Annotated in this window: 56 protein-coding genes, 1 pseudogene and 1 riboswitch; of the genes and pseudogenes, 26 read left to right on the top strand and 31 right to left on the bottom strand. The window is 55.9% G+C overall.

Annotated features, from left to right (window positions below; genetic code table 11):
- Positions 1–66: 66 nt before the first annotated feature.
- Positions 67–786 (bottom strand): fatty acid metabolism transcriptional regulator FadR, encoded by a 720-nt coding sequence (fadR, locus tag HMPREF3143_RS12000; protein ID WP_008500512.1) that lies wholly within the window; start codon positions 784–786, stop codon positions 67–69.
- Between the two features lie 201 nt (positions 787–987).
- Between fadR and nhaB the strand changes: the two genes are divergently transcribed.
- Positions 988–2,526, top strand: a complete 1,539-nt coding sequence (nhaB, locus tag HMPREF3143_RS12005; RefSeq protein WP_023325493.1) for a Na(+)/H(+) antiporter NhaB — start codon at positions 988–990, stop codon at positions 2,524–2,526.
- 143 nt (positions 2,527–2,669) lie between these two features.
- Complete coding sequence (gene dsbB / locus HMPREF3143_RS12010) at positions 2,670–3,200, top strand: disulfide bond formation protein DsbB (protein ID WP_021240406.1); 531 nt, start codon at positions 2,670–2,672, stop codon at positions 3,198–3,200.
- Between the two features lie 116 nt (positions 3,201–3,316).
- Here dsbB and HMPREF3143_RS12015 read toward each other — a convergent pair whose 3' ends face one another.
- The 3 genes from HMPREF3143_RS12015 to HMPREF3143_RS12025 form a co-directional block, all read right to left on the bottom strand.
- The gene (locus HMPREF3143_RS12015; RefSeq protein ID WP_008500509.1) at positions 3,317–3,757 is read right to left on the bottom strand and encodes a YcgN family cysteine cluster protein; all 441 of its coding nucleotides are present in this window, start codon (positions 3,755–3,757) and stop codon (positions 3,317–3,319) included.
- 93 nt (positions 3,758–3,850) lie between these two features.
- Positions 3,851–4,510 (bottom strand): fumarylacetoacetate hydrolase family protein, encoded by a 660-nt coding sequence (locus tag HMPREF3143_RS12020; RefSeq protein WP_070533189.1) that lies wholly within the window; start codon positions 4,508–4,510, stop codon positions 3,851–3,853.
- A gap of 47 nt (positions 4,511–4,557) precedes the next feature.
- Positions 4,558–4,833, bottom strand: coding sequence for a YcgL domain-containing protein (locus tag HMPREF3143_RS12025; protein ID WP_070533191.1), 276 nt, complete (start codon positions 4,831–4,833; stop codon positions 4,558–4,560).
- Between the two features lie 123 nt (positions 4,834–4,956).
- On the opposite strand from HMPREF3143_RS12025, the gene minC reads away from it, so the two are divergent.
- The 3 genes from minC to minE are packed head-to-tail and all read left to right on the top strand — an operon-like array spanning position 4,957 to position 6,773.
- On the top strand, positions 4,957–5,664 hold the full coding sequence (minC, locus tag HMPREF3143_RS12030) for a septum site-determining protein MinC (RefSeq protein ID WP_008500506.1): 708 nt from the start codon (positions 4,957–4,959) through the stop codon (positions 5,662–5,664).
- 23 nt (positions 5,665–5,687) lie between these two features.
- Complete coding sequence (minD, locus tag HMPREF3143_RS12035; RefSeq protein ID WP_008500505.1) at positions 5,688–6,500, top strand: septum site-determining protein MinD; 813 nt, start codon at positions 5,688–5,690, stop codon at positions 6,498–6,500.
- Between the two features lie 3 nt (positions 6,501–6,503).
- Positions 6,504–6,773, top strand: coding sequence for a cell division topological specificity factor MinE (gene minE / locus HMPREF3143_RS12040; protein ID WP_008500504.1), 270 nt, complete (start codon positions 6,504–6,506; stop codon positions 6,771–6,773).
- A gap of 74 nt (positions 6,774–6,847) precedes the next feature.
- Here minE and rnd read toward each other — a convergent pair whose 3' ends face one another.
- The 5 genes from rnd to HMPREF3143_RS12065 all read right to left on the bottom strand — a co-directional run bounded on the left by rnd (position 6,848) and on the right by HMPREF3143_RS12065 (position 13,227).
- Positions 6,848–7,963: a ribonuclease D gene (gene rnd, locus HMPREF3143_RS12045; RefSeq protein ID WP_139145867.1), complete on the bottom strand. Its 1,116-nt coding sequence runs from the start codon at positions 7,961–7,963 to the stop codon at positions 6,848–6,850.
- Positions 7,964–8,046: 83 nt separating this feature from the next.
- Positions 8,047–9,732, bottom strand: coding sequence for a long-chain-fatty-acid--CoA ligase FadD (gene fadD / locus HMPREF3143_RS12050; protein ID WP_014884268.1), 1,686 nt, complete (start codon positions 9,730–9,732; stop codon positions 8,047–8,049).
- Between the two features lie 203 nt (positions 9,733–9,935).
- Complete coding sequence (locus tag HMPREF3143_RS12055; protein WP_023293933.1) at positions 9,936–10,517, bottom strand: Slp family lipoprotein; 582 nt, start codon at positions 10,515–10,517, stop codon at positions 9,936–9,938.
- A 37-nt stretch (positions 10,518–10,554) separates the two neighbouring features.
- The gene (gene tsaB, locus HMPREF3143_RS12060) at positions 10,555–11,250 is read right to left on the bottom strand and encodes a tRNA (adenosine(37)-N6)-threonylcarbamoyltransferase complex dimerization subunit type 1 TsaB (protein WP_008500500.1); all 696 of its coding nucleotides are present in this window, start codon (positions 11,248–11,250) and stop codon (positions 10,555–10,557) included.
- 66 nt (positions 11,251–11,316) lie between these two features.
- Entirely contained in the window at positions 11,317–13,227 is a 1,911-nt protein-coding gene (locus tag HMPREF3143_RS12065; RefSeq protein WP_070533195.1) for a DNA repair helicase YoaA, read from the bottom strand.
- 133 nt (positions 13,228–13,360) lie between these two features.
- Here HMPREF3143_RS12065 and HMPREF3143_RS12070 point away from each other — a divergent pair, with 133 nt between their 5' ends.
- Complete coding sequence (locus HMPREF3143_RS12070; protein WP_008500498.1) at positions 13,361–13,705, top strand: RidA family protein; 345 nt, start codon at positions 13,361–13,363, stop codon at positions 13,703–13,705.
- Positions 13,706–13,711: 6 nt separating this feature from the next.
- Here HMPREF3143_RS12070 and HMPREF3143_RS12075 read toward each other — a convergent pair whose 3' ends face one another.
- Positions 13,712–13,894, bottom strand: coding sequence for a YoaH family protein (locus HMPREF3143_RS12075; protein ID WP_008500497.1), 183 nt, complete (start codon positions 13,892–13,894; stop codon positions 13,712–13,714).
- Positions 13,895–13,955: 61 nt separating this feature from the next.
- Between HMPREF3143_RS12075 and pabB the strand changes: the two genes are divergently transcribed.
- From pabB to HMPREF3143_RS12095, 4 genes are all read left to right on the top strand, one after another.
- Positions 13,956–15,281, top strand: a complete 1,326-nt coding sequence (gene pabB, locus HMPREF3143_RS12080) for an aminodeoxychorismate synthase component 1 (RefSeq protein ID WP_032675020.1) — start codon at positions 13,956–13,958, stop codon at positions 15,279–15,281.
- A gap of 6 nt (positions 15,282–15,287) precedes the next feature.
- Positions 15,288–15,866 carry a CoA pyrophosphatase gene (locus HMPREF3143_RS12085; protein ID WP_063435828.1) on the top strand — a complete coding sequence of 193 codons (579 nt, stop codon included), beginning with the start codon at positions 15,288–15,290 and terminating at the stop codon, positions 15,864–15,866.
- A 185-nt stretch (positions 15,867–16,051) separates the two neighbouring features.
- A complete protein-coding gene (sdaA, locus tag HMPREF3143_RS12090; RefSeq protein WP_032675023.1) occupies positions 16,052–17,416 on the top strand; it encodes an L-serine ammonia-lyase in 1,365 nt (454 codons plus the stop codon).
- Positions 17,417–17,546: 130 nt separating this feature from the next.
- A complete protein-coding gene (locus HMPREF3143_RS12095) occupies positions 17,547–19,145 on the top strand; it encodes an EAL domain-containing protein (protein ID WP_032675024.1) in 1,599 nt (532 codons plus the stop codon).
- A 6-nt stretch (positions 19,146–19,151) separates the two neighbouring features.
- Here HMPREF3143_RS12095 and yoaE read toward each other — a convergent pair whose 3' ends face one another.
- Positions 19,152–20,711 carry a CNNM family cation transport protein YoaE gene (gene yoaE, locus HMPREF3143_RS12100; protein ID WP_008500492.1) on the bottom strand — a complete coding sequence of 520 codons (1,560 nt, stop codon included), beginning with the start codon at positions 20,709–20,711 and terminating at the stop codon, positions 19,152–19,154.
- 461 nt (positions 20,712–21,172) lie between these two features.
- Between yoaE and manX the strand changes: the two genes are divergently transcribed.
- From manX to mntP, 5 genes are all read left to right on the top strand, one after another.
- The gene (gene manX, locus HMPREF3143_RS12105; RefSeq protein WP_008500491.1) at positions 21,173–22,138 is read left to right on the top strand and encodes a PTS mannose transporter subunit IIAB; all 966 of its coding nucleotides are present in this window, start codon (positions 21,173–21,175) and stop codon (positions 22,136–22,138) included.
- 46 nt (positions 22,139–22,184) lie between these two features.
- Positions 22,185–22,985 carry a PTS mannose transporter subunit IIC gene (manY, locus tag HMPREF3143_RS12110; protein WP_008500490.1) on the top strand — a complete coding sequence of 267 codons (801 nt, stop codon included), beginning with the start codon at positions 22,185–22,187 and terminating at the stop codon, positions 22,983–22,985.
- A gap of 12 nt (positions 22,986–22,997) precedes the next feature.
- Positions 22,998–23,849: a PTS mannose transporter subunit IID gene (locus HMPREF3143_RS12115; protein ID WP_006810994.1), complete on the top strand. Its 852-nt coding sequence runs from the start codon at positions 22,998–23,000 to the stop codon at positions 23,847–23,849.
- 55 nt (positions 23,850–23,904) lie between these two features.
- Entirely contained in the window at positions 23,905–24,363 is a 459-nt protein-coding gene (locus HMPREF3143_RS12120) for a DUF986 family protein (protein ID WP_023293940.1), read from the top strand.
- A gap of 198 nt (positions 24,364–24,561) precedes the next feature.
- Positions 24,562–24,751, top strand: a riboswitch (yybP-ykoY riboswitch).
- A gap of 10 nt (positions 24,752–24,761) precedes the next feature.
- Complete coding sequence (mntP, locus tag HMPREF3143_RS12125) at positions 24,762–25,328, top strand: manganese efflux pump MntP (RefSeq protein ID WP_039266936.1); 567 nt, start codon at positions 24,762–24,764, stop codon at positions 25,326–25,328.
- Here mntP and rlmA read toward each other — a convergent pair.
- From rlmA to mgrB, 7 genes and pseudogenes are all read right to left on the bottom strand, one after another.
- Positions 25,325–26,140, bottom strand: a complete 816-nt coding sequence (gene rlmA / locus HMPREF3143_RS12130) for a 23S rRNA (guanine(745)-N(1))-methyltransferase (protein WP_032675027.1) — start codon at positions 26,138–26,140, stop codon at positions 25,325–25,327. The two genes, mntP and rlmA, sit on opposite strands and share 4 nt — an antisense overlap.
- A gap of 65 nt (positions 26,141–26,205) precedes the next feature.
- Positions 26,206–27,924 (bottom strand): peptidoglycan glycosyltransferase FtsI, encoded by a 1,719-nt coding sequence (gene ftsI, locus HMPREF3143_RS12135; protein WP_045335016.1) that lies wholly within the window; start codon positions 27,922–27,924, stop codon positions 26,206–26,208.
- 219 nt (positions 27,925–28,143) lie between these two features.
- Positions 28,144–28,353, bottom strand: coding sequence for a transcription antiterminator/RNA stability regulator CspE (gene cspE, locus HMPREF3143_RS12140; protein WP_070533197.1), 210 nt, complete (start codon positions 28,351–28,353; stop codon positions 28,144–28,146).
- A gap of 13 nt (positions 28,354–28,366) precedes the next feature.
- A pseudogene (locus HMPREF3143_RS12145) lies at positions 28,367–28,511 on the bottom strand (DUF2627 domain-containing protein).
- A gap of 525 nt (positions 28,512–29,036) precedes the next feature.
- Entirely contained in the window at positions 29,037–30,026 is a 990-nt protein-coding gene (locus HMPREF3143_RS12150) for an MBL fold metallo-hydrolase (protein ID WP_084832176.1), read from the bottom strand.
- A 24-nt stretch (positions 30,027–30,050) separates the two neighbouring features.
- Entirely contained in the window at positions 30,051–30,341 is a 291-nt protein-coding gene (locus HMPREF3143_RS12155) for a YebO family protein (RefSeq protein ID WP_008500484.1), read from the bottom strand.
- Between the two features lie 74 nt (positions 30,342–30,415).
- Entirely contained in the window at positions 30,416–30,559 is a 144-nt protein-coding gene (mgrB, locus tag HMPREF3143_RS12160; RefSeq protein ID WP_006175995.1) for a PhoP/PhoQ regulatory lipoprotein MgrB, read from the bottom strand.
- 159 nt (positions 30,560–30,718) lie between these two features.
- On the opposite strand from mgrB, the gene HMPREF3143_RS12165 reads away from it, so the two are divergent.
- A complete protein-coding gene (locus HMPREF3143_RS12165; protein ID WP_008500483.1) occupies positions 30,719–30,958 on the top strand; it encodes a YobH family protein in 240 nt (79 codons plus the stop codon).
- Between the two features lie 66 nt (positions 30,959–31,024).
- On the opposite strand, the gene kdgR is transcribed toward HMPREF3143_RS12165, so the two are convergent.
- Positions 31,025–31,816 carry a DNA-binding transcriptional regulator KdgR gene (gene kdgR, locus HMPREF3143_RS12170; RefSeq protein WP_008500482.1) on the bottom strand — a complete coding sequence of 264 codons (792 nt, stop codon included), beginning with the start codon at positions 31,814–31,816 and terminating at the stop codon, positions 31,025–31,027.
- Between the two features lie 178 nt (positions 31,817–31,994).
- On the opposite strand from kdgR, the gene HMPREF3143_RS12175 reads away from it, so the two are divergent.
- Positions 31,995–33,368 (top strand): MFS transporter, encoded by a 1,374-nt coding sequence (locus HMPREF3143_RS12175; RefSeq protein ID WP_063435831.1) that lies wholly within the window; start codon positions 31,995–31,997, stop codon positions 33,366–33,368.
- A 50-nt stretch (positions 33,369–33,418) separates the two neighbouring features.
- Here HMPREF3143_RS12175 and htpX read toward each other — a convergent pair whose 3' ends face one another.
- The 4 genes from htpX to HMPREF3143_RS12195 all read right to left on the bottom strand — a co-directional run bounded on the left by htpX (position 33,419) and on the right by HMPREF3143_RS12195 (position 37,842).
- Positions 33,419–34,300, bottom strand: a complete 882-nt coding sequence (htpX, locus tag HMPREF3143_RS12180; RefSeq protein ID WP_014884290.1) for a protease HtpX — start codon at positions 34,298–34,300, stop codon at positions 33,419–33,421.
- Positions 34,301–34,493: 193 nt separating this feature from the next.
- Entirely contained in the window at positions 34,494–36,542 is a 2,049-nt protein-coding gene (gene prc / locus HMPREF3143_RS12185; RefSeq protein WP_008500478.1) for a carboxy terminal-processing peptidase, read from the bottom strand.
- 19 nt (positions 36,543–36,561) lie between these two features.
- Positions 36,562–37,248, bottom strand: a complete 687-nt coding sequence (gene proQ, locus HMPREF3143_RS12190) for an RNA chaperone ProQ (RefSeq protein ID WP_014884292.1) — start codon at positions 37,246–37,248, stop codon at positions 36,562–36,564.
- Positions 37,249–37,344: 96 nt separating this feature from the next.
- Positions 37,345–37,842, bottom strand: coding sequence for a GAF domain-containing protein (locus HMPREF3143_RS12195; RefSeq protein WP_032652362.1), 498 nt, complete (start codon positions 37,840–37,842; stop codon positions 37,345–37,347).
- 132 nt (positions 37,843–37,974) lie between these two features.
- On the opposite strand from HMPREF3143_RS12195, the gene yebS reads away from it, so the two are divergent.
- The 4 genes from yebS (at position 37,975) to HMPREF3143_RS12215 (ending at position 43,726) form a co-directional block, all read left to right on the top strand.
- Positions 37,975–39,258: a membrane integrity lipid transport subunit YebS gene (gene yebS, locus HMPREF3143_RS12200; RefSeq protein WP_070533201.1), complete on the top strand. Its 1,284-nt coding sequence runs from the start codon at positions 37,975–37,977 to the stop codon at positions 39,256–39,258.
- Complete coding sequence (locus HMPREF3143_RS12205; protein WP_025910088.1) at positions 39,227–41,860, top strand: PqiB family protein; 2,634 nt, start codon at positions 39,227–39,229, stop codon at positions 41,858–41,860. The genes yebS and HMPREF3143_RS12205 overlap by 32 nt, the downstream gene beginning before the upstream one ends.
- Before the next feature lie 77 nt (positions 41,861–41,937).
- Positions 41,938–43,380, top strand: a complete 1,443-nt coding sequence (gene rsmF, locus HMPREF3143_RS12210) for a 16S rRNA (cytosine(1407)-C(5))-methyltransferase RsmF (RefSeq protein WP_070533204.1) — start codon at positions 41,938–41,940, stop codon at positions 43,378–43,380.
- 106 nt (positions 43,381–43,486) lie between these two features.
- Positions 43,487–43,726 carry a YebV family protein gene (locus tag HMPREF3143_RS12215; protein WP_008500472.1) on the top strand — a complete coding sequence of 80 codons (240 nt, stop codon included), beginning with the start codon at positions 43,487–43,489 and terminating at the stop codon, positions 43,724–43,726.
- A gap of 34 nt (positions 43,727–43,760) precedes the next feature.
- Here HMPREF3143_RS12215 and pphA read toward each other — a convergent pair whose 3' ends face one another.
- On the bottom strand, positions 43,761–44,405 hold the full coding sequence (gene pphA, locus HMPREF3143_RS12220; RefSeq protein ID WP_023344417.1) for a protein-serine/threonine phosphatase: 645 nt from the start codon (positions 44,403–44,405) through the stop codon (positions 43,761–43,763).
- A gap of 176 nt (positions 44,406–44,581) precedes the next feature.
- Between pphA and HMPREF3143_RS12225 the strand changes: the two genes are divergently transcribed.
- Positions 44,582–45,523, top strand: coding sequence for a VirK/YbjX family protein (locus HMPREF3143_RS12225; protein ID WP_025910080.1), 942 nt, complete (start codon positions 44,582–44,584; stop codon positions 45,521–45,523).
- A 405-nt stretch (positions 45,524–45,928) separates the two neighbouring features.
- Here the strand turns inward: HMPREF3143_RS12225 and HMPREF3143_RS12230 are convergent, their stop codons facing one another.
- The 3 genes from HMPREF3143_RS12230 to yobA are packed head-to-tail and all read right to left on the bottom strand — an operon-like array spanning position 45,929 to position 47,526.
- The gene (locus HMPREF3143_RS12230) at positions 45,929–46,267 is read right to left on the bottom strand and encodes a YebY family protein (RefSeq protein WP_008500468.1); all 339 of its coding nucleotides are present in this window, start codon (positions 46,265–46,267) and stop codon (positions 45,929–45,931) included.
- A gap of 16 nt (positions 46,268–46,283) precedes the next feature.
- The gene (gene copD / locus HMPREF3143_RS12235; protein WP_070533205.1) at positions 46,284–47,153 is read right to left on the bottom strand and encodes a copper homeostasis membrane protein CopD; all 870 of its coding nucleotides are present in this window, start codon (positions 47,151–47,153) and stop codon (positions 46,284–46,286) included.
- A gap of 1 nt (position 47,154) precedes the next feature.
- Positions 47,155–47,526, bottom strand: a complete 372-nt coding sequence (gene yobA, locus HMPREF3143_RS12240; RefSeq protein WP_039266604.1) for a CopC domain-containing protein YobA — start codon at positions 47,524–47,526, stop codon at positions 47,155–47,157.
- Positions 47,527–47,663: 137 nt separating this feature from the next.
- Between yobA and HMPREF3143_RS12245 the strand changes: the two genes are divergently transcribed.
- The 3 genes from HMPREF3143_RS12245 (at position 47,664) to exoX (ending at position 49,342) form a co-directional block, all read left to right on the top strand.
- Positions 47,664–47,894 carry a DNA polymerase III subunit theta gene (locus HMPREF3143_RS12245; RefSeq protein WP_008500465.1) on the top strand — a complete coding sequence of 77 codons (231 nt, stop codon included), beginning with the start codon at positions 47,664–47,666 and terminating at the stop codon, positions 47,892–47,894.
- A 110-nt stretch (positions 47,895–48,004) separates the two neighbouring features.
- Positions 48,005–48,655, top strand: coding sequence for a carbon-nitrogen hydrolase family protein (locus HMPREF3143_RS12250; RefSeq protein WP_008500464.1), 651 nt, complete (start codon positions 48,005–48,007; stop codon positions 48,653–48,655).
- 24 nt (positions 48,656–48,679) lie between these two features.
- Positions 48,680–49,342, top strand: a complete 663-nt coding sequence (exoX, locus tag HMPREF3143_RS12255) for an exodeoxyribonuclease X (protein ID WP_070533208.1) — start codon at positions 48,680–48,682, stop codon at positions 49,340–49,342.
- On the opposite strand, the gene ptrB is transcribed toward exoX, so the two are convergent.
- Both ptrB and HMPREF3143_RS12265 read right to left on the bottom strand, forming a co-directional pair.
- Positions 49,339–51,399 carry an oligopeptidase B gene (ptrB, locus tag HMPREF3143_RS12260; protein ID WP_070533210.1) on the bottom strand — a complete coding sequence of 687 codons (2,061 nt, stop codon included), beginning with the start codon at positions 51,397–51,399 and terminating at the stop codon, positions 49,339–49,341. The two genes, exoX and ptrB, sit on opposite strands and share 4 nt — an antisense overlap.
- 85 nt (positions 51,400–51,484) lie before the next feature.
- A complete protein-coding gene (locus HMPREF3143_RS12265; RefSeq protein ID WP_070533212.1) occupies positions 51,485–52,135 on the bottom strand; it encodes a tellurite resistance TerB family protein in 651 nt (216 codons plus the stop codon).
- 171 nt (positions 52,136–52,306) lie between these two features.
- Here HMPREF3143_RS12265 and purT point away from each other — a divergent pair, with 171 nt between their 5' ends.
- Positions 52,307–53,485, top strand: a complete 1,179-nt coding sequence (gene purT / locus HMPREF3143_RS12270) for a formate-dependent phosphoribosylglycinamide formyltransferase (RefSeq protein ID WP_070533214.1) — start codon at positions 52,307–52,309, stop codon at positions 53,483–53,485.
- A 41-nt stretch (positions 53,486–53,526) separates the two neighbouring features.
- Here purT and kdgA read toward each other — a convergent pair whose 3' ends face one another.
- Positions 53,527–54,168, bottom strand: a complete 642-nt coding sequence (gene kdgA, locus HMPREF3143_RS12275) for a bifunctional 4-hydroxy-2-oxoglutarate aldolase/2-dehydro-3-deoxy-phosphogluconate aldolase (protein ID WP_008500459.1) — start codon at positions 54,166–54,168, stop codon at positions 53,527–53,529.
- Positions 54,169–54,207: 39 nt separating this feature from the next.
- Entirely contained in the window at positions 54,208–56,019 is a 1,812-nt protein-coding gene (edd, locus tag HMPREF3143_RS12280) for a phosphogluconate dehydratase (protein WP_070533217.1), read from the bottom strand.
- Positions 56,020–56,090: the final 71 nt, after the last annotated feature.

Consider the following 56,090-nt stretch of genomic DNA (forward strand, 5'->3'; position numbering starts at 1 on the left):
TTGTAGGCCCGGTAAGCGAAGCGCCACCGGGCGAAAAAAAACCTCTCACACGAGAGGTTTTTTATTTCAGCGGCTCTGAATCGCCAAATCACCCGGCAGCGTTTTCTGCATACGGTGCCAGATTTCACCGGAATCGTGACCGTAGCGGCGCACTGTCTCATACACCTGATCGTGCAGACCTTCGGAGCACAGCTTGCTCAGCTTATGGTAAAAGCCCAGCGCCAGGCTGCGGGCTTCGGGATTGGCAAAGTAGTGGCGGCCAATACGGGTGTAGAGCCCTTTCATGCCGTTGAGGATCAGACCGTACACCGGGTTGCCGGAGGCAAACGCCAGGCCACGGAAGACGTTGTAATCGAGGGTGGCAAACGCGTCGGCATGATCTTCCACCTCGTTGGCACTGGCCAGCACCGCAAGCGCATCTTCCGGATGCTGGCGGAAAGCCGTACGAATAAAGATCGTCGCGATGTTGGTGCGAACGGAGAGCAGATTATCAATGAGCTGCGGCACGCTTTCATGATCGAGACGCGCCAGCGTTTCAAGAATGTTCAGCCCGGAGGTTTCCCAGAAGTTGTTCACTTTTGTTGGCTTGCCGTGCTGGATCGTCAACCAGCCATCGCGCGCCAGTCGCTGAAGCACTTCACGCAGCGTGGTGCGAGTGACGCCAATCAGTTCAGAGAGTTCGCGTTCAGCCGGAAGAATGGACCCCGCAGGGAAACGATTATTCCAGATGCTTTCAATGATGTACTCTTCCGCGAAACCCGCCGGGCTCTGCGCCTTAATGACCATAGTGAGATTTCCATTACACAGCTTTTGCAAATTGGACTCATCATACCAGAGGCGTGCAGTGGCAGGTAGCGCGGCAAAGAGAGAAAAGAGGGATCGCCGTTTCATTTTTATGAAATTTACAATGCAGTCTTATCCGCGTCTGGACCGTGAATTTTGCGTATACTGATGTTTTGTCTTACTTGACGGGGAAGGACGTCTGTCGTGGAAATTTCTTTTGGGCGCGCTCTGTGGCGCAATTTTTTAGGCCAGTCTCCTGACTGGTACAAACTGATACTGCTGGTGTTCCTGGTCGTTAACCCTCTCCTCTTTTACGTGAACCCGTTCGTTGCCGGGTGGCTGCTGGTCGCGGAGTTTATCTTCACCCTGGCGATGGCGCTGAAATGCTATCCCCTGTTGCCGGGCGGATTGCTGGCGTTTGAAGCGGTAGTGATTGGCATGACCTCTGCCGAGCATGTCAAAGCAGAGCTGGCTTCAAATCTTGAAGTGCTTCTGCTGCTGATGTTTATGGTGGCGGGCATCTACTTTATGAAACAGCTGCTGCTGTTTATCTTTACGCGCCTGCTGCTCAGCATTCCGTCGAAAACGGTTCTCTCGCTGGCGTTTTGCCTTGCGGCGGCCTTCCTGTCAGCCTTCCTGGACGCGCTGACGGTCGTCGCGGTGGTGATAAGCGTCGCGGTGGGGTTTTACGGTATTTATCACCGCGTGGCCTCCTCTCGTCCGGGTGAGGATCTGCAGGATGACAGCCATGTCGATGCGCATAACCGCGAGGTACTGGAACAGTTTCGCGCCTTCCTGCGCAGCCTGATGATGCATGCCGGGGTGGGTACCGCCCTGGGGGGCGTGATGACGATGGTGGGCGAGCCGCAAAACCTGATCATTGCGAAAGCGGCGGGCTGGCACTTCGGTGATTTCTTCCTGAGAATGGCCCCGGTGAGCGTGCCGGTGCTGATCTGCGGTCTGGCGACCTGTTTGCTGGTGGAGAAGTTTCGCCTCTTTGGTTACGGGGCACAACTCCCGGAGCCGGTACGTCAGGAACTGCATAAATTCGATCTGCAGAGCCGACGCCAGCGGACGCGCCAGGAGACGCTGCGCCTGATTGCACAGGGGATCATCGGCGTCTGGCTTATCGCCGCGCTGGCGTTCCATCTGGCTGAAGTGGGGCTGATTGGTCTGTCCGTGATTATTCTCGCCACGACCTTTACCGGCGTGACGGATGAGCATGCCATCGGCAAAGCCTTTACCGAAGCGCTGCCGTTTACCGCCCTGCTGGCGGTGTTCTTTGCGGTCGTGGCGGTGATAATCGACCAGCACCTGTTCGCGCCGATTATTGCCTTTGTCTTACGGGCATCGCCGGATGCTCAGCTGTCGCTGTTTTACCTGTTTAACGGCCTGCTCTCGTCGATCTCAGATAACGTCTTTGTCGGTACGGTTTACATTAACGAGGCTAAGACCGCGATGGAGCAAGGCGTGATCAGCGCCGGACAGTTTGAACTGCTGGCCGTGGCGATCAACACCGGTACCAACCTGCCGTCGGTGGCGACACCCAATGGCCAGGCCGCCTTCCTTTTCCTGCTGACCTCCGCCCTTGCGCCACTCATACGTCTTTCTTATGGAAGAATGGTCTGGATGGCCCTGCCCTATACGCTGGTGCTTACGATCGTGGGATTGCTTTGCGTCAAAATTACCCTTATTCCCTGTACGCAATGGTTGATACAAGCGGGTATACTTGCGGCGCAGTAAACACTGCAACTCGGGCAGTTCGCTGCCCGTTTGCCTTTTCGCACGATAAACATCCAATTACGTTTTATTTCGCCAGGTACAGGTGGCGCGAAAAACGAATTCGTTTACACTGCGCTTTCTAAGCATGTTCCAGGGAAATGATTATGTTGAGATTTTTAAACCAGTGCTCCCGCGGTCGCGGAGCGTGGTTGTTAATGGCCCTGACCGCCTTTGCGCTGGAAATGGTCGCGCTGTGGTTCCAGCACGTAATGGGACTCAAACCTTGCGTGCTCTGTATTTACGAACGCTGCGCGCTGTTCGGCATTATGGGGGCTGGCCTGGTCGGCGCGATTGCGCCGAAGTCGCCGCTTCGCTATGCCGGGATCGCAATCTGGCTCTACAGCGCCTGGAAAGGCATTGAACTCTCCTGGCAGCACACGATGATGCAGCTGCATCCGTCACCGTTTATGACCTGCGATTTTGCCGCCCGCTTCCCTAGCTGGCTGCCGCTGGACAAATGGCTGCCGCAGGTGTTCGTTGCCTCCGGTGACTGCTCCGTTCGCCAGTGGGAATTCCTGACGTTGGAGATGCCGCAGTGGCTGGTGGGCATTTTTGCCGCCTACTTCATCGTGGCGCTGCTGGTGTTGATCGCTCAGCCGTTCAAACCGAAGAAACGCGATTTGTTCGGGCGCTAATTCGCCCGGCGGCGCTTCGCTTGCGCGGGCCTACGGTTTTGTAGGTCGGGTAAGCGCAGCGCCACCCGACACAACAGCGCACAATAAAAAACCCGCTTTGGCGGGTTTTTTTAATCTCAACGGGTCGGGTGGTTCATGATGTGATCTTCCCAGTCCCGCACCTCGGACTCTTTCACCGCAATGTGGCGCACGGAGATACGTTCGCCGTGCATCGCCGCTTTTGAACCGGTCAGCAGGGGGTGCCAGTCAGGCAGACCTTTCCCCTCCGCCAGCAGGCGATACGCGCAGGTATGCGGCAGCCATTCAAAGGTGGGCAGATTCTCACGGGTTAATTTAATGCAGTCTGGCTCGAACTCGAAGCGGCGCTCGTAGTTGCGGCACTGGCAGGTTTTGATGTTCAGCTGCTTGCAGGCCACGTTGGTGAAGTAGATTTCGTCCGTGTCTTCATCCATCAGCTTGTGCAGGCAGCACTGACCGCAGCCGTCGCATAAGGATTCCCATTCCGCGTCGGTCATGTCGTCGAGAGTTTTGCTTTGCCAGAAAGGGATGTCGTTCATCAGGATGTCCACACGTCAAAAGAAAGCGCACCTTATAACGAGTCTGGCACGTCGTTGCAAGTTTTGCCGCCCTTTTCAGGCGGCAAGAGGAGGTTACAGCACGCGGGTTTTCAGCGACAGGCCGTTAAAACCAACTTCAAGTTCATCACCGCTCGCGAGCGGACCAACGCCTTCCGGCGTGCCGGTCAGGATCACATCACCCGGCTTGAGGGTAAAGAAGCGGCTCATGTAGGCGATCAGCGGCACAATCTTATGGATCATGTCTGCCGAGGTACCCTGCTGGCGGATTTCACCGTTAACCTTCAGGCTGAGCGGCGTATCCTGCGGATCGCCGGTAAATTCGCTCACCGGCACAAACGCCGAAATTGGGCAGGAATTATCAAACCCTTTGGCTTTTTCCCACGGCTGCCCCGCTTTCTTCATTTTACCCTGCACGTCGCGTAGCGTCAGATCCAGCGCCACGCCGTATCCGGCGATCGCTTTTTGCACATGCTCTTCGGAGGCCTGACGCAGCGTTGCGCCGATCAGCACGGCGAGTTCCACTTCGTGGTGCACCGAGCCGAGCCCCTGCGGCAGGGCCAGCGGCTGGCGAATATCGCAAAGCGCCGTTTCAGGCTTAATGAACAGCACCGGCTCTTCTGGCGTCGCACTGCCCATCTCCTGAATATGTTTTGCATAGTTGCTGCCCACGCAAACCACTTTGCTGACGGGATAATCCAGTAATGCACCTTGCCAGTTATGATGTTGATACATGGTCGACCCCTAAACGGTTGATGTGTTGTGCTCAAAAACAGTTGAGACTATTTTTTACCGTTCGCCTCAAGATGCTGTTTTAATAAATTCTCGGGTGGCGGCGGAAGCTGTAAATAATAGCCCTGCTCGGCTAATGCCGTTTTCACTTTCTCCAGATCGGCATTCACCAGTTTCTTGCGACCATCCAGCGGCAGCAGCATCGCCATCTGCGGTCGGCCAAAGCTCTTCATTAATTCTTCAGGCACGCGTGAAAAATCGTCTTTATTTTCGACATAAAGATAGGTCTGGTCACGGGTTGTACTTCTGTAGATCACACAAAACATGTTTTTACTCTGAATTAATGGGTGGTTGCTTGCCTCAATATACTCCTGACTATAACATGCCTGATACTCTTCGGAATATCGCAGCGAGTGGTTGCGGTTAATAGCAAATTGAGTAAGGCCAGGATGTCAAACACGCCCATCGAGCTTAAAGGCAGTAGCTTCACCTTATCAGTGGTACATTTGCATGATGCAAAACCCGAGGTTATTCGTCAGGCGTTAGAAGACAAAATCGCCCAGGCTCCCGCCTTCCTGAAGCACGCCCCTGTTGTGATCAACGTCAGCGGTCTTGAAGCGCCGGTTAACTGGAAACGTCTCCAGCAGGCCGTCTCCTCGACCGGACTGCGTATTGTCGGCATCAGCGGCTGCAAAGATACTGAACTGAAAGCGGAAATTGACCGTGCGGGGCTGCCGCTTCTGAATGAAGGCAAAGAAAAAGCCCCGCGTGCGGCACCCGTTGCCGTCGAAACGCCCCCTCCTGCGGCGCAAAACGTTACAAACATCACAAAAACGCGAATGATTGATGTGCCGGTTCGTTCCGGTCAGCGCATTTATGCACCAAACTGTGATCTGATTGTTACAAGCCACGTCAGTGCTGGCGCTGAGCTGATTGCAGATGGCAATATTCACGTTTACGGTATGATGCGTGGACGTGCGCTCGCAGGTGCAAGTGGCGATCGGGACGCGCAAATATTTTGTACTCACCTGACGGCGGAACTGGTGTCCATCGCAGGTGAATATTGGCTGAGCGACAAGATCCCAGCCGAATTTTATGGCAAAGCGGCTCGCCTGCTTCTGGCAGACGACGCGTTGACCGTTCAACCGTTGAATTGATCCCTTTTTAACAAGGAATTTCTATGGCACGCATTATTGTTGTTACTTCGGGTAAAGGAGGCGTTGGCAAGACCACCTCCAGCGCGGCCATCGCTACTGGTTTGGCCCAGAAGGGAAAGAAAACCGTCGTTATCGACTTCGATATCGGCTTGCGTAACCTCGACCTCATCATGGGATGTGAGCGTCGCGTCGTGTATGACTTTGTGAACGTCATTCAGGGCGATGCCACGCTGAACCAGGCGCTGATTAAAGACAAGCGCACCGAGAACCTCTACATTCTCCCGGCTTCTCAGACGCGTGACAAAGACGCCCTGACCCGTGAAGGAGTAGAAAAGGTGCTCGACGAGCTGAAAAAAATGGAGTTCGACTTCATTGTCTGTGACTCCCCTGCCGGTATCGAAACCGGTGCCCTGATGGCGCTCTACTTCGCTGATGAAGCAATCATCACCACCAACCCTGAAGTTTCATCCGTGCGTGACTCAGACCGCATTCTCGGGATCCTCGCCTCTAAATCCCGTCGTGCGGAAAATGGCGAAGACCCGATTAAAGAACACCTGCTGCTCACCCGCTACAACCCGGGCCGCGTGAACAAAGGTGACATGCTGAGCATGGAAGACGTGCTGGAGATCCTGCGCATTAAGCTGGTGGGCGTTATCCCGGAAGATCAGTCCGTGTTACGTGCCTCTAACCAGGGCGAGCCAGTGATCCTTGATACAATGGCAGATGCAGGTAAAGCTTACGCCGATACCGTTGACCGTCTGCTGGGAGAAGAACGTCCTTTCCGCTTCATTGAAGAAGAGAAGAAAGGTTTCCTCAAACGCCTGTTCGGAGGATAAGTTATGGCATTACTGGACTTTTTTCTCTCGCGGAAAAAGAACACCGCCAACATCGCAAAAGAACGTCTGCAAATTATCGTTGCGGAGCGTCGTCGTAGCGACGCCGAGCCTCACTACCTGCCGCAGCTGCGCAAGGACATCCTGGAAGTGATCTGTAAGTACGTGCAGATTGACCCGGAGATGGTGACGGTGCAGCTGGAACAAAAAGACGGGGATATTTCGATTCTGGAGCTGAACGTGACGCTCCCGGAAGCGGAAGAGTCGCGTCCGTAGGTTTGTGATTTCGTCGCCCCGGTAAGCGCAGCGCCACCGGGGGAATATGCCGGGTTTATCACCCGGCATATTTTTTATCGCGGATAACCTTCCAGCAGCGTATTCAGGCGATCGGCCATCAATTCCCCGCGCCATCCCGCCATCATTTCCGGCATGCCATTCTGCGGCTTCAGCTTCCAGTGCCAGTTAAGCAGCTGGTTAATCTGACGGCGTGAGGCGAGCAGCTCCGCGCTCAGCTTGCTTTCCGTCGCCACCGTCTGCACCAGCGCTTTGATGTCCTTAAACGCTTTGCGATAGCCCGGCATATCCATCAGGTTCAGCAGCGGTTCCGGAAGCGCCTCTTCCGGCAACGCCTGCGCTTTTGCGACCAGCGCCAGCAGGGTTTTGCCGTGGAAACGGATTTCGCTGCCCGAAAGCCCAATGCTGTCCAGCTCGCCGAGGCTGCCCGGCATATAGCGCGCAACCGCCCAGAGATGCTCTTCGCGAACCACAAAGTTAACGGCCAGATCGCGCTCGCGCGCTTTACGCAAGCGCCAGTCTGCCAGCAGCTGCAGGCACGCCAGCTGACGCGTACGCAGCTGCCAGGCGTTGCTGATGTCGCGCCAGGCCTCTTTCGGATCCACCACTTCCTGACGACGCAGCTGGGTCATACGGCACTCGTCCAGCGCGGCGGACAGCCAGCCGGATGCCTCGGCTTCTTGCATCAGCTGTCCGGCGATCGGCAGCAGGTAAAACACATCAGCCGCCGCATACTCCAGCTGGCGCGCGGTAAGCGGACGGGCCAGCCAGTCGGTACGGGATTCGCTTTTATCCAGCGTCAGGCCCGTATACTCCTCCACCATGGCGGCAAAGCCCCAGGAGAGCGGTCGCCCGCTGAACGCCGCAAGGATCTGCGTATCAATCAGCGGCTGAGGCATAATGCCAAAGGTGTTCAGAAAGACTTCCAGATCTTCACTGCCTGCGTGCAGGTATTTCGTGACGGCGGTATTGAGCAGCAGATCGCGCATCGGCGTCCAGTCGGTAATGCCGAGAGGGTCGATCAGCGACACGTGTTTACCGTCGTACATCTGAATCAACCCCAGCTGCGGATAGTACGTCCGGGTACGGACAAACTCGGTATCCAGGGCAATGGCAGGAAAGTCGCGCGTCACTTCGCATAGCGAAGCCAGCTCGTCGTTGGTCGTGATCATCTGGTAATTCAAATCGGATTCTCTTTTGTTTGCGCCCATAAAAAACGCCGGCTTAACCGGCGTCTGGACGATTAACGTGAAGCTCAGGCCTTATTGTCTACTTTGGCACGGGCTTCGTCACGTAATTCTCGTCGTAATATCTTCCCGACGTTGGATTTCGGCAGCTCGTCGCGGAATTCCACCAGCTTCGGCACTTTATAGCCCGTCAGCTGACGACGACAAAACGTTATCAGCGCTTCCTCGGTGAGAGAAGGATCCTTCTTGACCACAAATATCTTCACTGCTTCACCGCTGCTGCCGGAAGGCACGCCGACCGCTGCCACTTCGAGTACGCCGCTGTGCTGCATGACCACGTCTTCGATCTCATTCGGATAGACGTTGAAGCCGGAGACCAGGATCATATCTTTCTTGCGATCGACAATGCGCAGGAAGCCCTCGTCATCCATCACCGCGATGTCACCGGTATGCAGCCAGCCGTCTTTGATGATTTCGTCGGTCGCATCGGGACGCTGCCAGTAGCCCAGCATGACCTGTGGACCTTTGACGCAAAGCTCACCCGGCTCACCCGGCGCGACTTCGTTATCGTTATCATCGACCAGTTTCGCTTCAGTGGAAGGAACGGGCAGTCCAATGCTTCCGCTGTGGTAGTCGATGTCATGCGGGTTAACGCTGACCAGCGGCGCGCACTCCGTCAGGCCATAGCCCTCCAGCAGATACTGGCCGGTAAGCTTCACCCAGCGCTCGGCCACCGCCTGCTGAACCGGCATGCCGCCGCCCGCAGAGAGATGGAGCGTGGAGAAGTCCAGCTGCTGGAACTCTTTGTTATTAAGCAGCGCGTTAAACAGGGTATTTACCCCGGTCATGGCGGTGAACGGGTATTTTGCCAGCTCTTTCACCAGCCCCGGTATATCACGCGGGTTAGTAATCAGCACGTTTTGACCGCCGAGCTCAATAAACAGCAGGCAGTTCATGGTCAGTGCGAAAATGTGGTACAGCGGCAGCGCCGTAATGACCAGCTCTTTGCCGGGATGCAGCAGCGGCCCGTAGGTTGCATTGACCTGCTCAAGGTTCGCCAGCATGTTGCGGTGGGTCAGCATTGCGCCTTTCGCCACGCCGGTGGTACCGCCGGTATACTGCAGGAACGCGAGATCTTCTGAGACCACTTCCGGCTTAACGTACTGCATACGATAGCCCGCATGCAGCGCGCGGCGGAAGGAGATAGCGTCCGGCAGATGGTATTTTGGCACCAGACGTTTGACGTATTTGACGACAAAGTTAACCAGCGTGCCTTTGGCGGTGGAGAGCTGGTCCCCCATGCGCGTCAGGATGACGTGTTTCACCTGGGTTTTGTCGACCACTTTTTCCAGCGTATGGGCAAAGTTGGACACAATGACAATCGCGACTGCGCCGCTGTCGTTAAGCTGATGCTCCAGCTCGCGCGGGGTGTACAGCGGGTTGACGTTAACGACAATCATCCCGGCACGCAGGATACCGAACAGCGCCACCGGGTATTGCAGCAGGTTCGGCATCATCAGCGCGACGCGATCCCCTTTTTGCAGCCCCAGCCCTTCCTGCAGGTACGCCGCAAACGCCCGGCTGCGCTCCTCCAGCTTACGGAACGTCATCACCTCGCCCATATTCACAAATGCGGGCTGGTCCGCGTAGCGCCTTACCGAGTGTTCAAATAATTCCACCAGGGATTGATAACGGTCAGGATTGATCTCAGCAGGAACATCTGCGGGATAACGGTTAAGCCAAACCTTCTTCAATGCATCACCTCTGAAATGAGTGTTCGTCGTCATCACAACCCCGATAATAAACAGTTTGTTAACATTATATTAACTCAGCGTACCAGTTTATTAATTGTTCAGATTTAAGGTTGCGAAGCGCGTCACTCTTTTTTTTCGTTTTATCCGTAAAAAAACAGAGACAGCGGCTGAGCCGCTGTCTCTTTTCTAACAATAACAGTAAGTTACTCAGTAACGATCGTCTGTACCTGTGCAGGCCCCGGGTTATACCAGCCCCAGCCCGGGTAGCCGTAACGATAAGGATGTGGACCCCACATCCACGGATCGATCGGCTGAGGCGGCATGATCACCTGCTGTGCCAGCCGCCAGCGCTTATAGCCGTTGACCTGCATGGTCATAAATTTGTACGGCGTGCTGCCGATTTTGCCCTGCACGGCGCCGGTAATCGGCCCGACGACGGTCACCAGCTGTCCGCGAAAATCAACCGGATCGAGGAACCCGCTGACGTCCGCATAGATGCGCCCGCGGGAGGCCTCGCCCAGCACAGGCCGCGCGCCGCTGTCCAGCGGAACGGTGGCGATCTCCAGACGGGTTTTCCCCTGCTGGTTTTGTACATCGATGACCTTACCGCCGAAGCGCGCTTCCTGGCCGACGTACAGCTCAGGTGCATTCATCACCCGAACCAGATCCTGCTGTGGCGTCGGGCTGCTGCCCTTAATCGCATCAGGAACGGAAACGCATCCGCTCAGTGCTATGGCAACCGCGCCTGCCATAATAAGGCGTACTACTTTAGTCTGAACCGCCATGATGCGACTCCTTTTTCTCAGTTCCTGTTACTGAGATTCACTCGCGGCCCGGAAGTTTCTTCCACGCGACGGTGTTTCGCAAATAAACCGGTTCCGCGTGTTCAACGGCCACGGTTTTGCCTGCTGCGAGCAGCTGGCTGGCAATCGGAAGCATATCTTCCGCAGCCGGCAGAAGCATGTTGCCGTCCACCAGCGTCAGCCCGGTGCCGTTCGCCATCTCAGGCCACGCCTGCCAGCCCGTACCGACGGTCGCCCACTCGCCGGACAGCTGCTTCAGCCGTTCCGTCACCGCTTCCGGCTTAAGCACGGCTTCCGTCTCTTCACCGTGCCACACGCCCTGCTCGTCGCGGGTGTATTCGGCCCAGTAGACTTCGCCCATGCGGGCATCAATCGCTGCCAGGACGCGCGTTGCCCCGGTCATGCGCCATGCGCCCTGTGCCATGGTGGCGAGGGTAGAGACGCCGATCATCGGCAGTTCGGCGCCCAGCGCCAGCCCCTGCGCAATGCCAATCCCGATACGTACGCCCGTAAAGCTGCCGGGGCCGCGGCCAAAGGCCAGCGCGTCGAGGTCGGTTAAGGAGGTGTTGCCCTGGGTTAAAATGGCTTTTACCAGGGGCAGAATGCGTTGGGTGTGTTCCCGTGGGCACTCTTCGAAATGGGCAGAAACAGCACCGTCGTTCAACAGAGCAACAGAGCAAGCCTCTGTCGCGGTATCAATAGCCAGAATTCGCATCAGTCGTCGCGCTCTCGCAAGGGTCAGTCACAAAATGGCGCGCATCTTAGCACACTCCGGGGTAAATTACTCCGCCGTTGGGTTTGCCAGGAAACGCACCGCGCGTTTTATGTCCCGCGTCCGCGGTGCGGGCGGCAGGCTTGCAAGGAAGGTTGCCCCGTAAGGACGCATCACCAGCCGGTTATCGCAGATGACCAGCACGCCGCGATCGGTGACGTCACGGATTAAGCGCCCTACCCCTTGCTTAAGCGTAATGACCGCATCCGGCAGCTGAACCTCGTCAAACGGATCGCCGCCGCGCAGGCGGCAGTCTTCCATCCGCGCCTTCAGCAGCGGATCGTCCGGGGAGGTAAACGGCAGCTTATCAATGATCACCAGTGAAAGCGTGTCGCCGCGCACGTCCACCCCTTCCCAGAAGCTGCTGGTTGCGACCAGCAGGGCGTTACCGGCGCTAACGAACTGCTGCAGCAGCTGGCCTTTGCTGGTTTCGCCCTGCAGCAGCACCGGTAGCGTCATGGTGGCGCGGAACTGCTCGGCGAGGTCGCGCATCATGGCGTGGGAGGTGCAGAGCATAAAGCAGCGGCCGTTATTGGCCTCGATCATTGGCTTCAGCATCGCCGCCAGCAGCCGGGCCGCACCCGGCTGGTTGGGAAGCGGCAGATTGCGCGGCACGCAGAGCAGCGCCTGCTTTTCGTAATCGAACGGGCTGGGCAGAAGCAGCGATTCCGCCTGCTCGATGCCGAGGCGCTCGGTGAAGTGGCGCAGGTCGTCATTCACCGACAGGGTTGCCGACGTGAAGATCCAGCTGCCCGGCTTTTGCGCCATCACCTCTTTAAATTTATCCGCCACCGTCAGCGGCGTGAGCGCCAGGGTAAAGTGGCGCGAGGTGCATTCGTACCAGTAGCTGTAACCCGGCTGGTTAATCTCTTTCAGCCGCTTCAGCCGCCCGCGATAGAGCGTGGCGCGTTCGAAGGCCGCATCCAGCAGCGCGGAACGGCCGAGCGACAGTTTCGCCACGTCGTAGCAGAGCTCAAGCGCATCATCGAGCAGCAGCAGCGCGCGCTGGATGTTTTTGTCCGCCAGCAGCTCGCGCAGGTTGCCGCGATAGCCCGGCTCGCCGAGCTGTAAACGAAAATCCTGCGCGCTCTGCGCCAGACGATCGGCGCACTTCTGCAGCTGCTGGGTATCTTTGAGTTCGGTCCGGTACGCAATGGTGAAATCTTTCGCCAGATCCTGCAGCTGGCGGCTGGAGAGCGACTGCCCAAAATACTGGCTGGCGATGTCCGGCAGCTGGTGGGCTTCGTCGAAGATCATCACGTCCGCCTCCGGGATCAGCTCACCAAAGCCGCTGTCCTTAACCACCATATCCGCGAGGAACAGATGGTGGTTCACCACCACCACATCCGCATCCATCGCCGTTTTGCGCGCTTTCACCACGAAGCAGTCTTTATACAGCGGGCAGTCGCTGCCGAGGCAGTTGTCGTTAGTGCTGGTCACCAGCGGCCAGGCGGGAGAGTCTTCCGGCACGCTCGCGCAGGTGCTGATGTCGCCCTCTTCGGTCTGGTTCGCCCAGGCGCGAAGGATAATGACGTCGCTCAGGGTTTGCACCGGCAGGTCACCGCCCGCCAGCGCCTGCTGCTCAAGGCGTTCCAGGCAGAGATAGTTGGAGCGCCCCTTCAGCAGGGCCAGACGGCCTTTATATTTCAGCGCTTTTGCCACGGTGGGCAAATCGCGGCTGTAGAGCTGATCCTGCAGCGCCTTCGAACCGGTGGAGATAATCACCTTTTTTTTCGCCCGCAGCGCCGGCGCAAGGTAAGCATAGGTTTTACCCGTACCGGTACCCGCTTCGACCACCAGCGGCTGAGCCTTATCGATGGCGCGTGCAACGGCATGCGCCATCTGTCGCTGAGGCTCACGGGGTTTGAAGCCGGGGATAGCCTGCGCTAATTGACCTTCAGGGGAAAAATCGTCTGCCACGGTGCTCTCTCACTGTATTTTTGCACAAGGATTATGTCAGCCCATCCTCTCCTGTGCCACCCCAAATAGTGACGACACGAGAACAATATGGCAGTCTTGCCGCCTGACGACGAAAAATAACGAGGAAACGTTTATGACAATTGTGCGCATTGATGCCGAAGCCCGCTGGTCTGATGTGGTGATCCACAACCAGACGCTCTACTACACCGGCGTCCCGGCGAACCTTGACGCGGATGCGTTTGAGCAGACGGCCAATACCCTGGCGCAGATTGACGCGGTGCTGGAAAAACAGGGCAGCGACAAATCCCGCATTCTGGATGCGACGATTTTCCTGGCGAACAAAGATGACTTCGCGGCGATGAACAAAGCCTGGGATGCGTGGGTGGTGGCGGGTCACGCGCCTGTACGCTGCACCGTACAGGCCACGCTGATGAAACCGGAATACAAGGTAGAGATTAAGATTATCGCGGCGGTTTAAGCCCGATTACTCTTCATCTTCATCCTCGAAACGCGCCACGATCCGCTCGCCGGTATGCGTGGCGCGCAGTTCTTCCGCCACCTGGGAAATCGCCTGTCCGCTGCTCATCCCCTGGGACATCAGTTCCTGAATTCGCTCAACCGCTTTCTGCTGCTGTTCATGGCTCAGAGAAGGTAAACCTGCAAACATCGTCAACTCCTGCTAAATTATTCGCGCTAATTATTTCACGCTGCCCGGTAGTATGCCACACATGAACATGCGCTTCCCCACTGTTATTACCCTGCCCTGGCGGACAGACGCCGCTGAATACTGGTTTTCCCGCCTGAGCCATCTTCCGTTTGCGATGCTGCTGCACTCCGGCCATGCGGACCATCCCTACAGCCGCTTTGATATTCTGGTCGCCGATCCGCTGAAGACGCTGACAACCGATGACCTGTCGCTGACGGACGATCCGCTGGCGCAGCTTCAGCACGATATTAACGCGCTGGGCTTATCCGCTACGCCAAACCCGGACCTTCCCTTTCAGGGAGGCGCGCTGGGCCTGTTTGGCTATGATTTGGGCCGCCGTTTTGAAACGCTGCCCGAGCGTGCGCAGGCTGATATTTCCCTGCCAGATATGGCCGTGGGGCTGTATGACTGGGCGTTAATCGTCGATCACCTCAAAAAAACGGTTTCCCTGCTGAGCCATCGTGACGTCCAGGCGCGTCTGGACTGGCTTGAGGCGCAACAGGCTGCACCCGCAGAGACGTTCACGCTGACCTCCGGCTGGCGCTCCAACATGAGCGCTGCGGAATATGCCGAAAAATTCGCGCGCGTTCAGGCGTATCTGCAAAGCGGCGACTGCTACCAGGTTAACCTCGCCCAGCGCTTCCAGGCGACCTATCGGGGAGATGAATGGCAGGCGTTTACCCGCCTAAATGCCAGCAATAAGGCGCCGTTCAGCGCATTTGTCCGTCTGGAACAGGGGGCGATCCTCAGCCTGTCGCCCGAGCGTTTTATTCATCTGGCCGAGGGCACGATTCAAACCCGTCCGATTAAAGGCACGCTGCCACGCCTTGCCGATCCCGACGCCGACCGCAAGCAGGCGGAAAAACTCGCCGCCTCGCCGAAAGACCGCGCCGAAAACCTGATGATTGTCGATCTGATGCGTAACGACATTGGCCGGGTGGCCGTGCCGGGCAGCGTCCGCGTGCCGGAACTGTTTGTCGTTGAGCCTTTCCCGGCGGTGCATCATCTGGTCAGCACCATTACCGCGCGGCTGCCTGACTCGCGCACGGCCTGCGACCTGCTGCGCGCCGCGTTCCCGGGCGGCTCCATCACCGGTGCGCCGAAGGTGCGGGCAATGGAGATCATTGATGAACTGGAGCCCCACCGGCGCAATGCCTGGTGCGGCAGCATCGGCTATATCAGCCTGTGCGGCACGCTGGATACCAGCATTACCATCCGCACGCTGACCGCCTGCAACGGAAACCTTTACTGTTCGGCCGGGGGCGGGATTGTTGCCGATAGTGAGGTCGATGCGGAATATCAGGAAACCTTTGATAAAGTTAACCGTATCCTGAAACTACTGGAGTAATCACGGGTGGAAAAAGAGAACCTGACGCTGGATGACTTTTTATCGCGTTTTCAGCTACTAAGACCGCAGGTCAACCGCGAAGCGCTGAATCAGCGTCAGGCGGCCGTGCTGATCCCGGTCGTGCGTCGCGCACAGCCGGGCCTGCTGCTCACCCAGCGTTCCGCCCATTTACGCAAGCATGCCGGTCAGGTCGCTTTTCCGGGGGGCGCGGTAGACAGCTCCGACGCCTCGCTGATTGCCGCCGCGCTGCGCGAAGCGCAGGAAGAGGTGGCCATTCCGCCGGAGGCCGTTGAGGTCATCGGCGTGCTGCCGCCCGTCGACAGCGTTACCGGTTTCCAGGTCACGCCGGTGGTGGGCATTATCCCGCCGGGCCTGCAGTATCACGCCAGCGTCGATGAAGTCTCTGCGGTGTTTGAAATGCCGCTGGATGAAGCCCTTCGACTGAGTCGTTATCACCCACTGGATATTCAGCGTCGCGGGCATAACCATCGGGTCTGGTTGTCCTGGTATCAGCATTATTTTGTCTGGGGCATGACGGCGGGCATCATTCGTGAACTGGCGCTGCAGATCGGCCTGAAACCTTGACTATACTTTACATTCCGCCCTCTTCTGCCAGGTTTGCGATCTGCGTCGCGCTATTAGCAAAACCCATCGTTAACCATTAGTTTAATTCATGTGAATAGTTAAGCCGAGGTCGGTGTTCCCTCTTACACTATGCGCAGTTATAACATCGTTACTGGAACCCCGGTAACCCTGTCAGGAGTGTGAAAGTGATTAGTATATTCGACATGTTCAAAGTGGGAATTGGCCCTTCGTCTTCCCATACTGTTGGCCCGATGAAGGCCGGTAAACAGTTCGTCGATGATCTGGTCGAAAAAGGATTACTGGAAAGCGTTACCCGTGTGGCCGTGGATGTTTACGGCTCGCTGTCATTAACGGGTAAAGGCCACCACACCGATATCGCCATTATTATGGGTCTGGCAGGCAATATGCCGGATACCGTTGATATTGATGCCATTCCGGCATTCATCCGCGACGTGGAAACACGCGGCCGCCTGCTGCTGGCAAACGGCCAGCAGGAAGTCGATTTCCCGCAGGATGACGGCATGCGTTTTCGCAGCGACAACCTGCCGCTGCATGAAAACGGCATGACCATTCACGCATATAGCGGTGAAAAAGAGATTTACAGCAAAACGTACTACTCCATCGGCGGTGGCTTCATCGTGGATGAAGAGCATTTTGGCAAGGACAGCGTCGGCGACGTCAGCGTACCGTACCCGTTCAAATCGGCTACTGAAATGCTGGGCTACTGCAAACAGACCGGTCTTTCCCTGTCCGGCATGGTGATGCAGAACGAACTGGCCCTGCACAGCAAAAAAGAGATTGAAGACTATTTTGCCAACGTCTGGCAAACCATGCGCGCCTGTATCGATCGCGGGATGAACACCGAAGGCGTTCTGCCGGGTCCACTGCGCGTGCCGCGTCGTGCCTCCGCCCTGCGCCGCATGCTGGTGACCACGGACAAGTTCTCCAACGACCCGATGAACGTGGTCGACTGGGTAAACATGTTTGCCCTGGCGGTTAACGAAGAGAACGCCGCCGGGGGCCGCGTCGTAACGGCGCCAACCAACGGCGCGTGCGGCATTGTTCCTGCGGTGCTGGCGTATTACGACCACTTTATTGAGCCCGTAACGCCGGACATCTATATCCGTTATTTCCTGGCGGCAGGTGCCATCGGCGCGCTGTACAAGATGAATGCCTCCATCTCCGGTGCGGAAGTGGGCTGTCAGGGTGAAGTCGGCGTGGCCTGCTCCATGGCGGCGGCGGGTCTGGCAGAGCTGCTGGGTGCAAGCCCTGAGCAGGTCTGCGTGGCGGCTGAAATCGGTATGGAACATAACCTCGGTCTGACCTGCGACCCGGTCGCGGGCCAGGTGCAGGTGCCGTGCATTGAGCGTAACGCGATTGCCTCGGTGAAAGCCATCAACGCCTCTCGTATGGCGATGCGCCGTACCAGCGAACCTCGCGTATCGCTGGATAAGGTGATTGAAACCATGTACGAAACGGGCAAAGACATGAACGCGAAATACCGCGAGACGTCCCGTGGTGGCCTGGCCATTAAGGTGCAGTGCGACTAATACTGCCTTTCGCCCATCTGCAACGGATGGGCGAATTTCCCTCTTCTTCCTCGTCTCCTTCTGCTTTCCCCACTACACTTTCACTGTTGCGTCCGGCTTTTGTGGCTGGTGGCTTATCCGGCGACCGTTCATGCAAACTGCACAAACGATCATTAAAAACTATCGCCGAAAACGCGTTATCGTCTGCGTGACGGTTGCGCTCCTCACGCTCATCCTGACGCTAGGCATTCGCTTTATCTCCCAGCGCAACGTTAACCAACAGCGGATCCTCGATTTTACCAGCCATACCGTTCGCGCCCTTGATAACGTTCTGCTTTCCCTGGAAAACCACCGCAACGTGCTGCAGCCGCTGGTGGGGCAGCCCTGCCCGCAGGTGCAGCTGGCGCTGCGGCAGCAGGCAGCCATTTTGCAGACGGTACGCTCCATTGCCCTGATCGAAGACGGTATCCTGTACTGTTCGAGTATTTTCGGCAACCGCAGCGAGCCTGTGCGTGACGTCCTTCAGGAGCTCCCCGCCAGCACGGCGAAGCTGATTTTATCGACCGACCAGTGGCTGCTTAAGGGCAGCCCTGTTTTGATCCAGTGGTATCCCGTCTCTCAGGACGGTGAAGATGGCGTCGTCGAGATTATCAATATCGACCTGATCGCCAGAATGATCCTCGAGCCCCAGCGTCCGCTCATCAGTGACGTGGTGCTGACAGTCGGCAATCGCTTTTTACGCTACGGTCAACGCGTCACCGACAGCCTGACGTTTGATGAGGAGAGCGCCCTTTTCCAGCAGTCTTCAACCCAAAATCCTTTCAAGATTACGGTCGGCGGACCTGGCCCCGGAGAGTTAGCCTTAAAAAGCCTGCCCGCCCAGCTGCCGCTGGGACTGATGCTCAGCCTGCTGCTGGGCTATCTCGCCTGGCTGGCGACGGCAAACCGGATGAGCTTTACGTGGGAGATCGATATGGGCATTGCGGCGCGGGAATTTGAGCTTTTCTGCCAGCCGCTGGTGAATGCCCGCACCCAGGCGTGCACTGGCGTGGAGATCCTGCTGCGCTGGAATAACCCCCGTCAGGGTTGGATCACCCCGGAGGTGTTTATCCCTCTGGCAGAAGAACATAACCAGATTGTCCCCCTGACCCGCTACGTCATCGCCGAAACGGTGCGCCAGATAGGCTACTTCCCATCCAGCCCCGGTTTTCACATCGGCATTAACGTCGCCGCCAGCCATTTCCGCCACGCAGTATTGATACAGGATCTGAACCGTCTCTGGTTCAGCGCCTGTCCGCGCCAACAGCTGGTAATTGAACTCACGGAACGGGATGCGCTGCTGGACGCGGATTATCGCATCGTGCGTGAACTGCATCGCAAAGGCGTGAAGCTTGCTATCGACGATTTCGGCACCGGGAACAGCTCCCTCTCCTGGCTTGAAAAGCTGCACCCGGACGTCCTGAAGATTGACCAGTCTTTTACGACCGCCATCGGCACCGACGCCGTGAATTCAACGGTGACGGATATGATTATTGCGCTGGGCCAGCGGCTGAATATCGAGCTGGTGGCGGAAGGGGTTGAGACTGAGGAGCAGGCGCGCTATTTACGCCGTCACGGCGTACCTGTGCTGCAGGGATTTTTCTATGCGCGGCCGATGCCGCTGCGGGACTTTCCAGACTGGCTGGCGGGAAGTGCTCCCCCGCCAGCGCGTCATAACGGGCACATCGTGCCCTTAATGCCGCTGCGTTAAGCAGACTTACTCATCTTCATCGTGGGCAGATTGTTCTTTAACAATGCGGACCATATCAACGCGATAGTCGTTGGCTTCGACAATGGTAATGTGCAGCGGCGGCAGCTCAATCACATCGCCGACGCGCGGGATCTGCCCGTTCACGGCGATAACCAGACCGGCAACGGTCGCGATGTCTTCTTCATCGTTGACCACGTTTTCCAGCCCCAGCGTGTGCGAGAGCGCGTGCAGGTCGGTCGTACCTTTAACCAGCCAGCCTTCACCGTCGGCAACAATTTCCGGCGTTTCGTCTTCATCCGGGAATTCACCGGCGATCGCTTCCAGCACGTCCAGCGGCGTCACCAGCCCCTGCACCACGCCAAACTCGTTGGTGACGATAACAAAGCTACCGCGCGCGCGGCGCAGCACACCGAGCAGGTTGATCGGATCCAGCGTTTCCGGCACCACAATCGCAGGCGATGCAGCAGCAACGGCTTCGACGTTAACGCCTTCTTCCAGAGCGACCAGCATCTCTTTTGCCCTGACCACGCCGATGATCTCATCCAGCTCGCCGCGACAAACCGGGAACAGGCTGTGCGGTGAAGAGAGCAGCTGCTGGCGAATTTCATCCACGCTCAGGTTAGCATCGACCCAGCTGATCTCCCCGCGCGGCGTCATGATGCCACGCAGCGAACGGGAGGCCAGGGAGAGCACGCCGTTAATCATGTAGCGTTCCTGTTCCACAAACGCCCCTTCCGGCACCGGAACCGGGTTGTGGTTTTCGGAATCAGACTGAACGTTCACCTGACGACGACCGCCCATCAGACGCAGAATGGCATCCGCGGTACGGGCGCGCAGCGGCTGATTTGACTGCTGCTTAATAAAGTTACGACGCGCAATCTGGTTGAACAGCTCGATCAGGATCGAGAAGCCAATCGCAGCGTACAGGTAGCCTTTCGGAATATGGAAGCCAAAGCCTTCCGCCACCAGGCTCAGACCAATCATCAGCAGGAAGCTCAGACATAGCACCACCACCGTCGGATGCTGGTTCACGAAACGCGTCAGCGGTTTCGACGCCAGCAGCATGACCGCCATCGCAATAACCACCGCTGCCATCATGACCGGCAGATGGTTCACCATGCCGACCGCGGTGATCACCGCATCCAGCGAGAAGACCGCATCCAGCACCACGATCTGCAGCACCACCACCCAGAAACTGGCATAGCCTTTACCGTGACCATCATCGTGCTGCCGGTTTTCCAGCCGCTCATGGAGCTCTGTCGTCGCTTTGAAGAGCAGGAATATCCCCCCGATCAGCATGATCAAATCACGGCCGGAGAAGGTGTAATCCATGACGGAGAACAACGGTTTGGTCAGCGTGACCATCCACGAGATAACGGAGAGCAGACCCAGTCGCATGACCAGCGCCAGCGAGAGACCAATCAGACGCGCTTTATCACGCTGTTTTGGCGGCAGCTTATCCGCAAGGATGGCGATAAACACCAGGTTATCGATGCCGAGAACAATCTCCAGCACCACCAGCGTGAGCAATCCTACCCAGATTGACGGGTCCATTAAGAATTCCATGACAAGCTCCTGCTAAAGGAATGACGAAACGGTGCCCCACTCAACGTGGGCAAAACAGAGGCAGACAGAGTCGATACGTGGCGAGGATCGCCGGTGAAAAAGGCGCGAAATGGCCTGAAAGATGACTGACGTCGGTGACGGTCCATATAGTGGGCTGTAGCCCTATACTCCTGAACAATTAAACGGAGGCTAAACATATCAGACACAATGCATTTTTAGCAAAGATTTACGTTCCTTTGCAAAGATCTGTAACACAGTGGCTGTACCCTTAAGATAAATCTGTCGCGCGTGGCTAAATTACGGATCTTCATCACATAAATTATTTTTTCACTATCTAAAATAATTCGCGGAAGTCTTAGTTTTTGAACTCTAACCCTTATCTGAATCGATTCGGTTCGCCAATACGATTCTCAGTACGACTGCCCGGCAGGCGTATTAATGATAATAAAAGGAGGTAGCAAGTGACCATTGCTATTGTCATAGGCACACATGGTTGGGCTGCTGAGCAGCTACTCAAAACGGCAGAGATGCTGTTGGGCGAGCAGGAAAACGTCGGCTGGATCGATTTCGTTCCCGGTGAAAACGCCGAGACGCTGATTGAGAAGTACAACGCTCAACTCGCGAAGCTGGATACCAGCAAGGGCGTGCTGTTTCTCGTTGATACATGGGGCGGCAGCCCGTTCAATGCTGCCAGCCGCATTGTCGTCGATAAAGAGCACTATGAAGTTGTCGCCGGGGTCAATATCCCCATGCTGGTGGAAACCTTCATGGCGCGCGACGACAATCCGTCTTTCGACGAGCTGGTGGCCCTGGCCGTTGAAACGGGCCGTGAAGGGGTGAAAGCCCTGAAAGCACAGCCGGTGGAAAAACCTGCCCCTGCGCCCGCAGCGGCACCGAAAGCGGCAGCGCCTGCAAAACCGATGGGTCCGAATGATTACATGGTGATTGGCCTTGCGCGTATTGATGACCGCCTCATCCACGGTCAGGTTGCCACGCGCTGGACCAAAGAGACCAACGTTCAACGCATTATCGTGGTCAGCGACGAAGTGGCCGCCGACACCGTTCGTAAAACCCTTCTGACTCAGGTTGCTCCGCCTGGCGTTACCGCGCACGTCGTGGATGTCGCCAAGATGATCCGCGTTTACAACAACCCGAAATATGCGGGCGAACGCGTAATGCTCCTGTTCACTAACCCGACAGACGTTGAGCGCATTGTTGAAGGCGGCGTGAAAATCACCTCCGTTAACATTGGTGGTATGGCCTTCCGTCAGGGCAAAACGCAGGTCAACAACGCCATTTCAGTTGATGCGAAAGATATCGAGGCATTCAACAAGCTGAATGCGCGCGGTATTGAGCTGGAAGCCCGTAAGGTTTCCACGGATCAAAAACTGAAAATGATGGATTTGATCGGCAAAGTTGGGAAATAAGCCCGCGCCGGTTCTCACATAAAGTTTATGTAATAGGAGAAGTGCAATGGAGATTACCACTCTTCAGATTGTACTGGTGTTCGTCGTCGCATGTATTGCGGGTATGGAATCCGTACTTGATGAATTTCAGTTCCACCGCCCTCTGGTGGCCTGTACGCTGATTGGGGCCGTTCTGGGTGACATGAAAACCGGTATCATCATCGGTGGTACCCTGGAAATGATCGCCCTGGGCTGGATGAACATCGGTGCGGCAGTTGCGCCTGATGCCGCGCTGGCCTCTATCATTTCGACCGTTCTGGTTATTGCCGGTCACCAGAGTATTGGTGCAGGTATCGCCCTGGCGATCCCGCTGGCAGCCGCAGGCCAGGTTCTGACCATCATTGTTCGTACTATCACCGTAGCCTTCCAGCACGCAGCGGATAAGGCCGCCGAAAACGGCAACCTCACGGCACTGTCGTGGATCCACGTTTCTTCCCTGTTCCTGCAGGCGATGCGTATCGCGATCCCGGCGGTTATCGTTGCGATCTCCGTCGGTACCAGTGAAGTCCAGAGCATGCTGAACGCCATTCCTGAAGTGGTCACCGGCGGTCTGAACATCGCGGGCGGCATGATCGTGGTCGTTGGTTATGCGATGGTCATCAACATGATGCGCGCAGGCTACCTGATGCCGTTCTTCTACCTCGGCTTCGTGACCGCGGCATTCACCAACTTCAACCTGGTTGCGCTGGGTGTGATTGGTGCGGTAATGGCGATTCTCTACATCCAGCTCAGCCCGAAATATAACCGCGTCGCGGGTGCCCCAGCGCAGGCTGCTGGTAACAACGATCTCGATAACGAACTGGACTAACAGGTGAGCGACATGGTTGATATGACAAAAACTACCACCGAGAAAAAACTCACTCCGGGTGATATTCGTGGCGTGTTCATCCGTTCTAACCTGTTTCAGGGTTCATGGAACTTCGAACGTATGCAGGCGCTGGGTTTCTGCTTCTCCATGGTACCGGCGATCAAACGCCTGTATCCGGAAAATAACGAAGCGCGCCGTCAGGCCATCAAGCGTCACCTGGAATTCTTTAACACCCATCCTTACGTTGCGGCCCCCGTTCTGGGCGTAACGCTGGCGATGGAAGAGCAGCGTGCGAACGGTGCAGAGATTGACGACGGTGCCATCAACGGTATCAAAGTCGGCCTGATGGGCCCGTTGGCCGGCGTCGGTGACCCGATCTTCTGGGGTACCGTGCGTCCGGTGTTCGCGGCGCTGGGTGCCGGTATCGCGATGAGCGGCAGCCTGCTTGGCCCTCTGCTGTTCTTCATCCTGTTCAACGCCGTGCGTCTGCTGACCCGTTACTACGGCGTGGCCTACGGCTACCGTAAAGGGGTGGACATCGTTAAGGACATGGGCGGCGGCTTCCTGCAGAAACTGACTGAGGGGGCGTCAATCCTCGGCCTGTTTGTCATGGGGGCACTGGTTAACAAGTGGACGCACGTGAACATCCCGCTGGTGGTATCCACCATTACCGGACAGGATGGTCAGACCCGCGTCACCACCGTGCAGACGATTCTGGACCAGCTGATGCCGGGCCTGGTCCCGCTGCTGTTGACCTTCGCCTGTATGTGGCTGCTGCGTAAGAAAGTAAACCCGCTGTGGATTATCGTTGGCTTCTTCGTCATCGGTATCGCGGGTTACGCCGTCGGCCTGCTGGGTCTGTAAGTATCAATGCTATAGGCCGGGGGCTTGCCCCCGGTTTTTTTTATCTGGAGGATGAATGACTGCCACGGACATCGTACTGGTTTTATTTATTATTGCCCTTCTGGCTTATGCGATCTATGACGAGTTCATCATGCCGCGCCGTCACGGCGAGACGCTGCTCTCCCTTCCCCTGCTACGACGCGGGCGCGTGGATGCCTTTATCTTCGTGGGCCTCATCGCCATTCTTATTTACAATAACGTCACCAGCCATGGTGCATTATTAACCACATGGTTATTATGTGCGCTGGCATTAATGGCGATTTATCTGTTCTGGATCCGCATACCAAAAATCATTTTTAAATCCCACGGATTCTTCTTCGCCAATGTATGGATAGAATATAACCGTATTAAAGAGATGAATTTATCCGAGGACGGCGTGCTGGTGATGCAATTAGAACAACGCCGCCTGCTTATTCGGGTGAAGAATATTGATGACCTGGAAAAGATATACAAGTTACTTGTTAAAACTCAATGAGTTAGTTATATAGCAATGGCTATAAGTTGTGTTTATTTTGCGCAAGCAATATAGCCAAAGCTATATCCCCACCGTTAATTTTATCTCTATTTGTTAACGATATTTTCACGCTTAAAGACAAATGAAAATCGTTATCAACAAACGATTTAAATAATGCCTCTTCATTGTTGTTTTATATTCTCAAAATATGTTAAGGTTGCGCCCGTCGTTGGGGAGTAGCCGATTTCCTGTTCGCAGGAAATGTACGTGTCAACATACTCGTTGAAAAACGTGGCACGTACGGATCGCTTACCGCATGTCTTATGTGCGTTGCGATCAGGCGAGACCATAGATACATCAACTGCTGTTTACTGGGGGCAGTGATGTGTCATATGGATATCCCCGGTCTGGACGCTGTTATGAATATCTCCGCTACGATCCTTCTCGCTTTTGGCATGTCCATGGACGCATTCGCTGCTTCCATCGGGAAAGGCGCCACGCTACACAAACCTAAATTCTCAGAAGCCCTGCGTACCGGCCTGATTTTCGGCGCTATCGAAACGCTGACTCCGCTTCTCGGCTGGGGACTCGGCATGCTCGCCAGCCAGTTCGTGCTGGAGTGGAACCACTGGATTGCCTTCGTCCTGCTGGTGTTTCTCGGTGGCCGAATGGTCATTGAAGGTTTTCGCGGCGGCGATGATGAAAACGAGGAGCCGCAGCACCGCCACGGCTTCTGGCTGCTGGTCACCACGGCCATTGCCACCAGCCTTGATGCGATGGCCGTCGGCGTCGGTCTGGCATTTTTGCAGGTCAATATTATCGCCACCGCGCTGGCTATTGGCTGTGCAACCCTGATTATGTCCACGCTGGGCATGATGGTCGGACGGTTTATCGGCCCGCTGCTGGGTAAACGCGCCGAGATCCTCGGGGGGATTGTGCTGATTGGCATTGGTGCCCAGATCCTCTGGGCACACTTCGCCGGTTAATCTTCGCGTTGCCAGACGTGGATGCTGAAGTCCGTCTGGCAGCGAAATGTTGAGTGTGCCGCTAACGTTTCCCATACCTCAGGTTTTGCCCGCCACGCGAACGGCGTCATCTGCAATAACGCGACGGCCTCTTCCCCTTTCAGCATCATTTCGTACGCCACCGATTCCGCCTGCTTCAGGGTAAAACCGGCCAGCTGTTCAGAATGAGGGGCATGGAGACGCACTTCGTCGTAGATCAGCCCTTTCAGCTCCATCAGATGACGCGGACCTGGCGTCACGGTGACCACCCATCCGCCCGGTTTCACGACGCGCGCCAGCTCCTCCGCCTTACACGGCGCGTAGATGCGGATAACCGCGTCCATGCTGGCATCGTCAAACGGCAGCCGGTGGCTGGACGCCACGCAGAACGTCACGTCGGTATAACGTTTTGCCGCCGCGCGAATGGCCACTTTCGACACGTCCAGACCGAATGTCTGTGCGCCCTTCTCACGAGCAACCTCCGCAAACCGTGCGGTGTAGTACCCTTCCCCACAGCCGATATCGAGCATGGCGGTGGCGGAAGCAGGCAGAATGTCATTCAGCCTCTGCGCGACGGTCTCCCGCAGCGGCAGATAGTGCCCGGCATCGAGAAACGCGCGGCGCGCCCGCATCATCTCTGCACTGTCGCCAGGATCGCGCGAGCGCTTATGCTGCACCGGCAGAAGATTCACGTAGCCTTCTTTTGCCTGGTCAAACTGATGCCCCTGCGGACAGGTATAACGTTTATCTGAGTAGGTCAGGGGGGCGTGACAAAGGGGACAGCTGAAGGACATGGCTACTCCGGAGCATAATCAAAGGGCGAAGTGTACCGCTATTCGCCCCTGTTATAAACGCCCGGTTAGCGCATGACGATAAGGTGTTCGGACCCCGCCGGTAATCCGTCAGGTTTGATATTCTCCAGACGCAGCACGTTACCCATAATCTCGCTGAAGACAGGCGCGGAGACGGCACCGCCGTAGTAGGCCCCGTTTTGCGGATCGTTAATCACCACCACCAGAGCAAAACGCGGATTGCTGGCAGGCGCAACGCCCGCGGTGTAGGCGACGTATTTATCGACATACTTCCCGCTATCGTCAATTTTCTTCGCCGTGCCGGTTTTCACCGCCACCCGGTAATCACGTACGGCAGCCTTGACGCCACCGCCGCCCGGCAGCGCAACGCTCTCCATCATGTGCTCCACTTCGTGCGCAATCTCTTCCGGCATGACGCGGTGCCCGATAACGGGGGGATCGATGCGGGTGATGGAGAGAGGACGCTCAAGCCCAAACCCTCCAATCGTGGCGTAGACGTGGGCCAGCTGGAGCGGCGTGACCATCAGCCCGTAGCCGAAGGCAAAAGTCGCGCGATCGAGCTGGCTCCAGTATTTACGCTGTGGCAACAGCCCTGAACTTTCCCCCGTTAAGCCAAGCCCCGTATTGGTGCCAAAACCAAAGTTTCGATAGGTATCAATAAGGTGCTGAACGGGCATCGCCAGAGAAAGCCGGGAAACGCCGGTGTCGCTCGATTTTTGCAGGATCCCGGTCATCGTCAGCTCAGGGTAATAGCCCACGTCGCGAATGCGATGCCCGTCAAGGGTATACGGATGGGTGTCAATCACGCTGTCCGGCTGGACCAGGCCCTGCTGCAGGGCCGTCATCAGCACCAGCGGCTTGACGGTCGAACCGGGTTCGAACGTATCGCTGATCGCGCGGTTGCGGAAATCATTTATCGTCGCGCCTTCCCGATTATTGGGATTGAAATCCGGATAGCTCGCCATCGCGAGTATTTCCCCGGTTGGGATATTAATTAATACCGATGCCCCCGACTCGGCCTTGTTCCAGGCCACGGCATTGTCGAGCGCATCTTCGGTGATGGTTTGCAGCCGCTCGTCAATACTTAACTGAATGTTATGCGCCGGTGAGGGCGCGATTTCTGTCAGGTTTTCAACCACGCGCCCGTAGCGATCTTCCCTTACCTGACGCACGCCCGGCTTGCCGGTGAGTTGGGCGTTGAAGCTCTTTTCCACTCCTTCAATGCCCTGCCCGTCAATATTGGTGAAACCAATCAGGTTCGCAGCCACATGGCCAGCAGGATAAAAACGGCGGGACTCGTCGCGTAAATTGATGCCGGGCAGATTCAGTTTATCGATCCACTTTGCCTGTGCCGGATCGACCTGGCGGGCAAGGTAAATAAAACGACCCTGCGGGTTGGCGTTGATGCGTGCCGAGAGCGTGCCGAGGGAGAGATGCAGCGCGCTGGCCAGCGCCTGCCAGCGCTCATCAAGGCTGACGCCCCCTTTTGCCAGCACCGTCTTAGGATCGGCCCAGACGGCCTGGACAGGCACGCTCACCGCCAGAGGGCGGCCCTCGCGATCCATTATCATGCCGCGCGGCGCATCAATCGCCAGCTGGCGGAGGGATCGCATATCTTCCTGCTTCACCAGATTGTCAGGCTTAATGATTTGCAGCCAGGCAACGCGGCCCAGCAGAAAAGCCAGACTACAAAAAATAGCTAAACAGAGCAGCACAAAACGCGCCGGCGTGAAATTTCCGACGGTCGCTATCGATTTCTTCTTCACCTGAACCCCAGGACTGTAAAACAACGCACTGATTTAACGGGAAAAGATGGGTTTAGGGTGGCAAAACAGTGCTACTAACCTCGCAGCTTTGCAACAAGTTACTAACAAGACCGTGGATGGTAATATTTTGAAAGATAAGGGACATAAAAAAGCCCCGCGACAGGCGAGGCTTTATGTCTGAGAGTGAAGTGCCGGGCACTTCAGTCAGCAGCGGTTCGATCAGATAGCAGTTACGTTAACTGCAGCTGGGCCTTTCTGGCCGTCCTGAATTTCGAACTCAACGTTCTGGCCTTCAGCCAGAGTTTTGAAGCCGTTACCCTGGATTGCAGAGAAGTGTACGAACTCGTCTTTGCTGCCGTCAGCAGGAGTAATGAAACCAAAACCTTTAGACTCGTTGAACCACTTAACTTGACCTTTAATCTTTGCCATTTTGCAAAATTCCTTAGAGTGTTTTCTTAGCCCGCAGGCATTAACTGAGATAAAACTGAGACATTACTGCATGAGGCACTAATATAAGGTTCGGCAGAGAAGCGGTATTCAACGACAACGTGTTTACTCAGGACTTCTTTACTGAAAATGCCACACATAAACAGAACTGTACCTCGTTTGACCCAAAACGTGTTATCACACACTATGTTTAATATGGCAAGCCATTTTTAAACATGTCTCGATCCGCCGCACAAATTCGAACAGTGCCTGTCAGGTTTTGCACAATTATGCGCATCGCGTACAGACAGCCCTGCTGCGTAACAAAGACCCAGCATTGCTTGCACAACCGCTGTAATCTAAGACTTTTTTAACATAGCTCATTCATTACGAACCGTCCAGCAACCAGGAAAAGAAATCTTTCGTCCTGATTGAGTTAGAACAATTTGTGAAAAGTTATGCTTAAATCATTGTAACGCGACCAAATTGTTTCAGAGAAAAAACACTGTTAAAAACCCGCTTCCATCTGTATTAAAATGCACCAGCGAATAAACAGCGTTATGCACCAAAATAATGAAATTTTTATGACTCTGCATCAAAAGAAGGCAAGCAAAACGTTTCGATAAAAATAAAACATTCCCAGGCGCGTTTACATCAAGAATATATGCAACAATTTATCGCTTCGTTTAGAAGGATAAATATTCACCAATTTTCAGTATCCTGAAAGAATGATTAACTGGTGCTAAATTATCGAGCGCGTCAGTTAACTCCTGCACAGGTTCATCTAAAGCTTCATCTGCCAGTTCAAACACGCCCCAGTGAATGGGAAACGCAAGAGGGCAACCCAACTGCTGCCACAATGCCACCGCTGATTGCGGATCCATATGATGAACAGCCATGAACCATCGTGGGGCATAGGCACCAATCGGCAACGCGGCGGCATCTATCTGGCCCAGGCGTTCAGGAATCAACAACAGCTCAGGCGAATAGCCGGTATCACCGCTGAACCAGAAACGGTGATGCCGTCCTTCCATCACCCAGCCGCACCATAAGGAACGATTGCGGTTCCATGGCGTGCGCATGCTCCAGTGCTGTGCCGGCACGGCGGTCAGCGTCATCCCCTGCCAGGTGAAACTCTGCCACCAGTCGAGTTCGACCACGCGTTTTGCTCCCCGGCGACGAAACCAGTCGGCCAGGCCCAACGGAACGAAACAACAGACGTCGGGAAAGCGCTTGAGGATTCTGCGAATGGTTGCGTCATCAAGATGATCGTAATGATTATGGGAGATGACAACCGCATCAAGCTGATGAAGTTGCTCGACAGACAGTACGGGAGGCGTTTTGCGCTGGGGTCCCAGGAAAGGCAGCGGAGAAGCACGTCGTGAAAACACCGGATCGGTAAGGATGATATTGCCGTCCAGCTGCAGCAACACACTCGCGTGTCCGAGCCACCACACCCCATCTTCATGAGATGCCGCAAGCTCAACCGGTTGCCACCACTGGCGGATGAAATCGTCATAACCCAGCGCGGGCGGCTTCGGTAAACCGGCCTCTTTGCGCGCTTTACGCCAACGGTCAAGGTCACCGGGTTGATGTCCGACAGAAAGGGTATTACGAAAACCGTTCGGGGTATGATGTTTCAGGGAGGGGTCATACCAGGGATTTTTCCAGACCACAGCCACCTCCCAGGACAAAAAAGATTAACGCTCAGCCACCAGGCGGATAAAGTCGTCTTCGTCTTTGTTATCTTCAGCGACCGCGTCTTTCGGCGCGTCTTTCTCTTCCGGTTCGTTAGCCTCGCAAAGACGGCGTAGCAATGCATTCTGGCGTTTTTGCTGATCGAGCAGCGCTTCCAGCAGTTCGATCTGCTCATTTGTACGCGAACTGGCCCGATTCACGAAAAACCAGATGACCAGCCCCACAAGCAGAACCACCAAAGAAATCATCAGGGATGCCATATTCAGCAACCCTGAATTCAGTAACTCACCCATTTCACCACCTCAATAAAAACGTCTATTTTACCACTGGCGTGAAGGAAGGAAATCACGTTGAGAAAAAATGTGTATTACCACGGAATAAATTTGTTGATTGCGCAAACGCCGCTAAAAAACTGTACATCCTGATCGCACATCACATTGATCGTCTGCGTCCATAACACCACGCACGCTATCAGTACGATAATCAGAATTACCCAGCGTATTTTTTTCACTCCACACTCCGTCTAAGGACCTGATGTAACGAGATTATCACGCTTATCTTAAACAAGGGCTAACTGCGCCTCCATCGCGGTTTTTAAGAATGCTGCACTTGTTTCATTGCGTAAACACGTTACGCTAGCATTACGATAACAACGATAAAAGAGGTAATAATGCGATTCATCATTCGAACAATTATTGCACTGGCCCTTGTCTGGATTGGCCTTCTGTTAACGGGCTATGGTGTGCTTGTGGGGAGCACCGAAAACGCAGCCGGGTTAGGCATTCAGTGTAAATACCTAACCGCACAAGGAATGAGCACCGCCCAGTATCTGCATACGGACAGCGGGATCATTGGCTTAACCCAATGTCCTGTACTGCGTAAAACATCCGTCGTGATTGATAACGGCTAATCAGCCAGGTTCATGAGGCATAAAAAACGCCGCATCAGATGCGGCGTTTTTTCATTTCAGCAGGGATTAAAACGGGTAGTCGTGATAGCCCATCTGTTCAGAAATTTTACGTGCGGCAGTGTGCAGAATAGTCACATACTCATGCAGACGCTCTTCGGAGAAACGTAAGGTTGGGAAAGAGATGCTTAAGCCCGCAATAACCACCCCAAAGCGGTCAAATACCGGGACGCCGATACAGCGCAGCCCCTCTTCCTGCTCTTCGTTATCTTCGCCATACCCTTGCTCGCGCACGCGGTCGAGCACCGTCAGCAGCGCTTCCGTACTGGTAATGGTTCGTTCCGTGCTGCGCTTGTATTCCACGCCTTCGAGGATCTGTTCCACTTCCTCGCGATCGCGCCACGCCAGCAGAACCTTACCAATCGCGGTACTGTAGAGCGGGTTGCGGCGCCCAATGCGCGAATACATGCGCAGATTGTACATGGAGTCGATTTTATGGATGTAAACGATGCTGTCTTCATCCAGCGCACCGAGATGAATGGTCTCTTTGGTCAGGCGAGAGATTTCACGCATCTGAATGTCCGCGCTGCGGATCAGGTCAACATTTTGTAGCGCACGCGCACCTAATTCAAACAGCTTCAGCGTCAGAGAATATTTTTCAGATTCGCCTTCCTGCGCAACGTAACCCAATGATTTCATGGTTTGCAAAAAGCGATAAACGGTGCTTTTTGACATCATCACGCGCTGTGACAGCTCTGTAATACCTATTTCACGCTCTTCTCCAAGCGCCTGTAAGATGCCAAACACCTTCAGCACGGAAGAAACAGAATCTGGTTGTTTATCCAAATCCGCAATAGCCATTTACCACCTCATAGCGAGTGTTTTATAAAAATCAGAACTGGTTTTTATTATAAGTTCCCGTCATGTCAGCTGCAATCAATCCGCGTTTACTTCGTTACAAATCTGCGACATATCGCGGCTGTAACAATGCTAAAATAGTTACCCTGAGAATAATTTCACGCTGAGCTTTTTACTCCTGATGGAAAAGAATCTTTCCGATGGCCTGCCCTTACCCCAGCGGTATGGCGCAATAGCGACCATCATTATCGGTATCTCCATGGCCGTCCTTGACGGCGCGATTGCGAACGTTGCCCTGCCAACCATCGCCAGCGACCTGCATGCCTCACCCGCCAGTTCGATTTGGATTGTTAACGCCTACCAGATTGCGATTGTGGTTTCACTGCTCTCGTTCTCTTTCCTGGGCGATATGTTCGGCTATCGCCGGGTGTATCAGTGTGGCCTGGTGGTTTTCACGTTTACCTCCCTGTTCTGCGCCCTTTCAGATTCACTGCATACCCTGACGCTGGCGCGTATCGCGCAGGGTTTTGGCGGCGCGGCGCTGATGAGCGTAAACACGGCGCTGATCCGCTTGATTTATCCGCAGCGCCATCTGGGGCGCGGGATGGGTATAAACTCGTTTATTGTGGCCGTCTCTTCAGCCGCCGGGCCAACCATTGCGGCGGCGATCCTTTCCGTCGCGTCATGGCAATGGCTGTTCGCCATTAACGTGCCGCTGGGTATCCTCGCCATCTTCTTTGCCCTGCGCTTTCTTCCCGCTAACGGCCCCAAAAGCAGCATGCCGCGCTTCGACGTGACGAGTGCGGTGATGAATGCCCTGACCTTCGGCCTGCTGATTACGGCGCTGAGCGGCTTTGCGCAGGGACAATCGCTGATGCTTACCGCCGTGGAGCTCATCGCCCTGCTGGCGATCGGCTTCTTCTTTGTTCGCCGCCAGCTCACCCTCCCCGCGCCTTTGCTGCCCGTTGATCTGCTGCGTATTCCTCTCTTTTCACTCTCCATTTGCACGTCCGTCTGCTCGTTTTGCGCCCAGATGCTGGCTCTGGTTTCTCTGCCCTTCTTTCTGCAGAGCGTGGTAGGCCGGTCAGAAGTGGAGACCGGACTGCTGCTCACCCCCTGGCCGCTGGCGACCATGGTGATGGCCCCGCTGGCAGGTTACTTAATTGAACGCGTTCATGCCGGTTTACTCGGGGCGCTGGGGCTGGCGGTGATGGCGACAGGCCTTTTCGCACTGGCATTGCTGCCCTCGTCGCCTTCCGATCTGGACATTATCTGGCGCATGATCCTCTGCGGCGCGGGGTTTGGGCTGTTCCAGTCCCCCAATAACCACACCATTATCACCTCAGCGCCGCGACATCGCAGCGGAGGGGCCAGCGGCATGTTGGGAACCGCGCGTCTCCTTGGGCAAAGCACCGGTGCGGCGCTGGTAGCCCTGATGTTTAACCTCGCAGGCCAGAACGGCAACCATGTTGCCCTCCTCACCGCCGGTGTACTTGCCACCCTCGCGGCTATCGTCAGCGGCCTGCGGGTGACCCAGCCCAGGGTTCAGGCATAAAAAAAGCCGGGCGGAGTGTTCTCCTGCCCGGCTTATTGTGTTTTGTTGCGTTACTTCAGGTATTCCCCACTGCGCAGCGCTTCAATACGTTTATCCAGCGGCGGGTGAGACATAAACAGCTCGCTCAGCGATTTGGATTTACCGTTAATGCAGAAGGCCATCATGCTGTTCGCTTCCTGCGGCTCGTAGGAGGTTTTCAGACGCTGCAGCGCGGCAATCATCTTCTCGCGACCAACCAGCTTCGCAGAACCGGCATCCGCGTGGAATTCACGGTGGCGGGAGAACCACATCGTGATGATGCTCGCCAGAATACCGAATACCAGTTCCAGCACCATCGACACGGCAAAATAGATCAGCGGGTTGCCGTTGCTCTCTTCGCCTTCGTCACGGTTGCCGCCCATGAAGCCAGCGGCAATCTGCGCCAGAATGCGGGAGATAAAGATCACGAAGGTGTTTACCACGCCCTGAATCAGGGTCATGGTCACCATGTCACCGTTTGCGATATGGCTGATTTCGTGGGCGATAACCGCTTCGGCTTCGTCACGGCTCATGTTCTGCAGCAGTCCGGTGCTAACAGCGACCAGTGACGCATCGCGGCGGGCACCCGTGGCGAACGCGTTGATGTCCGGAGCATGGTAAATGGCCACCTGCGGCATGGCGATCCCGGCCTGACGGGATTGCTGAGCCACCGTATTCATCAGCCACTGTTCCATATCGTTACGCGGCTGTTCAATAACCTCACCCCCTACCGATTTCAATGCCATCCACTTCGACATCAGCAGGGAGATGAACGAGCCACCAAAACCAAACAGCAGCGCCATAATCAACAGACCCTGAACGCTGCTCGACTGAATTCCTGTCAGGCTTAGCACGAGCCCGAAAACCACCATCACCGCCAGGTTGGTGAGCAGGAAGAGCGCGATTCGCATCATAATTTTCTTTTTACCTCAGTTTAACAAAACGCACTATGCGATTACCCACATCGTATGGGTATTGCGGCTATTTTCAAGCATCCTGAGGGCGTAAGTCACCAGAAAGACACAACTTTACACAATTGAAAATCTGGCTGACGGAAGGATAAAGTACAAAAAGAAACAGGCACAATCTCTTGTGCCTGTTGGGAGGTTATTTTGCCGGAGCGGGCTGTACGGCAGGTTTCTCTTTTTCCTGATTCGCCAGGTCGAGCGCGATATGCACCGTCTCGTCGAGATACGGATCCGGCTCCTGGTAATCTTTTGGCAGATCGTCCAGTTTCTTGAGCAGAGGTTTACCTTCACGCTTGAAGCGATCGTTGATACGCGCCAGGCGGGTTGCATCGTCTTCGTTGTTCTCTTTTTCACGCTGAGCGTAGTTCAGAGAAACGATATTCCGCTTATCTTTCAGGGCATTGAATCGGGCAATATCCTTCAGGATGTACTGGAACTCCGGATCTTTCGCGATGCGGTCGTTATGCGCCTTCAGCAGCTCAGGGCCAAATTGCGTCATATCACCCGCTTTCACGTAGGTCGCGGCATTGATGCTGTCCCACGGCAACGCGTTATCTTCAAACTTCTCGCCAGTTTCCGTCTCCTGGGTGCCTGTCGGCATGATGATGTCCGGCGTGACACCCTTACGCTGCGTACTGCCGCCGTTTACGCGGTAGAATTTCTGAATGGTGTACTGAACCGAGCCCAGTGCAGGCCATTCCGGACGCAGCATTTGATCGTAAATCCGATTCAGAGAGCGGTACTGCTGAACGGTGCCTTTACCGAAGGTTGGCTCACCGACGATCAGCGCGCGGCCGTAGTCCTGCATGGCAGCGGCGAAGATCTCAGATGCAGATGCACTGAAGCGGTCAACCAGAACCACCAGCGGGCCTTTGTAGTAGACCACACCGTCATTGTCCGCATCTTCTCGCACTTTACCGTTGTTATCGCGCACCTGAACCACCGGGCCAGATGGGATGAACAGGCCAGAGAGTGAAACCGCTTCCGTCAGCGCCCCGCCGCCGTTACTGCGCAGGTCGATGATGATGCTGCTGACGTTCTGCTTTTCAAGTTTCTGCAGTTGAACTTTCACATCGTCAGTCAACCCGACGTAGAAGCCAGGAATATCCAGGACACCCACCTTCTCTTTACCCACGGTTTTCACCGACATTTTCACCGCGCGATCTTCCAGACGGATACGCTCACGGGTCAGGGTAACGATACGGGTTTTGGTACCTTTTCCGGCAGGCAGAATTTCCAGACGAACCTTGCTGCCCTTCGGACCTTTGATCAGCGCAACCACGTCATCAAGACGCCAGCCGATCACATCGACCATGTTCTGGCCGGTTTGTCCCACACCCACAATGCGATCGCCTACGCTAATGGCTTTGCTTTTGGATGCCGGACCACCCGCGACCATCGAATTGATCACCGTATAATCATCGTCCATCTGCAGCACCGCGCCGATACCTTCCAGAGACAGGCTCATTTCGGTATTAAACTGCTCGGTGTTGCGAGGTGAGAGATAGTTTGTGTGCGGATCGATTTCGTGCGCAAAGGCCGTCATGGCCAGTGAGAAAACATCCTCACTGTTGGTCTGTGCCAGGCGACGAATGGCAAATTTGTAACGACGCGTCAGCGTGTCACGGATCTCTTTTTCGTCTTTGCCGGTGAGCTTAAGACTCAGCTCGTCGTATTTCACTTTGCCGTCCCACAGCGCATTCAGCTCGGCTTCATCTTTTGGCCAGGGCGCTTTGCTGCGGTCCAGATTGAAGGTGTCGTTGCCGGTGAAGTCCATCGGACGTTCCAGCACTTTCAGCGCGTACTGATAGCGTTCGAAGCGGCGCTTTTGCGACAGGTTGTAGAGATCGTAGAAGAGATCCAGCTTGCCTGAACGCAACTCGTCACCCACCTCGGATTTCCGCTTAGCGAACTGCTCGACATCGCTGGCGAGCAAAACGTTATGGCTGTAATCCAGCAAGTTCAGATAGCGGTCAAAGATTTTGGCCGAAAAGGCCTGATCGAGATCGAACTGACGATAGTGCGAACGGGTGAAACGTGAGGTCACGCGCTCGCTCACCGTCGCGTGCTGCGTCTCTTCCTTGAGTACCGGAATTTGATCAACACGCGTGATATCGTCCACTGCAAAGGCGTGACCTGTTATAGCAAACAGGCCCGCCAGCGCGGTGAGCTTAAAAAAAGTGTTCATGCCAGGCTTGGCCTCCGTTTCAGAACAACAAGTGTTCTGCGCGTACAATCATTGACATACCAGAAGTCAGCTGTACACGAACGCCATCTTTGGTGATTTCCAGTACGGTGGCGTCCATAGCATTGTTACCCGCTTTTACCTTCAGTGCCTGACCTACGCTCAGGGCGTTGATGTCAGAAACCGGCGTATGGCGCGGCTCTTCACGAGGGGCACGCGGGGCTTTTGCTGCTGGTTTGTCTGCACGCGGTTTGCGATCGTTATTATCGTGACGACGCGGCGCAGGGCGTGGTTTACGCTCACGACGAGGCGCTTCTTCCTGGCCGTTTGCCGCGGCGGCTTCGCGTTTTTTCGCTTGCTGTTCTGCACGTTGTGCCTGAACGCGTGCTTTGGCTTCTTCCAGCTGCTTGCGCGCGTGCTCAACGTGCTGCTCGTCCAGCTCACCGCAAGGGTTGCCGTCGAGATCCACGCGGGTCGCGCCAGGTTTGATACCGTACAGGTAACGCCAGCTCGAAGTATAAAGACGTAAGGCGGAACGCAGCTGAGTTTTGCTGAGGTTCATTTCCCCTTCAACACGCGCCACCAGATCCTGAAAAATACCGACTTTCAGGGGACGAGCTTCGCCTTCCGCGCTGAAGCACTGCGGGAAACGCTCGGCCAGAAATGCGATAACTTCTTTACTGCTATTCAACTTAGGTTGATTTTCCATGAAATTTCCTGATTACAACGGACGTTGCCAACAAGCGCAGGCATGAACAGGCGTCATTATAATGACGCTATCAGTAAATGCTACGTTATCCGTTGATTATCCTGCGACGCTCGCAAAGAATTTTTGATAATCGGTTGCTGCGAGTACGTTTTCCAGATTCGCCACCAGCTCGCGCAGCCCCTGTTCGTCCTCGCTTGTAAAGCGACTGAAGACCGTACTGTCGATGTCCAGAACGCCAATAATCTGATTTTTGACCACCAGCGGCAGAACGATTTCAGAATTACTGGCGGCATCACAAGCGATGTGTCCGTCAAACGCATGAACGTCTTCCACACGCTGGACCTGATTCTCGGCCACCGCCGTGCCGCATACGCCACGCCCTACCGGAATACGCACGCAGGCCAGTTTGCCCTGGAACGGACCGAGCACCAGCGTTTCACCTTCCAGAAGGTAAAAGCCCGCCCAGTTCACGTCAGAGAGACGTTCAAACAGCAATGCGCTAGTATTTGCCAGAGTGGCTAAGAAGCTGGTCTCACCCGCCATCAATGCCTTAAAATCGCGGTTCAGATCCGCGTAGAATTCTGTTTTGTTCATTATTCAATCACTTAGTTGTCTTACAAAATTACCGCATAGCCTATTAAAATAAGCATTAAATGCGCTCATGCTCAAGATGAATCCGTTCATGAGTTATTATAACTTTCAACAATACTTATTTGTGCGCAGCTGATGGCCTTAAAAACAACCAAAATTACGCCGACGAGAAAGATAACTGTCCATACGGTAAGCGAAGCTTTGCCTCGTGCACATTATCAGCGTTGCCCCCAGTGCGATACGCTTTTTATGTTGCCGAAGATGAAATCGCACCAAAGCGCCTTCTGTCCCCGCTGCGACGCCAAAATTCGCGATGGCCGCGACTGGTCGTTGACCCGCCTCGCCGCCATGGCCGTCACCATGCTGCTGCTGATGCCCTTCGCCTGGAGCGAACCGCTGTTGAAGCTCTATCTGCTTGGCGTGCGCATTGATGCTAACGTGCTGCAGGGTATCTGGCAGATGACCCGTCAGGGCGATCCCATCACCGCCGCGATGGTGCTGTTCTGCACCGTCGGCGCCCCCCTGGTGCTGGTTGCCGCCATTGCCTATCTCTGGTTTGGCAACATTCTTGGCATGAACCTTCGCCCGGTGCTGCTGATGCTGGACAAGCTCAAAGAGTGGGTGATGCTGGATATTTATCTGGTCGGCGTGGGGGTTGCGTCAATAAAGGTGCAGGACTACGCCTTTTTGCAGCCCGGCGTCGGACTCTTTGCCTTCATCTGTCTGGTATTGCTGAGCATCCTGACGCTGATCCACCTGAACGTTGAGCAGCTCTGGGAGCGATTCTACCCTCAGCGCCCCGCCACGCGTCCCGATGAAAATCTGCGCGTCTGTCTGGGTTGCCACTATACCGGGTTACCCGACACGCGCGGACGCTGCCCGCGATGCCACATTCCGTTGAGACTGCGGCGCAATAACAGCCTGCAAAAATGCTGGGCGGCGCTGATCGCCTCCCTGGTGTTTCTGATCCCCGCCAATATGCTGCCGATTTCCATCATTTACGTGAATGGTGGACGTCAGGAGGATACTATCCTTTCCGGGATTATCTCCCTTGCGCACAGCAATGTCGGGGTGGCGGCAATCGTCTTTATTGCCGGTATCCTGGTTCCCTTTACCAAAGTGGTGGTGATGATTACCCTGCTCATCAGCATTCACTTAAAGTGTGAACAAGGTTTACGGACCCGCATTTTGCTTCTGCGATTCGTCACCTGGATTGGCCGCTGGTCAATGTTAGATCTGTTCGTGATTTCGCTGATGATGTCGCTCATCAATCGCGATCAGTTACTTGCTTTTACAATGGGACCCGCGGCTTTTTATTTCGGCTCTGCGGTGATATTGACTATTCTTGCTGTGGAATGGCTGGATAGCCGCTTACTTTGGGATGCACATGAGTCAGGAAACCCCCGCTTCGCCGACTGAAGCGAGAATTAAAACAAAACGCCGCATTTCGCCATTCTGGTTGCTGCCCGTCATCGCCCTGATGATTGCAGGCTGGCTTATCTGGACAAGCTATGAGGATCGCGGCAGTACCGTCACCATTGATTTCCAGACCGCCGACGGCATCGTCGCCGGGCGAACCCCCGTTCGCTTCCAGGGGGTTGAAGTGGGTACGGTTCAGGATATCTCCCTTGGAAAAGGGCTGAACAAGATTCAGGTGCGGGTCAGCATTAAATCTGACATGCAGGATGCCCTGCGCAGCGAAACGCAGTTCTGGCTGGTGACGCCAAAAGCCTCGCTGGCCGGTGTTTCCGGTCTGGATGCGCTCGTCGGCGGTAACTATATCGGCATGATGCCCGGTAAAGGCGAACCGCAGGATCACTTTGTTGCTCTGGATACGCAGCCCAAATACCGCCTCAATAACGGCGATTTGATGATTCATCTCCAGGCGCCGGACCTCGGTTCCCTGAACAGCGGCTCCCTGGTCTATTTCCGTAAGATCCCGGTTGGCCGCGTGTATGACTACGCGATTAACCCGAATAAACAGGGCGTCACGATTGATGTGCTGATCGAACGTCGCTTCACCAATCTGGTGAAAAAAGGCAGCCGCTTCTGGAACGTGTCCGGCGTGGATGCCGACCTCAGCCTGAGCGGTGCAAAAGTGAAGCTGGAGAGTCTGGCCGCACTGGTGAACGGCGCCATCGCCTTTGACTCCCCGGAAAACTCAAGCCCTGCCACCGCTGATGACACGTTCGGATTGTACGCCGATCTGGCGCACAGCCAGCGCGGCGTGATCGTCAAACTCGCCCTTCCCGATGCTAAAGGACTAAAAGCGGGTTCAACGCCGCTGATGTATCAGGGTCTGCAGGTCGGCCAGCTCACCAAAATGACGCTCAACCCGGGCGGATCGGTCACCGGCGAAATGACGGTCGATCCGAGCGTGGTCGATCTCCTGCGCGAGAAAACGCGCATCGAAATGCGCAGTCCAAAGCTCTCTCTTAACGATGCCAGCCTCAGCACACTGCTGACCGGCAATACCTTTGAGCTGATCCCCGGGGAAGGTCAGCCCAGCAATAGCTTCGTGATTGCCCCGGCGGATAAAGCCCTGCTGCAAAAGCCGGGCGTCGTGACGGTTACGCTCAATGCGCCAGAAAGCTATGGGATTGAAGCCGGTCAGCCGTTGATTTTACACGGCGTGCAGGTGGGACAGGTGCTGGAGCGGAAGCTCTCCGCGGATGGGGTGCAATTCTCCGTCGCCATCGATCCGCAATACAGAGACCTGGTACATGGCGACAGTAAATTCGTGGTGAACAGTCGCGTCGACGTGAAGGTAGGACTGGACGGCGTGGAGTTTCTCGGCGCCAGCGCCAGCGAATGGGTGAACGGCGGCATCCGTATTTTGCCGGGGGATAAAGGTCCCGTGCGCGACAGCTACCCGCTGTATGCCAACCTTGAGAAAGCGATTGAAAACAGCCTGAGCGATCTTCCTACCACCACGCTGACGTTAAGCGCCGAGACCCTGCCGGACGTTCAGGCGGGCTCCGTGGTGCTGTATCGCAAGTTTGAAGTCGGGGAAGTGATCACCGTTCGCCCGCGTGCCGACGCCTTTGATATCGAACTGCACATCAAGCCGGAGTACCGTAAGCTGCTGACGCCGAACAGCGTCTTCTGGGCCGAAGGTGGCGCGAAAGTGCAGCTGAACGGTAACGGACTGACCGTACAGGCCTCTCCGCTGTCACGCGCGCTGCGCGGGGCGATTAGCTTCGATAACCTCAGCGGTGCGGGCGCGAACCTGCGTAAAGGCGATAAGCGAATTCTCTTCCCGTCCGAGACCGCCGCCCGCGCAGTGGGCGGGCAGATTACCCTGCACGCGTTTGATGCCGGTAAGCTGGCGGAAGGCATGCCCATCCGCTACCTGGGCATTGATATCGGGCAGATCCAGAAGCTGACGCTGATCACCTCGCGTAACGAGGTGCAGGCTACCGCCGTGCTCTACCCGGAATATGTGCAGACCTTTGCACGCGCGGGTTCACGCTTCTCGGTGGTCACGCCGCAGATCTCGGCCGCGGGCGTTGAGCATCTCGACACCATTTTGCAGCCGTACATCAACGTGGAGCCAGGCCAGGGCAATGCCCGTCGTGATTTCGAACTGCAGGAAGCCACGATCACCGACTCGCGCTACCTTGGTGGCCTGAGCATCGTGGTGGAAGTGCCGGAAGCCGGCTCGCTGAGCATCGGCACGCCGGTCCTGTTCCGCGGCATAGAGGTCGGTACGGTCACGGGCCTGACGCTCGGGACGCTCTCCGACCGCGTGATGGTGGCGCTACGCATCAGCGAACGCTATCAGCACCTGGTGCGTAATAACTCGGTGTTCTGGCTGGCATCCGGCTACTCGCTGGACTTCGGCCTGACGGGAGGCGTGGTGAAAACCGGGACCTTCAACCAGTTCATTCGCGGCGGTATTGCGTTTGCCACACCGCCGGGTACGCCGCTGGCGCCGAAAGCGCAGCCGGGTAAACATTTCCTGCTGCTCGAAAGCGAACCGAAAGAGTGGCGCGAATGGGGAACCGCCCTGCCGCGTTAATCTGCAAGGCTCCGGTGTCAACGCACCGGAGCCTTTATGTTACACTGCGCACCTGAACTTTTCCCTGTGGTGTGCCCGTGGCTCAAAACTCCGTATTTCTTCCTGAACAATTCCTGGCGCAGATGCGCGAGGCGCTTCCTTCTCACCTGTCGTTAGACGATTTTATCGCCGCCTGCCAGCGTCCGTTACGCCGCAGTATTCGCGTCAACACGCTGAAAATCAGCGTCGAGGATTTTCTGGCGCTGGTCGCGCCCTACAGCTGGCAGCTTACGCCGGTACCGTGGTGCGCTGAGGGGTTCTGGATCGAGCGCGATGACGAAGACGCCGTGCCGCTGGGAAGCACCGCTGAACATCTGAGCGGCCTGTTCTATATCCAGGAAGCCAGCTCGATGCTGCCGGTGGCAGCCCTGTTCGCCGATGGCAATGCGCCCGAGCGCGTGATGGATGTGGCCGCGGCGCCCGGCTCAAAAACCACGCAGATTGCCGCCCGTATGGGTAACCGCGGCGCGATCCTCGCCAACGAGTTTTCCGCCAGCCGCGTGAAGGTATTGCATGCCAACATCAGCCGCTGCGGTATTCATAACGTTGCCCTGACGCACTTCGACGGCCGCGTGTTTGGCGCTGCCCTGCCGGAAGCCTTCGACGCCATTCTGCTGGACGCTCCCTGCTCCGGCGAAGGGGTGGTGCGTAAAGATCCCGATGCGTTAAAGAACTGGTACGTGGAAAGCAACCTTGAGATCGCCGCCACGCAGCGGGAGCTGATCGAGAGCGCATTCCATGCCCTTCGCCCAGGCGGCACGCTGGTCTATTCAACGTGCACCTTAAACCGCGATGAAAACGAAGACGTCTGCCTGTGGCTGAAAGCGCAATACCCGGATGCGGTCGAATTCCTGCCGCTTAACGATCTGTTCGCCTCGGCACAGGAGGCGATTACGCCGGAGGGTTTCCTCCACGTATTCCCGCAGATTTACGACTGCGAAGGCTTCTTTGTGGCACGTCTGCGTAAAACGCAGGCGGTTGCTCCCCTGCCCGCCCCCAAATTCAAGGTCGGCAACTTCCCGTTTGCCCCCCTCAAAGGTCGCGATGCAGCACAGCTTGTCGCCGCCGCCGAAAAGGTTGGCCTGGTCTGGGATGAGAGCCTGCACCTCTGGATCCGTGATAAAGAGGTATGGCTGTTCCCGGCTGAGATCGAACCGCTCATCGGAAAGGTCCGTTTTTCCCGAATCGGGATCCGCCTGGCGGAAGTGCATAATAAAGGCTATCGCTGGCAGCATGAGGCCGTCATCGCCCTTGCCGGGCACGAGATTGCCTTTGCCCTGACGCATCAGGAAGCCGAAGAGTGGTACCGTGGTCGCGATGTCTATCCTGACAGCACGCCATCAGGCGATGAAGTGATCGTGACGTATCAGGGATACCCGCTCGGGCTGGCAAAAAAAGTCGGTTCACGACTGAAAAACAGCTATCCGCGCGAGCTGGTCCGGGATGGACGACTGTTTACCGGTAACGATCGCACGGCCTGAAAAAAAGCGCATTTTTTTACTGGCGATTTTGCTCTCCTTGTCTACGATCAAAAATGGGTGGCCGTACTGGTCATACCAGATTTTGACAACCGACCCGGAGAGCACTATGACGAAAACCAGCGTGCGTATTGGCGCTTTTGAGATCGACGACGCAGAACTGCGCGGCGAAGCGCAAGGCGATCGAACGTTAAGTATTCCCTGCAAATCCGACCCGGATTTGTGCATGCAGCTCGATGCATGGGATGCAGACACCAGCGTCCCGGCAATACTTGATGGCGAACATTCTGTCCTTTACCGTGAGCATTACGATAGTAAAACCGATGCCTGGGTCATGCGTCTTGCCTGACCTAAAGAGAACCCGCCCGAAGGCGGGTTATTTATTACTGCAGCTGCGCCAGCGTAAAGTAACCGTCAAATACGGCGCCCGTATCAATGTAGTGGAGATTGTCAAAATCATACCTTCTGTCGACGGGCGTATGTCCGAACCAGAAATGATCCGCACCGCTGATGCCCTGCCCTTTACCCACCATAAACCCCGTCAACCGATCGCGATCCCATAAAACGCGCTGGGCGCTCACCGGTTTTTGCCAGCGGTATTCCGCTGCCGGATAATCCGCATGGGCAATCACGTTCAGACCGTTCGCACAGGTTATCTCGATGATATGCGGTAAATCGTGACAGGCCTCGAGCAACGATAGCGCAAGCTGTTGCTGGTCCCGTTCAAGTTGCCTGAACCATATTCCGCCATTCATTGTCCAGAGTGAAAAATCGTTATTATCCAGACTGTCGAGCGCCATTTGCTCATGGTTGCCCCGGACGGCACGAAACCATTTTTCATTGATAAGTTGTAATGATTTAACGCTGTCCGGACCGCGATCGATCATATCCCCAACGGAAATAAGCAAATCCTCATACGGATTAAAATGACGGCGTTTAAGCTCATCCATAAGCCGCTGATAACAGCCATGTATATCGCTGACAACCCAGACGTGACGCCACTTTCGACCATCTATTCGCTCATACATAGAACCTCCCACAAGAGAGTGTAGCTGCAGCTAGCATATGCGCAGGGAAGCTCCGCTGGAGCGCTTTTCATAAAGTTAAACAAACAGTAAACTAAGGATAAATAAATATTTCACCAGTATTAATACACTTTTGCATGCCCCTAAAATATGCATTGCATAAACTTTGAGGTCTTTCCGTGTCAAATAAGCGCCTGCAAGAAGATGCGCCACATTCGCATCGTACCCATATCATTTCCGAACTGGTGAAAGGTAAACTCGTTCCAGGTCCTATCTGGCAAAAACGCGAGTACCGTCTCAAATTTCTGTTACGTTCACTGCTGTTCTGGTCTTCCACGCATCGCATGCTCGATGCACTGGCTCGCCGCAACGATTTCGACCAGCTGCTGGCTTCGCAAATCACCCTGCCGAGCAAAACGCATCGCCAGTATCTCATGCGGGGGATGAATGCCAACGCACGGGCCAATGCCATCATCACCCATTATCAGTGGATTGACTCCCTGAGAGATGCCGGGCTAATCGCCGCCTTAACCGGGCCGCAAGAACAATCCATTGTTGAGTTTCATGCTAAAGATGGCGTGAGCTATAACGTTAATGCCATGAACGCCAGTAAAGCAGAGCGTGAGGGCGAGTGTACGCTGTGGCTGCGTGATAACGAAAATACCCTGCTTGCGAGCGTGACGTTTTGCGTTACGCGTGAAAACGGAGAATATGCGCTGGTGATTGGGGGTCTTCAGGGCCCGCGCCGCAGCGTATCCCGCGATGTGATCAAACAGGCGACCCGTGCCTGCCATGGTCTTTTCCCGAAACGCGTGTTGATGGAAGTGCTTTTCCAGCTTGCAACCCTCTCCGGCATGAAAGCCATTTACGCAGTCAGCGATGAAGGGCATATCTTCCGCGCGCTGCGCTATCGTCTGAGTAAAGGTCGTCATTTCCATGCCAGCTACGACGAGTTTTGGGCTTCTATTGACGGTCAAAAACGCTCGACCTTCAGTTGGCAGCTCCCGCTGCATATGGAGCGCAAATCCCTTGAAGAAATTGCCAGTAAAAAACGCGCTGAATACCGCCGTCGCTTTGAGCTGCTTGATGAAATCGAGGCGTCGGTTAGGTCGTACTTTTAGACCCCGCACGCGCTTTACTGAATTGCACACGAAAATTTAACAAAACAGGCAAAAAGGGCTGGACTACAGCATGCCGTAGTGTGTTATGTTTTAACCAGACGTACAGGACGTGCGCTGCAGAAGTGAGACAACGAAAGGATTAGTCTTTTACTTTCATGCAGATAAAAAGAGACCGAATACGATTCCTGTATTCGGTCCAGGGAAATGGCTCTTGGGAGAGAGCCGTGCGCTAAAAGTTGGCATTAATGCAGGCTAAGTCGCCTTGCCTTTTAAGAATAGATGACGACGCCAGGTTTTCCAGTCCACAGCTAAAGCGGTCGGAAAAAAAGCGCCAGAGCATCATAAAATGTGAAAAACCGCAGTGCTTTCGCAAGCATCTGCGGTTTTTTATTGGAAACCTGAGCGTTAGCAGAGCTTGTCGGCGCGCTCGATAAACGGGGCCAGGCTCATTTTCTGTCCCGGATTCGCCGGGTCATCGATCTGAATGATGCTAATCGGCTGGCCGCTGCTCTTGCCGCTGGCCACCTGCTGCTCGGCGGTTTCATTTAACGGGTATTGCACCAGCGTGCTCGGGTTGATGGCATACAGCGCATGGCCCGGACGGCAGGTCAGCATCACCTCTTCGCGGTTGAACGCCCATTTATCCTTACCCACTTCAAAACGGCTGACGGTGATAACCTGCGGTGCGGCAAACGCGCTCCCCGTGCAGGCCAGCAATATGAGAGAAAGTACTGTCTTTTTCATATGATATTTAACCTTGTCAGAAGGGTTCCCAGGTGGCGAACAGACTGACCGTTGCCAGTACCAGCGCCCCCAGCACCACTTCTGCCTGTGTCATCCTGATAAAAATCTGTTGTGCTCGCCCGGTCTCCGGACGAAACCGTGGCACCAGAAAATACCGATTTGCCAGCGCAATTACCACCATCAAAGCCACCAGCGCACATTTGAACAACAAAAACTGCACGTAGTCAGCCTGCCAGGGAATATGGACACCCAGTATCATGAGCGCATTGATTGCTCCGCTGAGCAGCACGCCCGCGACCGCATAATGGCCCACGCGCGAGAAGCGCATCATGGTATAGATGGCGGCATTCTGCCAGCGCCCTTTCGCCAGACGCATGCAGAACAGCAGGGGCAGTAATCCGCCAAGCCAGGTAGCAGCACAGATCAGGTGAAAAGCGTGATTAAGGCGCTGCAGCGCCCCCATCGAACCGTCGTTCATCGCCGCGTGCCCTACCCCCGCCAGCAGGATAAGCTGCCCCATGGCGAGCAGCAGCAGCCGCGAACCCTTCAGCGGCGCGAGCCATGCTGCAGCGACCGTCATCGCAGCGAGAATCATTTGCCACAGCAAGACGCCGCCAAACTGTGTCCTCATTACGCCGGACCAGACCTGTGGGGCAAACACATCGCCCCAGCCGTTACCCATCTGTCCGCCCTGAAGCATAAACATCAGGAGTGCAGCCGCCAGGCTCACAAAAGCCGCCACTTTCTGCTGCAGCTGGAAACGTCGGGACATCAGCCGCTGGAGAGAGGAAGGCGCAAACCAGACGCTGTAAAGCGCGTTGCCAAAAATCAGCATCAGCGCCCCGAAATGGATAAAGCGCAACCCGATATAACACAGCGCCAGCATGCTATTTCACGCTAAATTGATAGCTACCTTTGGTTTTATGACCGTCTACCGAGACGACATGCCAGTCTACCTGGTACGTCCCTGGCGTCAGCGTCTGGTCCAGCGGAACGGTGAGCTGCGCCTTGTTCTTTTCGTCGCGCGTGGCGGTTCCCGTTTTGATGACCTGCTTTTGCGCATCCGTCACCACCACACCGCTAAATTCCGGTTCGATGCCTTCTGAAAAATTCAGCGTCAGTGCCTGCGGAGCGCTCACCACGCTGTCCGCTGCCGGGATCGGCTGCTTAAGGTGCGCATGCGCCAGCACGGAGGGGGTCATCATTGTAGAGGCCAGAAAAACCAGTGCGCATACCGCGCGGGAAGCGGAGAAACCCATCGCAATCATTCCTTTTTGTTATGTCTGTATGCTAAAGAATAACGCTGTATAATAAACGAGTCGAGGATCATCCTGCCTCCGCTTGTCATCGTCGTGCAATCGCGGTAACGTTGCCGCCGCATAAAAAGGAGAAGGTAATGAAGATCAATCTGGCCGCCCTTCCACAGGACGAGATGGATAAAGTGAATGTCGATCTCGCTGCCGCTGGCGTCGCGTTTAAAGAGCGTTACAACATGCCTGTCGTGGCTGAAGTCGTTGAACGGGAACAGCCCGCCCATCTGCGCGACTGGTTTCGCGAAAGACTCATCGCCCACCGTCTCGCCTCGGTCAACCTCTCCCGTTTACCGTACGAACCTAAAGTTAAATAAGCTTAACGAGCCGTTACACTTCCTTACGCTGAATCTGGCAGGATAAGAAAACCCTGATAAATTTAGGTGTATTCTTAAATCCCTGCGACTCAGTGTATAAGGAAGTCACGATGTCACATTGGAATATAGCGGCGGCCCAGTATAGCGGGCAGCATCAGAGTGTCGATGACCATATCACGCACCACCTGCGCTTCATCGCCGAAGCAGCACGGCAGGGGTGCGATCTGCTGGTGTTTCCTGAACTGTCATTAACAGGCTCGGGAACGACGACGTTACCTCTCCCACCCGGCGACGCCCAGCTGGAACCGCTGCTCGACGCGGCGCATCGTTACCGAATAACCGTGATTGCCGGGCTCCCCGTGGAGCGGGATGGTCAGCGCCAGAAAGGTCTCGCGCTCTTCACCCCCGCTCGTCAACGCATCCTTCGCTACCCGCAAGGTGGCGGAGCCAGCCTGGTGCCGGGAGAGAAACAGCTCAGCATTATTGATGCGCATGCCGATTCCCCCAATCTCGATCCCAGAGCGTCGCTGTTTACCAGCTGTCAGTCAGTGGAGGATAACCGCTGGCGGCAGTCCATCAGTACCCTGCAGCGCTTCGCGCATAAATATGCCATAGCGGTGCTGATGGCGAACGCCTGCGGCGGTAGCGCGCTGTGGGATGAGAAAGGCCAGCTGATCGTTCGCGCGGATAAGGGCGAGCTGCTGTTGACCGGCACGCTCGGCGGAGAGGGTTGGCAAGGCGATATCATTCCTTTAGGCTAGGCGTTTTAAGCTCAGGAGTGTTCAATGCTGCGCGTCATCGATACCGAAACTTGCGATCTTCAGGGCGGAATTGTGGAAGTGGCCTCTGTCGACGTGGTTGATGGTAAAATCGTCAACCCAATGAGCCATCTGGTGCGTCCTGACCGCCCCATCAGCCCTCAGGCGATGGCTATCCATCGCATTACCGAATCGATGGTGGCGGACAAGCCGTGGATCGAAGAGATCATTCCCCACTATTACGGTAGCTCCTGGTACGTCGCGCATAACGCCAGTTTTGACCGCCGGGTGCTCCCTGAGATGCCGGGGGAATGGATTTGTACCATGAAGCTGGCGCGTCGCCTCTGGCCGGGCATTAAATACAGCAACATGGCGCTGTACAAGTCCCGCAAGCTCAGCGTCCGCACGCCTGAGGGGCTTCATCATCACCGCGCCCTGTACGACTGCTATATCACCGCCGCGCTACTCATCGATATTATGAACACCTCAGGCTGGACGCCGGACGATATGGCAACGATTACCGGCCGTCCCGCACTGCTGACCACGTTTACCTTTGGTAAATACCGGGGCAGAGCGGTGTCGGATATTGCGGATAAAGACCCGGGCTATTTGCGCTGGCTGTATAACAACCTTGACAAAATGAGCCCGGAACTGCGCCTGACGCTAAAGCACTATCTGGGCGAAGCTTAACGCTCTGCACGGCCTGGCAGCGTCTCCTGCGCCAGGCCAATCAGGAAGGCATACTCCAGCGCCACCCCTTCATACGATTTAAATCGTCCCGATTTCCCGCCGTGTCCGGAATCCATGTCGGTACACAGCAGCAGCAGGTTGTCGTCGGTTTTCAGCTCCCGCAGTTTCGCCACCCATTTTGCCGGCTCCCAGTACTGCACCTGAGAGTCATGCAGGCCGGTGGTGACCAGCATGTGCGGATAGGCTTTCGCCTCGACGTTATCGTAAGGGCTGTACGTTTTCATATAGCGGTAGTAAATCTCATCCTGCGGATTCCCCCACTCTTCAAACTCCCCGGTCGTCAGCGGAATGGATTCATCGAGCATGGTCGTCACCACATCGACAAACGGCACCTGCGCGACAATCCCCTTAAAGCGTTCAGGACGCTGGTTGATAACCGCTCCCATCAGCATACCGCCCGCGCTGCCGCCCATGCCAAAGCAGAGTTTCGGATCGCCATAGCCCTGATCAATCAGCGCATCGCAGACGTCGAGGTAGTCATTGAAGGTGTTTTTCTTTTTCAGGAATTTCCCGTCCTCATACCAGTGCTGCCCCAGCTCACCGCCGCCGCGAATATGGGCGATGGCGAAAACAAAGCCGCGGTCGAGCAGGCTTAAACGGCTGCTGCTGAAATCAGCATCCATGCTGGAGCCGTAGGAGCCGTAGCCGTACACAAGGATCGGGTTTTTGCCTTTCTGGAAATGGGCTTTGTGATAGACGAGCGAGACGGGGACCTCGACACCATCCCGGGCGGTGACCCACAGGTGCTCGCTGCGGTAGTTTTCGGACTCAAACCCTTTAACCTCGGTCTGCTTTATTACCTGACGCTGCCCGGTATCCATGTCCAGCTCAAACAGGGTGTCCGGTGTGGTCATGGATGAATAGCCGTAGCGCAGCCGCGATGATTCGGGTTCGGGATTGAACCCAATCCACGTCACATAGGCCGGGTCGTCGAACGCGATCCCCACCACTTCCCGCGTTTTGCGGTTGATTTGCCGGATGCTGGTCAGCCCGCGCTGGCGCTCCTCCACTACCAGCCAGTCGGTGAACAGGGTAAACCCTTCCAGCATCACCTGATCCCGCGCGGGGATAAGCACCTCCCACTTGCGCTCATCGCGCACTTTGGTTTTATAGAGGCCAAAGTTTTTACCCTCGCGATTCGAGCGCAGATAAAAGCTGTGCTGGAAGTGATCCAGGCTGTATTCATGATCCTTTCGGCGCGGCAGGAAACAGAGCGGCTGGGCGTCGGGCAGTTCGGCATCCAGCAGCAGGACTTCCGACGTCGTGGCGCTGGCCAGGAAGATAATGACATAGTGGCGCGAAGAGGTTTTATGCAGGCTGACATAAAACGTTTCGTCTTTCTCTTCATAGACCAGCTCGTCGTCTGCGGAGTCCGTTCCGATGGTATGCCGCCATACCTGATAGGGCAGCAGCGTAGAGGCGTGCTTTTTGACGTAGTACACCGTCTCGGAATCATTCGCCCAGACAAAATCCGGGGAGACGTTTTCCAGCATTTCCGGATACCAGTTGCCGGTGTCCAGATTGCGAAAACGCAGGCCGTACTGGCGACGGGAGAGATAATCCTCCGCCAGCGCCATCACCGCATTATCCGGCGAAATGGACATGCCGCCCAGAGTATAAAACTCGCTGTGGGCCGCGCGCTGATTGGCATCCAGCAGAATATCCCACGCACCCCATTCGGCGCTCAGGACCGACTGACGCTGGTAGATGGGATACTCGTTGCCGGGCTCATAAATATGGCGATAGCGATAGCCATTTTTGGTCCAGGGCGCGGAGATATCGCGCTGAGGAATACGCTGCACCATTTCATTCAGCAGCTGGTCCTGAAGCGTCTGCTGGCTGGACATGACCTTGCGGCCATAGTCGTTTTCCTCGTGCAGGTAGTCGAGCACCTCTAGCCGGGAGCGCGAGTCGTCCCGTAGCCAGTAATAATTGTCTATACGCGTATCGCCATGCGTGGTGATCGCATAAGGTATACGTCGGGCTTTCGGTGGCATGTCGTCATTCTTTTTCGTTTTACACCCTATAAGGTTGGCAAAACCCACGCATGATGCAAGCGAAACAGGGTCGCAACGGCGAGAACTATCCCTGTAACGCCTGTTTTTGTTCCCGGATATCCCGCTCAATGCCCTCACGCACGTCCTGCGGGATCTTCAGCGCGTCGCCAAGCGCATTCAGGTAGCTGCGCTCCATAAAGTGATCGATATCGATGGCGGCACAGCTGAGGAAATAGAGTTCAAGCGCCTCTTCCTCATTTTTCACGCTCTGCGCCAGACGCTGCGGATCCAGGGGCTGTTCGATGGCCTGCGCCACCAGCGCTCTGCCCTTCTCTTCGACGCCGGCTTCGCGCAGCTGCTGTTCGATCGCCAGCCGTTCCTTATCGTCGATATGTCCGTCACTTTTCGCGGCAAAAACCAGCGCAAGAATGAGCCTTTCGGTGCGCAGATCCTGCGGCGAGGTATGCTCGCCGTAGTGCGGTTCATCGCTGTGCGCGGTCCGGACCCTGTCCTTGTATTTATTCCACAGGACGGTGCCCGCAATGGCGCCCCCACCGGCGAGCAGCGCGCCTGTCCCGTACTTTGCCAGCAGCTTGCGCGAGGATTTATTCGCGACCAGCAGGCCTGCCAGCCCGCCGAGCGCCCCGGGCACCAGCAGTTTGCTGAGATCCCGCTCGCCGGAAGACGACGTTTTCTGCCCTAACAGTGATTGCAATTGATTTAGCCAGCCAGACATGGTTTCCCTCACTTAACGGTGAACATGTTCCACAGCGTAAGCGAGCAGGCGTCAGGAAATGTCTGGGCGGGCTAAAGAAGCGCAAATTTCTTCTCCCCTCACCTGGCCGTGCACAAGACAGACGCAAACGTTTTCGTTTATACTGCCCGCAACTTTTTCAGGGGGATTGTTATGATTCGTTTAGGAACCGCGCTGCGACCTGCGGCGACGCGAGTGATGCTGTTGGGATCGGGCGAGCTGGGAAAAGAGGTCGCCATTGAGTGCCAGCGTTTAGGCGTGGAAGTCATTGCCGTAGACCGCTACGCCGATGCACCCGCCATGCACGTCGCCCATCGTTCTTATGTGATTAACATGCTGGACGGCGATGCCCTTCGTGAGCTGATTTCACGCGAGAAGCCTGATTTTGTCGTGCCGGAAATTGAAGCCATCGCCACCGACACGCTGATTGCGCTTGAGCAGGAAGGCCAGCGCGTGGTGCCCTGCGCGAAAGCCGCAAAGCTGACCATGAACCGTGAAGGCATTCGTCGCCTGGCGGCGGAAGAGCTGGGATTGCCCACCTCGAGCTACCGTTTTGCTGGCGATAAGGCCGCATTCCTGCAGGCCGTCGAGGAGATTGGCTTTCCGTGCATCGTTAAGCCGGTGATGAGCTCCTCCGGAAAAGGACAGAGCTTTATTCGCGACAGCAGCACCCTGGATAACGCGTGGGATTATGCCCAGCAGGGTGGCCGTGCCGGAGCCGGTCGCGTAATCGTCGAAGGCGTCGTGAAGTTTGATTTCGAGATCACCCTGCTGACCGTCAGCGCCGTTGACGGTGTTCATTTCTGCATGCCGATTGGCCACCGCCAGGAGGATGGCGATTACCGCGAATCCTGGCAGCCGCAGCAGATGAGCCCCCTGGCGCTTGAGCGTGCGCAGGCGATCGCCCGTAAAACCGTCCTGGCGCTGGGCGGCTATGGCCTGTTTGGCGTGGAGCTGTTTGTGTGCGGCGATGAGGTGACCTTCAGCGAAGTCTCCCCTCGCCCGCATGACACCGGCATGGTCACGCTGATTTCGCAGGATCTCTCCGAGTTCGCCCTGCACGTGCGCGCCTTCCTCGGCCTGCCCGTCGGCGGTATCCGTCAGTACGGCCCGGCCGCCTCGGCGGTGATCCTGCCGCAGCTAACCAGCCAGAACGTTACGTTTGATAACGTTGACGCGGCGGTGGGTGCCGGGTTGCAGGTCCGTTTGTTCGGCAAGCCGGGGATCGACGGAACCCGTCGTCTTGGCGTGGCGTTAGCCACCGGGAATAACGTTGACGACGCCGTGGCGAGAGCGAAAGCGGCCGCAGCAAACGTTAAGGTAGAGGGATAAAAAAAACGGGCCAGAAGGCCCGTTTTCATGCGACGAATGACTTACTGCTTCGCGCCTTCCACCGCTTCGCGAGCCAGTTTGGTGATGCGATCCCAGTCGCCCGCTTCCAGCGCATCCGCCGGAACCAGCCATGAGCCACCGATGCACAGCACGCTTTTCAGCGCCAGGTAGTCACGGTAGTTGGCAGGAGAGATACCGCCCGTCGGGCAGAAGCGTACCTGAGAGAATGGACCGGCAATCGCCTGCAGCGCTTTGGTGCCGCCGTTCGCTTCCGCCGGGAAGAATTTGAACTCTTTCAGACCGTAGTCCATGCCCAGCATCAGTTCAGAGACGGTGCTGATGCCCGGGATCAGCGGAATAGTGCCTTCGGTCGCGGCTTTCAGCAGCGACTCGGTCAGGCCCGGGCTGATGGCAAACTGTGCGCCCGCTTCGGTCACTTCAGCCAGCTGTTTTGCGTTCGTTACGGTACCCGCACCGATAATGGCGTCCGGCACTTCTTTGGCAATCGCGCGAATGGCGTCCATCGCGCAGGCGGTACGCAGGGTCACTTCCAGAACGCGAACGCCGCCCGCAACCAGCGCTTTCGCCATCGGTACAGCGTGCTCCAGCTTGTTTACCACGATAACCGGCACGACAGGGCCAGTGGTCAGGATTGCTTCTGCACTTGTTTTCCAGTTTTTCATCAGAGTCTTCTCTCGCCAGATCGTTAAAATCAAGTCGTCTTAAAACGTAATACAGGTTGCGCCCTGCTCAGCACCGGAGAGGTTCTCACGCAGTGCGCCAAACATTTCGCGTCCTGTTCCCACGCGCGACGCGCTCAGGTCAGGAATATGGGGCTGACGTGCCGCCAGCTCGGCGTCATCCACCAGCAGGGTTAACTCGCCTGTCTGACCGTTAACGCGGATCATGTCACCGTCACGCACTTTTGCCAGCAGGCCGCCGTCGTACGCTTCCGGCGTCACGTGGATAGCTGATGGCACTTTACCTGAGGCGCCAGAGAGGCGTCCATCGGTCACCAGTGCAATTTTGAAACGGCGGTCCAATAATACACCAAGTGGTGGCATAAGTTTATGTAATTCTGGCATCCCGTTGGCTTTAGGCCCCTGATGACGCACCACTACCACGCAGTCTTTGTCGAGCAGACCGGCGTCAAAGGCAGGTAATACGTCGTGCTGGCTTTCAAATACCACCGCTGGCGCTTCGATAATCTGGTTCTCTTCCGGTACGGCAGAGGTCTTTATTACCGCGCGACCGAGGTTACCGCTCAGCACCTTTGTGCCACCGTGAGGAGAGAACGGTTTGTCGATGGTGGCGATAACCTGCGCATCAAGAGATGCGGTCGCCCCTTCGCGCCAGTCCAGCTCGCCGTTGTTCAGCCATGGCTCCTGGGTGTAGCGCTGCAGGCCAAAGCCCGCTACGGTGTTAACATCTTCATGCAGCAGACCGCCCTTCAGCAGCTCGCGCATGAGCAGCGGTACGCCGCCTGCGGCCTGGAAGTGGTTGATGTCCGCCGGACCGTTTGGATACAGGCGCGCCATCAACGGCACTACGGAAGAGATCTCGGAGAAGTCATCCCAGTTAATCAGAATGCCCGCGGCACGCGCCATGGCCACCAGGTGCATGGTGTGGTTGGTCGAACCGCCGGTGGCCAGCAGCGCGACAATTCCGTTGACGATAACTTTTTCGTCGACCAATTTGCCCATCGGCATCCATTCGTTGCCGTTTCCGGTCAGACGCGTGACCTGACGGGCCGCGGCCTCGGTCAGCGCCTTGCGCAGCGGTGCGTCCGGCTGGATAAACGACGAGCCCGGCAGTTGCATCCCCATAAACTCCACCACCATCTGATTGGTGTTGGCCGTACCGTAGAACGTACAGGTGCCCGGCGCGTGGTAGGATGCAGCTTCCGCTTCCAGCAGCGCCTGACGATCTGCTTTTCCTTCCGCGTACAGCTGGCGAATGCGCACTTTTTCTTTGTTCGGCAGGCCGCTTGCCATTGGGCCCGACGGCACGAAGATCGCAGGCAGATGACCAAACGACAGCGCGGCCATCACCAGGCCCGGAACAATCTTGTCGCATACGCCGAGATAGAGCGCGCCATCAAACATGTTGTGTGACAGGCCCACCGCCGCGGACATGGCAATGACTTCACGGCTCAGCAGGGAGAGCTCCATACCGTCCTGACCCTGCGTCACGCCGTCGCACATGGCGGGTACCCCACCCGCCACCTGGCCGACCGCATTCACGCTGTGCAGCGCTTTACGGATGATGTCCGGGTAAACCTCATAGGGCTGATGCGCGGAGAGCATATCGTTATAGGCGGTAATGATGGCGATATTGTTACGCAACATGCTTTTCAGCGACGCTTTATCGTCAGGCTGGCAGGCGGCGAAGCCGTGCGCCAGGTTACCGCAGGCCAGCTGGGAGCGGTGAACGGTGTGGCTCTTCGCCTGTTCAATCCGGGCGAGGTAGGCCGAACGGGTCTCTTTCGAGCGCTCAATAATGCGCTGTGTTACGCGTAACAATGTCGGATTCATAAAAGCTCCTCTCATTTATCTGTCCGGGCTCGGGAGTTTACAAAGTCGCTGGCAGTTGTTAACAACGCTGA

Origin of the sequence: Enterobacter sp. HMSC16D10 (assembly GCF_001807145.1) — a bacterium.
GTDB classification, from domain to species: Bacteria; Pseudomonadota; Gammaproteobacteria; order Enterobacterales; family Enterobacteriaceae; genus Enterobacter; species Enterobacter roggenkampii.

What these genes read in the sequence shown, in the direction of transcription:
- minE (WP_008500504.1), top strand. Translation starts at nt 6,504, where the DNA reads ATGGCATTACTGGACTTTTTTCTCTCGCGGAAAAAGAACACCGCCAAC.
- prc (WP_008500478.1), bottom strand. Translation starts at nt 36,542, where the DNA reads ATGAACACTTTTTTTAAGCTCACCGCGCTGGCGGGCCTGTTTGCTATA.
- exoX (WP_070533208.1), top strand. Translation starts at nt 48,680, where the DNA reads ATGCTGCGCGTCATCGATACCGAAACTTGCGATCTTCAGGGCGGAATT.
- HMPREF3143_RS12155 (WP_008500484.1), bottom strand. Translation starts at nt 30,341, where the DNA reads ATGGGTGAGTTACTGAATTCAGGGTTGCTGAATATGGCATCCCTGATG.
- pphA (WP_023344417.1), bottom strand. Translation starts at nt 44,405, where the DNA reads ATGTATGAGCGAATAGATGGTCGAAAGTGGCGTCACGTCTGGGTTGTC.
- yobA (WP_039266604.1), bottom strand. Translation starts at nt 47,526, where the DNA reads ATGGGTTTCTCCGCTTCCCGCGCGGTATGCGCACTGGTTTTTCTGGCC.
- fadR (WP_008500512.1), bottom strand. Translation starts at nt 786, where the DNA reads ATGGTCATTAAGGCGCAGAGCCCGGCGGGTTTCGCGGAAGAGTACATC.
- HMPREF3143_RS12195 (WP_032652362.1), bottom strand. Translation starts at nt 37,842, where the DNA reads ATGAACAAAACAGAATTCTACGCGGATCTGAACCGCGATTTTAAGGCA.
- edd (WP_070533217.1), bottom strand. Translation starts at nt 56,019, where the DNA reads ATGAATCCGACATTGTTACGCGTAACACAGCGCATTATTGAGCGCTCG.
- HMPREF3143_RS12230 (WP_008500468.1), bottom strand. Translation starts at nt 46,267, where the DNA reads ATGAAAAAGACAGTACTTTCTCTCATATTGCTGGCCTGCACGGGGAGC.
- HMPREF3143_RS12120 (WP_023293940.1), top strand. Translation starts at nt 23,905, where the DNA reads ATGACTGCCACGGACATCGTACTGGTTTTATTTATTATTGCCCTTCTG.
- kdgR (WP_008500482.1), bottom strand. Translation starts at nt 31,816, where the DNA reads ATGGCTATTGCGGATTTGGATAAACAACCAGATTCTGTTTCTTCCGTG.
- htpX (WP_014884290.1), bottom strand. Translation starts at nt 34,300, where the DNA reads ATGATGCGAATCGCGCTCTTCCTGCTCACCAACCTGGCGGTGATGGTG.
- HMPREF3143_RS12115 (WP_006810994.1), top strand. Translation starts at nt 22,998, where the DNA reads ATGGTTGATATGACAAAAACTACCACCGAGAAAAAACTCACTCCGGGT.
- HMPREF3143_RS12095 (WP_032675024.1), top strand. Translation starts at nt 17,547, where the DNA reads ATGCAAACTGCACAAACGATCATTAAAAACTATCGCCGAAAACGCGTT.
- rlmA (WP_032675027.1), bottom strand. Translation starts at nt 26,140, where the DNA reads ATGTCCTTCAGCTGTCCCCTTTGTCACGCCCCCCTGACCTACTCAGAT.
- HMPREF3143_RS12250 (WP_008500464.1), top strand. Translation starts at nt 48,005, where the DNA reads ATGTCACATTGGAATATAGCGGCGGCCCAGTATAGCGGGCAGCATCAG.
- rnd (WP_139145867.1), bottom strand. Translation starts at nt 7,963, where the DNA reads ATGATCACGACCAACGACGAGCTGGCTTCGCTATGCGAAGTGACGCGC.
- tsaB (WP_008500500.1), bottom strand. Translation starts at nt 11,250, where the DNA reads ATGCGAATTCTGGCTATTGATACCGCGACAGAGGCTTGCTCTGTTGCT.
- HMPREF3143_RS12205 (WP_025910088.1), top strand. Translation starts at nt 39,227, where the DNA reads ATGAGTCAGGAAACCCCCGCTTCGCCGACTGAAGCGAGAATTAAAACA.
- proQ (WP_014884292.1), bottom strand. Translation starts at nt 37,248, where the DNA reads ATGGAAAATCAACCTAAGTTGAATAGCAGTAAAGAAGTTATCGCATTT.
- HMPREF3143_RS12025 (WP_070533191.1), bottom strand. Translation starts at nt 4,833, where the DNA reads ATGTTTTGTGTGATCTACAGAAGTACAACCCGTGACCAGACCTATCTT.
- purT (WP_070533214.1), top strand. Translation starts at nt 52,307, where the DNA reads ATGATTCGTTTAGGAACCGCGCTGCGACCTGCGGCGACGCGAGTGATG.
- cspE (WP_070533197.1), bottom strand. Translation starts at nt 28,353, where the DNA reads ATGGCAAAGATTAAAGGTCAAGTTAAGTGGTTCAACGAGTCTAAAGGT.
- HMPREF3143_RS12015 (WP_008500509.1), bottom strand. Translation starts at nt 3,757, where the DNA reads ATGAACGACATCCCTTTCTGGCAAAGCAAAACTCTCGACGACATGACC.
- pabB (WP_032675020.1), top strand. Translation starts at nt 13,956, where the DNA reads ATGAACATGCGCTTCCCCACTGTTATTACCCTGCCCTGGCGGACAGAC.
- dsbB (WP_021240406.1), top strand. Translation starts at nt 2,670, where the DNA reads ATGTTGAGATTTTTAAACCAGTGCTCCCGCGGTCGCGGAGCGTGGTTG.
- yebS (WP_070533201.1), top strand. Translation starts at nt 37,975, where the DNA reads ATGGCCTTAAAAACAACCAAAATTACGCCGACGAGAAAGATAACTGTC.
- HMPREF3143_RS12075 (WP_008500497.1), bottom strand. Translation starts at nt 13,894, where the DNA reads ATGTTTGCAGGTTTACCTTCTCTGAGCCATGAACAGCAGCAGAAAGCG.
- minD (WP_008500505.1), top strand. Translation starts at nt 5,688, where the DNA reads ATGGCACGCATTATTGTTGTTACTTCGGGTAAAGGAGGCGTTGGCAAG.
- HMPREF3143_RS12020 (WP_070533189.1), bottom strand. Translation starts at nt 4,510, where the DNA reads ATGTATCAACATCATAACTGGCAAGGTGCATTACTGGATTATCCCGTC.
- HMPREF3143_RS12070 (WP_008500498.1), top strand. Translation starts at nt 13,361, where the DNA reads ATGACAATTGTGCGCATTGATGCCGAAGCCCGCTGGTCTGATGTGGTG.
- copD (WP_070533205.1), bottom strand. Translation starts at nt 47,153, where the DNA reads ATGCTGGCGCTGTGTTATATCGGGTTGCGCTTTATCCATTTCGGGGCG.
- HMPREF3143_RS12055 (WP_023293933.1), bottom strand. Translation starts at nt 10,517, where the DNA reads ATGGCGGTTCAGACTAAAGTAGTACGCCTTATTATGGCAGGCGCGGTT.
- yoaE (WP_008500492.1), bottom strand. Translation starts at nt 20,711, where the DNA reads ATGGAATTCTTAATGGACCCGTCAATCTGGGTAGGATTGCTCACGCTG.
- minC (WP_008500506.1), top strand. Translation starts at nt 4,957, where the DNA reads ATGTCAAACACGCCCATCGAGCTTAAAGGCAGTAGCTTCACCTTATCA.
- HMPREF3143_RS12245 (WP_008500465.1), top strand. Translation starts at nt 47,664, where the DNA reads ATGAAGATCAATCTGGCCGCCCTTCCACAGGACGAGATGGATAAAGTG.
- ptrB (WP_070533210.1), bottom strand. Translation starts at nt 51,399, where the DNA reads ATGCCACCGAAAGCCCGACGTATACCTTATGCGATCACCACGCATGGC.
- HMPREF3143_RS12265 (WP_070533212.1), bottom strand. Translation starts at nt 52,135, where the DNA reads ATGTCTGGCTGGCTAAATCAATTGCAATCACTGTTAGGGCAGAAAACG.
- mntP (WP_039266936.1), top strand. Translation starts at nt 24,762, where the DNA reads ATGAATATCTCCGCTACGATCCTTCTCGCTTTTGGCATGTCCATGGAC.
- manY (WP_008500490.1), top strand. Translation starts at nt 22,185, where the DNA reads ATGGAGATTACCACTCTTCAGATTGTACTGGTGTTCGTCGTCGCATGT.
- HMPREF3143_RS12165 (WP_008500483.1), top strand. Translation starts at nt 30,719, where the DNA reads ATGCGATTCATCATTCGAACAATTATTGCACTGGCCCTTGTCTGGATT.
- HMPREF3143_RS12215 (WP_008500472.1), top strand. Translation starts at nt 43,487, where the DNA reads ATGACGAAAACCAGCGTGCGTATTGGCGCTTTTGAGATCGACGACGCA.
- HMPREF3143_RS12175 (WP_063435831.1), top strand. Translation starts at nt 31,995, where the DNA reads ATGGAAAAGAATCTTTCCGATGGCCTGCCCTTACCCCAGCGGTATGGC.
- kdgA (WP_008500459.1), bottom strand. Translation starts at nt 54,168, where the DNA reads ATGAAAAACTGGAAAACAAGTGCAGAAGCAATCCTGACCACTGGCCCT.